The 43,555-nt window shown below is 60.3% G+C and carries 32 protein-coding genes and 3 pseudogenes (1 of these 35 running past the window's edge); 22 read left to right on the top strand and 13 right to left on the bottom strand.

The window, feature by feature from the left end; translation table 11 throughout:
- Positions 1-631 carry the 3' portion of a DUF805 domain-containing protein gene (locus BPSG_RS06985; protein WP_051592052.1) on the top strand. Its footprint begins 467 nt before the window's first position, so the window shows 631 of its 1,098 coding nt (coding positions 468-1,098); its start codon lies off the left edge, out of view; it ends in the stop codon at positions 629-631.
- A gap of 128 nt (positions 632-759) precedes the next feature.
- Here the strand turns inward: BPSG_RS06985 and BPSG_RS06990 are convergent, their stop codons facing one another.
- Entirely contained in the window at positions 760-3,213 is a 2,454-nt protein-coding gene (locus BPSG_RS06990) for a glycogen/starch/alpha-glucan phosphorylase (protein ID WP_026643787.1), read from the bottom strand.
- 245 nt (positions 3,214-3,458) lie between these two features.
- Here BPSG_RS06990 and BPSG_RS06995 point away from each other — a divergent pair, with 245 nt between their 5' ends.
- Positions 3,459-3,866: a sterol carrier family protein gene (locus BPSG_RS06995; RefSeq protein WP_026643786.1), complete on the top strand. Its 408-nt coding sequence runs from the start codon at positions 3,459-3,461 to the stop codon at positions 3,864-3,866.
- Between the two features lie 100 nt (positions 3,867-3,966).
- Here the strand turns inward: BPSG_RS06995 and BPSG_RS07000 are convergent, their stop codons facing one another.
- A complete protein-coding gene (locus tag BPSG_RS07000; protein ID WP_026643785.1) occupies positions 3,967-4,314 on the bottom strand; it encodes a DUF3073 domain-containing protein in 348 nt (115 codons plus the stop codon).
- A 146-nt stretch (positions 4,315-4,460) separates the two neighbouring features.
- Between BPSG_RS07000 and trpS the strand changes: the two genes are divergently transcribed.
- A complete protein-coding gene (trpS, locus tag BPSG_RS07005) occupies positions 4,461-5,564 on the top strand; it encodes a tryptophan--tRNA ligase (protein ID WP_026643784.1) in 1,104 nt (367 codons plus the stop codon).
- 138 nt (positions 5,565-5,702) lie between these two features.
- Here trpS and BPSG_RS07010 read toward each other — a convergent pair whose 3' ends face one another.
- Positions 5,703-7,418 carry a threonine/serine exporter family protein gene (locus tag BPSG_RS07010; protein ID WP_033502275.1) on the bottom strand — a complete coding sequence of 572 codons (1,716 nt, stop codon included), beginning with the start codon at positions 7,416-7,418 and terminating at the stop codon, positions 5,703-5,705.
- A 325-nt stretch (positions 7,419-7,743) separates the two neighbouring features.
- On the opposite strand from BPSG_RS07010, the gene BPSG_RS07015 reads away from it, so the two are divergent.
- Positions 7,744-10,500 carry a phosphoenolpyruvate carboxylase gene (locus tag BPSG_RS07015; RefSeq protein WP_026643782.1) on the top strand — a complete coding sequence of 919 codons (2,757 nt, stop codon included), beginning with the start codon at positions 7,744-7,746 and terminating at the stop codon, positions 10,498-10,500.
- Positions 10,501-11,090: 590 nt separating this feature from the next.
- On the top strand, positions 11,091-12,302 hold the full coding sequence (locus BPSG_RS07020; protein WP_026643781.1) for a Fic family protein: 1,212 nt from the start codon (positions 11,091-11,093) through the stop codon (positions 12,300-12,302).
- A 21-nt stretch (positions 12,303-12,323) separates the two neighbouring features.
- Here BPSG_RS07020 and BPSG_RS07025 read toward each other — a convergent pair whose 3' ends face one another.
- The 4 genes from BPSG_RS07025 to BPSG_RS07040 all read right to left on the bottom strand — a co-directional run bounded on the left by BPSG_RS07025 (position 12,324) and on the right by BPSG_RS07040 (position 17,474).
- Positions 12,324-13,187: an aldo/keto reductase gene (locus tag BPSG_RS07025; RefSeq protein ID WP_026643780.1), complete on the bottom strand. Its 864-nt coding sequence runs from the start codon at positions 13,185-13,187 to the stop codon at positions 12,324-12,326.
- Positions 13,188-13,541: 354 nt separating this feature from the next.
- On the bottom strand, positions 13,542-15,059 hold the full coding sequence (gene araA, locus BPSG_RS07030) for an L-arabinose isomerase (RefSeq protein ID WP_026643779.1): 1,518 nt from the start codon (positions 15,057-15,059) through the stop codon (positions 13,542-13,544).
- Between the two features lie 50 nt (positions 15,060-15,109).
- Positions 15,110-15,802: an L-ribulose-5-phosphate 4-epimerase gene (locus BPSG_RS07035; protein WP_026643778.1), complete on the bottom strand. Its 693-nt coding sequence runs from the start codon at positions 15,800-15,802 to the stop codon at positions 15,110-15,112.
- A 52-nt stretch (positions 15,803-15,854) separates the two neighbouring features.
- On the bottom strand, positions 15,855-17,474 hold the full coding sequence (locus BPSG_RS07040; protein ID WP_026643777.1) for a xylulokinase: 1,620 nt from the start codon (positions 17,472-17,474) through the stop codon (positions 15,855-15,857).
- A 313-nt stretch (positions 17,475-17,787) separates the two neighbouring features.
- Here BPSG_RS07040 and BPSG_RS08490 point away from each other — a divergent pair.
- The 4 genes and pseudogenes from BPSG_RS08490 to BPSG_RS07055 all read left to right on the top strand — a co-directional run.
- A pseudogene (locus BPSG_RS08490) lies at positions 17,788-18,285 on the top strand (hypothetical protein); the annotation flags it as partial.
- Positions 18,272-19,648 (top strand): annotated as a pseudogene (locus tag BPSG_RS07045) (ATP-binding cassette domain-containing protein); the annotation flags it as partial. The pseudogenes BPSG_RS08490 and BPSG_RS07045, both read left to right, overlap by 14 nt.
- A complete protein-coding gene (gene mmsB / locus BPSG_RS07050) occupies positions 19,645-20,859 on the top strand; it encodes a multiple monosaccharide ABC transporter permease (RefSeq protein ID WP_026643775.1) in 1,215 nt (404 codons plus the stop codon). The pseudogene BPSG_RS07045 and the gene mmsB, both read left to right, overlap by 4 nt.
- Positions 20,860-20,890: 31 nt before the next feature.
- Positions 20,891-21,130, top strand: coding sequence for a hypothetical protein (locus BPSG_RS07055; RefSeq protein WP_026643774.1), 240 nt, complete (start codon positions 20,891-20,893; stop codon positions 21,128-21,130).
- A gap of 63 nt (positions 21,131-21,193) precedes the next feature.
- Here BPSG_RS07055 and BPSG_RS07060 read toward each other — a convergent pair whose 3' ends face one another.
- On the bottom strand, positions 21,194-22,306 hold the full coding sequence (locus BPSG_RS07060; protein ID WP_026643773.1) for a LacI family DNA-binding transcriptional regulator: 1,113 nt from the start codon (positions 22,304-22,306) through the stop codon (positions 21,194-21,196).
- A 99-nt stretch (positions 22,307-22,405) separates the two neighbouring features.
- On the opposite strand from BPSG_RS07060, the gene BPSG_RS07065 reads away from it, so the two are divergent.
- Positions 22,406-23,089, top strand: coding sequence for a carbonic anhydrase (locus BPSG_RS07065; RefSeq protein ID WP_033502270.1), 684 nt, complete (start codon positions 22,406-22,408; stop codon positions 23,087-23,089).
- Between the two features lie 135 nt (positions 23,090-23,224).
- Here the strand turns inward: BPSG_RS07065 and BPSG_RS07070 are convergent, their stop codons facing one another.
- Complete coding sequence (locus tag BPSG_RS07070; RefSeq protein WP_026643771.1) at positions 23,225-24,157, bottom strand: DUF559 domain-containing protein; 933 nt, start codon at positions 24,155-24,157, stop codon at positions 23,225-23,227.
- Between the two features lie 283 nt (positions 24,158-24,440).
- On the opposite strand from BPSG_RS07070, the gene BPSG_RS07075 reads away from it, so the two are divergent.
- The 4 genes from BPSG_RS07075 (at position 24,441) to BPSG_RS07095 (ending at position 29,448) form a co-directional block, all read left to right on the top strand.
- Entirely contained in the window at positions 24,441-25,775 is a 1,335-nt protein-coding gene (locus BPSG_RS07075) for a hemolysin family protein (RefSeq protein ID WP_026643770.1), read from the top strand.
- A gap of 99 nt (positions 25,776-25,874) precedes the next feature.
- Positions 25,875-26,357 (top strand): Dps family protein, encoded by a 483-nt coding sequence (locus BPSG_RS07080; protein ID WP_026643769.1) that lies wholly within the window; start codon positions 25,875-25,877, stop codon positions 26,355-26,357.
- 243 nt (positions 26,358-26,600) lie between these two features.
- Positions 26,601-27,053, top strand: coding sequence for a hypothetical protein (locus BPSG_RS07085; RefSeq protein WP_026643768.1), 453 nt, complete (start codon positions 26,601-26,603; stop codon positions 27,051-27,053).
- Positions 27,054-27,531: 478 nt separating this feature from the next.
- The gene (locus BPSG_RS07095; protein WP_051592050.1) at positions 27,532-29,448 is read left to right on the top strand and encodes an alpha-amylase family glycosyl hydrolase; all 1,917 of its coding nucleotides are present in this window, start codon (positions 27,532-27,534) and stop codon (positions 29,446-29,448) included.
- Positions 29,449-29,583: 135 nt separating this feature from the next.
- Here the strand turns inward: BPSG_RS07095 and BPSG_RS08670 are convergent, their stop codons facing one another.
- Positions 29,584-29,721 (bottom strand): hypothetical protein, encoded by a 138-nt coding sequence (locus BPSG_RS08670; protein WP_155266378.1) that lies wholly within the window; start codon positions 29,719-29,721, stop codon positions 29,584-29,586.
- Positions 29,722-29,990: 269 nt separating this feature from the next.
- Between BPSG_RS08670 and BPSG_RS07100 the strand changes: the two genes are divergently transcribed.
- From BPSG_RS07100 to BPSG_RS08500, 5 genes and pseudogenes are all read left to right on the top strand, one after another.
- Entirely contained in the window at positions 29,991-31,343 is a 1,353-nt protein-coding gene (locus BPSG_RS07100; protein WP_026643767.1) for a hypothetical protein, read from the top strand.
- Positions 31,344-31,372: 29 nt separating this feature from the next.
- Positions 31,373-33,496 carry a hypothetical protein gene (locus tag BPSG_RS07105; protein WP_026643766.1) on the top strand — a complete coding sequence of 708 codons (2,124 nt, stop codon included), beginning with the start codon at positions 31,373-31,375 and terminating at the stop codon, positions 33,494-33,496.
- Complete coding sequence (locus tag BPSG_RS07110; protein WP_026643765.1) at positions 33,477-34,061, top strand: hypothetical protein; 585 nt, start codon at positions 33,477-33,479, stop codon at positions 34,059-34,061. The genes BPSG_RS07105 and BPSG_RS07110 overlap by 20 nt, the downstream gene beginning before the upstream one ends.
- Before the next feature lie 576 nt (positions 34,062-34,637).
- A pseudogene (locus tag BPSG_RS08950) lies at positions 34,638-34,859 on the top strand (ATP-binding protein); the annotation flags it as partial.
- Between the two features lie 114 nt (positions 34,860-34,973).
- Positions 34,974-36,233 (top strand): ATP-binding protein, encoded by a 1,260-nt coding sequence (locus tag BPSG_RS08500; protein ID WP_080699250.1) that lies wholly within the window; start codon positions 34,974-34,976, stop codon positions 36,231-36,233.
- Between the two features lie 108 nt (positions 36,234-36,341).
- Here BPSG_RS08500 and BPSG_RS07120 read toward each other — a convergent pair whose 3' ends face one another.
- Positions 36,342-38,543 (bottom strand): hypothetical protein, encoded by a 2,202-nt coding sequence (locus BPSG_RS07120; protein WP_026643763.1) that lies wholly within the window; start codon positions 38,541-38,543, stop codon positions 36,342-36,344.
- Between the two features lie 298 nt (positions 38,544-38,841).
- Here BPSG_RS07120 and BPSG_RS07125 point away from each other — a divergent pair, with 298 nt between their 5' ends.
- Entirely contained in the window at positions 38,842-39,504 is a 663-nt protein-coding gene (locus BPSG_RS07125) for a DUF1287 domain-containing protein (protein WP_051894177.1), read from the top strand.
- Between the two features lie 82 nt (positions 39,505-39,586).
- On the opposite strand, the gene BPSG_RS07130 is transcribed toward BPSG_RS07125, so the two are convergent.
- Positions 39,587-40,177 (bottom strand): hypothetical protein, encoded by a 591-nt coding sequence (locus BPSG_RS07130; protein WP_026643762.1) that lies wholly within the window; start codon positions 40,175-40,177, stop codon positions 39,587-39,589.
- A gap of 89 nt (positions 40,178-40,266) precedes the next feature.
- Positions 40,267-41,064, bottom strand: a complete 798-nt coding sequence (locus BPSG_RS07135; RefSeq protein ID WP_033502268.1) for a hypothetical protein — start codon at positions 41,062-41,064, stop codon at positions 40,267-40,269.
- A gap of 89 nt (positions 41,065-41,153) precedes the next feature.
- Between BPSG_RS07135 and BPSG_RS07140 the strand changes: the two genes are divergently transcribed.
- On the top strand, positions 41,154-42,164 hold the full coding sequence (locus BPSG_RS07140; RefSeq protein WP_152595144.1) for a helix-turn-helix domain-containing protein: 1,011 nt from the start codon (positions 41,154-41,156) through the stop codon (positions 42,162-42,164).
- 286 nt (positions 42,165-42,450) lie between these two features.
- Positions 42,451-43,555: ISL3 family transposase (locus BPSG_RS07145; protein WP_462138072.1), on the top strand; the 1,105-nt coding region annotated here is incomplete at its 3' end.

Consider the following 43,555-nt stretch of genomic DNA (forward strand, 5'->3'; position numbering starts at 1 on the left):
CACGACAAGCACAGGCCTGCCGTACGCGGGCACGCCATCGTACGACCAGATGCCGCCGGCGGCGACCCCGGGCTACGCCCCAGCGCAGCCCGGCATGCCGGTGGGCGCCCCCTACGGTGCCACCGCGACTGAACCGCCGATCAACATGCCATGGTATGGCATCGACTTCGTGAACGCCATCAAGCGCTTCTTCACCAAGTACGCCACGTTCTCGGGCCGTGCCTCGCGCGGTGAATTCTGGTGGGTCATGCTGTTCCTCTTCCTCGTCTCCTTCGTGTTCAACCTGCTCACCCACGCGTCCAGCTTCTTCAACGTGCTGAGCGCGATCTGGGGCCTCGCCATACTCGTGCCGCAGATCGCGCTCGCCGTGCGCCGTGTGCACGACGCGAACCTGCCGGGCGGCTGGGTCGCGCTCCCCTACGGCATTGAGGTCCTGGGCGTCCTAGTGATGACCTTCTCGACGATCGGCGCGGTGACTTCCGGCCTGAGCGGCAGCAGCGGCGGTGTCGGAGGCGGCATGGCCGGCATCCTGATTGGCTCGCTCATCATGCTCGCCGGCGCAGTGACTGCGATTGTGCTCTTCGCCAAGCAGAGCGACCCGCAGGGCGCGCGCTTCGACGCACGCCAGTAGTCGGCCGCACTGCACAAAAGAACAGGGCGCTCCCTCACGGGGCGCCCTGTTGGTATATCTGCATGCAGATACAAAGACGCCCCGGGCACACAACCCGGGGCGTCTTGTCAGTCGCTAATGCGCACGGCTCACTTGAGCGGGCCAGTCATCCACACGCGCTCGAGGTAATCCTCGATGGAGCGGTCGGAGCTGAAGTAACCGGAGTTGGCGACGTTGATGATCGCCTTGCGGTTCCACTCGAGCTGATCGGCGTAGAGGGTCTCGATCTCGGACTGAATGTCGTGGTACGCCGTGAAGTCGGCGAGCGTCATGAACCAGTCCTTGGTCAGCCAGTCGGAGACGAGCGGGGCGTAGGTGTCTTCGTCGCCGTCCGAGAACGTGCCCTTGGCAACCATGTCGATGGCGGCCTTGAGGCGCGGGTCGGCTTCGTAGTACTTCGCCGGATCGTAGCCGTCGGCGTACATCTTCTCGACCTCGTCGACGGTCATGCCGAAGAGGAAGAAGTTGTCGGCGCCCACGCGCTCGCGGATCTCGACGTTCGCGCCGTCGAGCGTGCCGACGGTGAGCGCGCCGTTGAGGGCGAACTTCATGTTCGAGGTGCCGGAGGCTTCCTTGCCGGCCTGCGAGATCTGCTCGTCGAGCTCGGTTGCCGGAATCAGGTACTGGGCCACGCGGATGTTGTAGTTCCACGGGAACACGACCTTGAGCTTGCCCATGACGTCCGGGTCGTTGTTGATGACCTTGGCCACGTTGTTGATGAGCTGGATCGTCATCTTAGCCAAGTAGTAGCCCGGGGCCGCCTTGGCGCCGAAGATCACAGTGCGCGGGGTCACGTCTTCAATCTTGACCTTGCCGCTCTTGATGTCGGCGTAGGTGGCGATGACCTCGAGGATCTTCAGGGCCTGGCGCTTGTACTCGTGCAGACGCTTGATCATCGTGTCAAACATCGTGCTCGAGTCGATGTCGAAGCCGTATTCGCGCTTGGCGAAGTCAGCGAACTTGATCTTGTTGTCGTACTTGACCTGCGCGAACTTCTTCACGAACTCGTCGTCCTGGGCGAGCGGCTCGAGGTTCTTGAGCAGCTCGAGGTCCTCGAGCCACTTGTCGGTGCCGAGGCCCTCGGTGATCAGGTCGGAGAGGCCCGGGTTCGCGAGCTTCATGAAGCGGCGAGGGGTCACACCGTTCGTCACGTTGGTGAACTTCTTCGGGAACAGGTCCGAGAAGTCGCGCAGCGTCACGTCCTTGAGCAGCTGCGAGTGCAGCTCGGCCACGCCGTTGACGTGCTCGCCGGCGTACGAAGCGAGGTACGCCATGCGCACCGACGGGGTGTCGCCGGCGGTCACGATGCGCATGCGCTCGACCTTGGCCTCGTCGTCGGTCATCTCTTCGAGTTCGTGCATGAACTGGTCGTTGATCTTGTTGATGATCTCCATGTGGCGCGGCAGCAGCTTGGAGATGAGGGCGACCGGCCAGACCTCAAGCGCCTCAGGCAGCAGCGTGTGGCAGGTGTAGTTGAAGGTCTTGGTGGTGATGTTCCACGCGGTGTCCCAATCGTAGCCGTACTCGTCGAGCAGGATGCGCATGAGCTCCGGAATGCCGATCACCGGGTGGGTGTCGTTGAGCTGGAAGCAGATCTTGTCCGGGAACGTGGTCAGGTCCGGCTTGTCCTGGTTCGGGTAGAACACGCGAATCGCGTCGTGGATCGAAGCCGAAGCGAAGAAGTACTGCTGCTCAAGGCGCAGCTCCTTGCCGACCTCGGTGGAATCCTCCGGGTACAGGATCTTGGAGATGTTCTCTGCCTTGACCTGCGGCTTCACCGCGTCGAGGTACTCGGACTTGTTGAAGGTGAGCAGATCGAACTCGTCGTAGCTGCGGGCCTGCCACAGGCGCAGCGTGTTGACGCGGCCGGACTCATAGCCCGGGACCATGTAGTCGACCGGGATGGCGCGGACCGACCAGCTCGGCTTCCACACGCGCTTGCCGTCTTCCTCGACGACCTCGCCGCCGAAGCTCACACGCTGATCGCGCTCATAGTCGATGTGGCCCCACGGGTCTTCGTTGGTCAGCCAGTAATCCGGACGCTCGATCTGGCGGCCTTCCTCATCGAATTCCTGACGGAAGATGCCGTAGCGGTACTGGATGCCATAGCCGAACGCCGGCACGCCCAGCGAGGCGAGCGAATCGATGAAGCACGCAGCCAGACGGCCGAGGCCACCATTGCCCAGACCCGGCTCGTACTCGGCGTCGGTCACCTGCTGCGGGTCGAAACCGAGTTCCTTCACCGCGGCTTCGAACTGCTCGGTCAGGCCCGAGTTCAGCAGCGCGTTGCGCAGCTGCTTGCCCATCAGGAACTCCGCGGACAGGTAGCCAACGGCCTTGGTGTTGCCGTTGATCATGTCCTGCTGGGTCTTCATCCAGGAATCCATCAGGTGCTTGCGCACGGCGGTCGCCGCCGCAACGTACACATCCGCCGGCTTTGCCTGCTCAGGCGTGACGCCCTGCGTGTACTTAAGCTCATTACGGATCTCGTCCGCGAACTGCGCCGCGGTTACCGAGGACTTCGGTGCCGTAAGTTCGGTCATATCTATGACTCCTCTGAACATGTCATTTTTCCGTGAACGCACACTGGAATGGGCCTGCTCTTGTCTTGTTCGTTTTTCCAGACGGTCACTCCCGATATGCATACGCTCTCAAACTCAAAATCATAGCATACGCCCGTAGCAAACCCGCCTTGTGGGCGCACCAGTCCGCATTGCGGGACGGGCGGCCATGCATCGCGCCACCATGCGCGCCATGCGCAATCCACGCCCGCGCGCACAATGGCCCCATGGCAGTCATTCGCAAAACAGACATCGCCGCGGGCATGCAGGCGTTCGACGACTGGTGCGCCGCCGCGCACGCGCTCGAAGGCACCGTGCCGCGCACGCAGATCGCGCCGCAGCTACCGCGCCCGATGATGGCGCTCGCCGTGCGCTACTCACTGCACATGCTCGAGCTCAAGGCGCCCGGCCCCGGTGTGGAGGTACGCGTGGCGCCGTGGGGCGCAATCAAGATCCTCGACGGCCCGGCGAGCGACCCGCACAACCTGACCCCGCCCGACGTGATCGAACTCGACCCGAGCGTCTGGCTGCGCGTGGCGAGCGGCGTCACGACCTGGAATGAGGAGCGCGCCGCGGGGCATATCACCGCGGTCGGCGAGCGCGACGACCTCTCCGCGCTGCTGCCGCTCGGCTGAGCGCACCCCATACGGATATGCGCGGATTCCATAATATATGGAATCCGCGCATATCCGCCCGGCCACATGGCGCGATGCAGTGTGCGCCGTGCGGCCGAACTCACTCGTGCTTAGTGTGCTTGAGGCTTTCCGGCACTGGCATCGGAATCGGCTTGTGCGGTTTGGGCGCCGGCGTGACCGGCATTTCGCCACTGGTGGCTTTCGCCGCGGCTTCGGCCGCCCACTTGGCGTACTCGTCGAGATCGTCTTCGGGTTCGGTGACTTCCGGCTGCGCCTCTTCGGGCTGCGCATATTCGTCTTCGACGTCGGCGAACGGGTCATATGAACCGGTACCGGGCTCGTGCGCGCCCAACTCCTTGGCAAGCTCGTCATAATCCGTGTCAGTGGTCAGGTATTTGAGCTTCCTAGCTATCTTCTGCTGCTTGGCTTTCTGACGTCCGCGGCCCATCTGACCCCCTGGGATTAACTGTTTGCTATCGATTCATCACATAAGAGAGTACCACTTATTATGACCTGTGTTGTTGTCTGCTCAGATTTCTACGATGAGACCACTACGATTTCCCGTTTTTTCTTGGCATAAGGACGTTGAAGAGCATGGCTGAAGCACACGAGGCGCGACTGACCGCCGCAGGCAATGAGATGAGCGCGAGTTTCCTCGCAGCGAAGAAACGCTCGGATGAGACGCTCGCGAAGCTCGAGGAAAATCCGGGCAAATTCACCATGCTCACCGGCGACCGCCCGACCGGCCGCCTGCATCTGGGCCACTTCTTCGGCTCGATCAAAGAGCGTGTGGCGATGCAGAACCGCGGCGTCAACACGAACATCATCATCGCCGACTATCAGGTGATCACCGACCGCGACACGACCGAGCACATCGACGACAATGTGCTCAACCTCGTGATCGACTACATGGCCGCCGGCATCGACCCCGAGCGCACGATGATCTTCACGCACTCCGCGATCCCGGCCGAAAACCAGCTGATGCTGCCGTTCCTTTCGCTCGTGACCGAGGCGGAGCTGCACCGCAACCCCACCGTCAAATCCGAGATGGAGTCGTCGGGCCATGCACTGACCGGCCTGCTGCTCACCTACCCGGTGCACCAGGCGTGCGACATCCTGTTCTGCAAGGCGAACGTGGTGCCGATCGGCAAAGACAACCTGCCGCACGTGGAGATCACGCGCACGATCGCGCGTCGCTTCAACGAGCGTTACGCGAAGAAGAATCCGATCTTCCCGGAGCCGGCCGCGATCCTCTCCGACGCCCCGGAGATCCCCGGCCTCGACGGCCGCAAGATGAGCAAGTCGTACGGCAACTCGATCATGCTCGGCGCCACGGCCGAAGAGACGGCCAAGCTCATCAAAAAGAGCCCCACCGACTCCGACCGCAACATCACCTTCGACCCCGAGAACCGCCCGCAGGTGGCCGCGCTGCTCACTACCGCCGGCCTGGTGACGGGCCGTGACCCCGCCGAAATCGCCGAGGAGATCGGCAACGGCGGTGGCGGTGCGCTCAAGGCATATGTGACCGAGTCCGTGAACGAGTTCCTCGCGCCGCACCGCGAACGCCGTGAGGAACTGGCGAAGGACATGGACACGATCCGCGACATCCTGCACGATGGCAACCGCCGTGCCAACGCGATCGCGAACGAGACGCTCGACCAAGTGCGTGAGGCGATGGGCATGCGCTACGACCGCTGATCACGAGTCATAGGAGTATAAAACAGTGGCCTGGTGAATCGCGTTGGTGCAGATTGCACGAACGCGATTCATCAGGCCACTGTTTTGCGAACATCCTTGGTGCAATCCGCGACGAAGCGATTCGCCAAGCACGGTCGACTACACGTCATACCGCCATGATTTGTCGGTGATCACGCGCGCCATCGCCAATCCGATCGGCAGGCAGATGATCACCATGAACGCGCAGAACGCCCAGTCGAGCGCGAGCAAGGTCTCGAACTGCCCCAAGTGGAACATCGCCTGATACATATACATGCCGGGCACCATGATCACGATCGACGGCACGGTCAGGCAGATGCGCGGGTAGCCCAAGTGCGGCGGCAGCATGCCGTGCCTCACCGCGGAACGCCATGCGGACGCCAGCAGTCCGGCGAGCATGGCGCCGATGAACGCGCCGGCCTCTGGGGCCAGGCCGTAATCCACGAGTTCGAGCCGCAGGGTGTCGGTGATCATGCCGATCGTGGCCGCCACAAGGCACATGCGCTGCGGCGAGTTGAACATCATCGAGAAGCCCCAGACGCCGATGAACGCGAACAACGCGCGCAGGGCGCCGTTCACCCACGGATTGAGGTTCGGAGATTCGAAACCCTGAGGGTTGAGATGCACGAGCGACGCGATCATCCACCCCGCGAGCGTGGCCATCAGGATGATGCACAACACGTACATCACCCTTTGCACACCCGAGGGGAAATCGATTTTCGCCATATCGAGGCCGCCGGTGATGAGCGGAAAACCGGGGATCACGAACAGCATCGCGCCGATGTACGCCGTGTCATGCTGCAGTGCGAGCGGGTTGAACAGGCCGATGAGGCGCAAAGTGCCCACGCACGCGAACGCGGCCACAGCCACGCACACGAAGGTCACGAAAAACTGGTTGAGATGATGCGCGAACAGCCGCCGCCGCAGCCACTGGCCGAGTCCGGCGCCGACGAACGCGCCGATCATGTCGTACGGCGCGCCGCCGAGCAGGAACACGAAGGACGCGCAAGCGCACGCCGACGCAAGGCCGGAAAGCGCCGGCGAATACAACGGTTTGCGCCGTTCGATCATGTCGAGCCGCTTGTGCACATCACGCACGGTGATCCCGCGCTCCGGCTGCGCGAGCTTGCCGCCCGCCGCCCGCTCGCGGCCGCGCGGCAGATCGAGCTGCTCGGCCTGTTCGCTCGCGGTGTCGCCGCGGCCGTCCGCCTTGACGAGCGCGTCTATGACGGTCTCATTGACTTCGCCGCCCCCGCTGGCCGTGCCGTGGGAGGCGAGCGCGGCCTCGTAATCCTCGACGGCGGCGCGTTCCGCGACACGCGCATGGTGCCGCTCCTCCCGCAGCCGCTTCGCCATGTCCGCAGACACCTGCGACGCGTCACGCATGTCGAGATGCTGCATGAGGCCCGCGGAGACCTTCGTCTCACGGTGGTACATGGAACCGGTGCCGAGATTCACACTGAACCAGTCGGCGAAATGCTCAAGCAGCCAGATGCGCTCGGTGTTCACACCGGTCGTCGGCAGATTGACGACCTCCGTGATGCGGTCCTTGCCGTCCGTGCACGTGGCCTGGATGTCGGTGAGATTCACGTCCGCGCGCACATGCACGTCGAGCGGGTAGGCGATGCGGTGCATCATCTCGCGCACACGGAAGCTGCCGGTGCCCGCCCCTAGGTCGAGCATGCCCACGCGCACGATCACACTCGCCTTGGCGGCGATCCCGGCGTCCACAATCGGTTTGTCCCAGTCGCGCTCAATGTCTTCCATGTCGAGCGGAATGGAGTGGGAATGGTATTTTCCTACGGCAGTGGCGCCGCTCTTCACTTCTTCCTGCATGATTCCCAATGTAGTTGCAGTGGTGGCCTCCCCACTTTTTTCGGCACATTCAAAAAGTGGAAGCATATTCACGCTCACCTTGCAGATTGTGCGCGCTGCAGCGCACACTTTGTTGAGGGGCGCCCAAAAAGTGCCCGGGGCCAATCTCACATCATGGCCCAAAATGTGCCGGTGTAACACAACTGTCGATTCCCCGCGCATACAATGTGCGTGCAACTGAACTGAACTAGGGCTGTGGGCTCGCAACGGCCGGCCAACACAACTGCGGAGGAGCCGCAGAGGACCGACTGACCGAGCAACCCGATGTTTGGAGAAGGAGGTCTGAATGACTGATCAAGAGCAACCACTCACTCCTGCGGATACCGGCGTGGTCACGTCCGGCTTGGGCACGAAAACCCCCGAGGAACACAAACTCCCCGATTCGTTGAGCAACGACATGGAGTTGTGCCTGGAGATTCTGCGCGGGGTGCTCGCCGAATACGACGAATCCCTGCTCACCATGTTCGACACCGTGCGCCAGTACGCAGTGGATGCGAGCACCGAACGATTCTCCGGTGTGCTCACCGACACCCACCCCGAACGCGACGATCTGGAGATGGCCGTCAAGACCATCGACGCGATGAACCTGCATGACGCGCAGCTGCTCGCCCGTGCGTTCGCCACGTATTTCCATCTGGCGAACCTGTGCGAGGAGAACTACCGTGTGTCTGTGCTGCACGAGCGCGAAGCCAAGGTGGACGACAAGCAGGCGATCGACCCCGTCAATGAAATGACAAAGGCCTACCACCAGCTCATCGCCGAAATGGGGCCGGCCCAAGCCAAGGAACTGCTCGGACGCCTCGAGTTCCACCCCGTGTTCACCGCACACCCCACCGAGGCGCGCCGCAAGGCCGTGGAAGGCAAGATCCGCCGTATCGCGGAGCTGCTCAGCGCCCACAAGTACTTGGGCGGATCGGACAAGAAAGAGAACCTGCGCCGTCTGTACAACGAGATCGACGCGCTGTTCCGCACGTCGCCGACCGCGCTCAAGAAGCCCACGCCCGTTGAGGAAGCGGACACGATTCTCGACATCTTCGACAACACGCTGTTCCACACGATCCCGCAGGTCTATCGCCGTTTCGACGACTGGGTCCTCGGCGACGAGGCCGGCCTTGTGGAGCCGGTGTGCCCGGCGTTCTTCCACCCCGGAAGCTGGATTGGCTCCGACCGCGACGGCAACCCGAACGTCACCGCCAAGGTGAGCCGCCAGGTGGCCCGCAAGTTCAGCGACCACGTGCTCGCCGCGCTCGAAGAGGCCACACGTACCGTGGGCCGCAACATGACGATGGAATCCGAGACCACCCCGCCGAGCGATGAATTGCGTGCGCTGTGGAACCAGCAGAAAGAGGTCAGCGAGCGCCTGACAAGCAAGGCGTCGCTCATCTCCACGCAGGAACTGCACCGCGCGGTGCTGCTCGTGATGGCCGACCGCCTGCACTACACGATCAAGCGCGACCACGACCTCATGTACCACACGTGCGACGACTTCCTGGCCGACCTGCGCATCGTGCAGCGTTCGCTCGCCGAAGCGGGCGCCAAGCGCGCCGCGTACGGCCCGCTGCAGGATCTGATCTGGCAGGCCGAGACCTTCGGCTTCCACATGGTCGAGATGGAGTTCCGCCAGCATTCCGTGGTGCACGCCCGCGCGCTCGACGACATCCGCGAGCACGGACTGCACGGCGAGCGCGGCCCGCTCCAGCCGATGACGCACGAAGTGCTCGACACGTTCCGCGCGCTCGGTGCGATCCAGCGCCGCAACGGCGTCAAGGCCGCGCGCCGCTACATCATCTCGTTCACGAAAAGCGCGAAGAACGTGCGCGACGTCTACGAGCTCAACCGCCTGTCGTTCGCGAACCCCGAGGATGCGCCGGTCATCGACGTCATCCCACTGTTCGAGCAGCTCGAAGACCTTGAGAACTCGGTGAACGTGCTCGACGAAATGATCAAGATCCCCGAGGTGCAGGCGCGTCTCAAGCAGACCGGCCGCAAGCTCGAGGTCATGCTCGGCTACTCCGACTCGTCGAAGGACGCCGGCCCCACCACCGCGACGCTCGCCCTGCACTCCGCGCAGGAGCGCATCGCGAAGTGGGCGGACGAGAACGACATCGACCTGACGCTGTTCCACGGCCGCGGCGGCGCCGTCGGCCGCGGCGGCGGCCCGGCGAACCGCGCCGTGCTCGCGCAGCCGAAGGATTCGGTCAAGTGCCGCTTCAAGCTCACCGAGCAGGGCGAGGTCATCTTCGCGCGCTACGGCAACCCGGTGCTGGCGATTCGCCACGTCGAGTCCGTGGCCGCGGCCACGCTGCTGCAGTCCGCGCCGAGCGTGGAGAAGACGAACACCGAGATGACCGAGAAGTTCGCGCCGATGGCGAGCAAGCTCAACGAAGTTTCACATGAAACATACCTTGACCTGCTCAATACGCCGGACTTCGCGCCGTGGTTCTCGACCGTCACGCCGCTCACCGAAATCGGCCTGCTGCCGATCGGCTCCCGCCCCGCCAAGCGCGGCTTGGGCGCGAAGTCGCTCGACGACCTGCGCACGATCCCCTGGATCTTCTCGTGGGCCCAGGCGCGCATCAACCTGGCCGCATGGTATGGCCTCGGTTCGGCGTGCGAGGCGTTCGGCGATCTGGACACGCTGCGCAAGGCGTATCAGGAATGGCCGCTGTTCTCCACGTTCATCGACAACATCGAGATGTCGCTCGCCAAGACCGACGAGCGCATCGCCAAGATGTACCTCGCGCTCGGCGACCGCGACGACCTGCGCGACAAGGTGCTCAACGAGATGGAGCTCACCCGCAAGTGGGTGCTCAAGATCGTGGGCGACGCATGGCCGCTCCAGCACCGCCACGTGCTCGGCCAAGCGATCCGCATCCGCTCGCCGTACGTCGACGCGCTTTCGGTGACGCAGGTGCTCGCGCTGCGCTCGCTGCGCAAGAAGGTGGACAAGGAAGAGCTCTCGAAGAGCCAGCAGGCAGGATTCATCTACCTGATACTCTGCACCGTTTCGGGCGTTGCCGCCGGCCTCCAGAACACTGGCTGATGATAAGCGATGCCAAGTGAGGCTGCCGCTATCGCGACCATGGTCGCGATAGCGGCAGCCTCACCAGCGGGGTGTGGGCCGGTTCGAAAGGACTGGCCTACACCCTTTTTATGATGCAGAGCTTTTTGATGCACTGGGTAAGTGCTTATATCCCCTAGGGATGATTCGCCCCCTGATGCAGAGCTGTGTGGCACAAAGCCTTGTGTCCTTCGTGCACCAACATCCCTGCCGCAACCCCAACACCCAACGGATTCGCCGTTCTAGTCACGGTTTTCGCTGTTTTCGTCACCGTTTTCACCGTTACAGTCACTTTTTCGTTTGTTTGTTGACCAAAACGGCAAAAACCGTGACGAAAACAGCGAATCCCCCTTAATGGCAGCGTATATAGAAAAGAGCTGCCACACACCACGTTTGTCGCTACTCCACACATCCTTATTGATACAAACTATAAATAAGAACTCCCGAAAGCCGTGTTTCACCATTATCCGCTTGTTCTAATTTATAGAAACTATCAATAAGAACGCATGAAACGCGCTAGAATGCTCCCATACCGCACGAAAACACTATGGAGTATCAATAAGGGGCACCTGATGGCAGATGAATACAGACCACTCGCCACATTGTTCCACATGGACGCCTCCACGGCCGCACCCGCACATCTCGAGGAGCTCGCCCATGCCCGCCTGACCGCGGACTCCACATTCCGCACAGGGATTACTACGAAGCTGGGCGAATTGTTCATCGGCATGCCACGTGAACTCACGCGCCAGCTCAACGACGTGCTTGCGCGCGAACGCTCGATCGCAGTGCTGTGGAACGGCATCCCGCGCATCATGAAGCACAGCTACATCGTGCATGCGATCAACGAGGAGATCCTCTCCACCAATGACATCGAAGGTGTGCGCAGCACGCGCAAAGAGGTGCAGGACGCCGTCGAGACAGCGCAGCACGAAGCCGCGCAGACCACACATGCCTCCCGCTTCGCGGAGTTCGCCCGCCTCTACTTCGGTCTGACCGACGAGCATACGCAGCTGCCGCAGACGCTTGACGATTTACGCACGATCTACGACGACGTGATGGGCGACGACCGCCCCGACGGCGAACTGTTCCGCAATGGCGACGTGGAGATCATCGGTGCCGGCGAGCGCATCGTGCACACCGGCGCACACACCGAGGCCCGCGTCAATGAGCTGCTCACCCAGATGCTCGCCTTGATGAGGTCCGAACAGATCCCCGCGCTGTTGGCGGCCCCCGCCGCGCATTTCCTGTTCGAATACACACATCCGTTCTACGACGGCAACGGCCGTATGGGCCGGTATCTGCTCGCGTTGAATCTGCAGCCCACGCTCACACTGCCCTCCGTGCTTTCGCTTTCGCGTACGATCGCCGACAACCGGCAGCGGTATTACAAGGCGTTCAGCAGCGCGGAGAATCCACTCAACCATGGCGAGCTCACGTTCTTCGTGCAGACGCTGCTCGATTGCGTGGCGCAGGCGCAGACCGCACTCATCGAACAGTTGACGCAGCAGTTGAACCGTTTGGGCAGGCTCAGCGCGCAGTGCAACGACCTCGGGCGCGAACACCGGCTGTCCGAGCATGCGCAGGAGACGCTGTTCGCACTCATGCAGGAGACTGCCTTTGGCACCCGGGCCGGCATGACGCTCGACGATACAGCACAGCACCTGCAGCTGTCCAAGCAGAGCGCGCGCAAAACCGTGGAGGAACTCGAGCGGGCCGGGCTGGTCACATTCACCAAACGGCGTCCACTCACGTTCGCGTACGCGGGCGAGCTGCCGGAATGACGGGCTTTGCCTCAGTACCGCTCACGCATACGTGAAGGTCATCGGGTCGTGGCCGGCGCGCGTCGGACCGTCGAGCGCGTCAATCTGCGCATGCTCTTCCAGTGTCAGCGCGAAACCGAACAGGTCGAGATTCTCACGCTGGCGCTCGGCATGCACCGACTTCGGGATGATGATCGTGCCGTTCTCGATGTGCCAACGCAGGATCACCTGCGCGGGCGTCACGCCGTGCGCGGCGGCGATGCGCTCGACGACGCCGTTCGCCAGATCGGCGCCGCGTGCCATCGGCGAATACGCCTCCACCGCGATGTTGTGCGCGCGGCAATACTCCACGACATCGCGCTGCTGCCATGTGGGGTGCAGTTCGATCTGATTGACGGTCGGGTACTCGCCTGTCTCATCAAACAACCGATCAAGGTGCTCGGGCATGAAATTGCAGACGCCGAGCGCGCGCACACGTCCGTCTTCACGCAATTTGCGGAACGCCTTCCATGTTTCGTCACTACGCCAGTCGAACGGCGTGGGCCAGTGGATCATGTACATGTCCACATAGTCGAGCTGCAGCAGTTCGAGCGAATGGTCGAACGCGCGCATGGCGGAATCATAGCCCTGCTCGGAATCGCGCAGTTTCGTCGTCATCCACAGTGACGCGCGCTTCTCACCGGTGTTGTAGCCGGTCGCGGCGAGCGCGCGCCCCACGCCCTCTTCGTTGTTATAGCCGGCGGCGCCGTCGATGTGCCGGTAGCCGACTTCCAGCGCCGATTCGACGACCGGCACCACGCCTTCGTCGTCGATGCGCAGCACACCCAACCCGATTTGCGGAATCTTCGTGCCGTCATGCAGGGTGATGAGGGGGATGTTCGGGATCTGGTCAGCGAGCGTGCTCATAAGTGCGCCTTTCTGTATATCTACGACCGATGCTAGCACCGCGCATGCAGCTGGCGATCAAGTTCAGCAAGGTCCTACGCCATGCACCACTTGCCGCCTTCCCCTCTGGCCACCCCTCCTACGCGCTGCCCTCTGGATTCGCTGTTTCGGTCACTGTTTTCGCCGTTATCGTCATCAATCCAGCGAAAAAGTGACCATAACGGCGAAAACAGTGACGGAAACAGCGAATTGTCAGCCGTCTACAGACGCCAGAGGCATAATCCCCGGAACCGGGCGCAGAAAACCGTGCGCCGGCACCCAATGGGCACCGGCGCATGGCAGGAGGAAGGAAAGGGGAAAGTAAGTCCTGATCAATCAGTGGCGGTTGCGCAGCTCGTGGACCATGTCTTCGATCTCGAGTTCGCGTTCGAATTCACGTGGCGTGGTCTCGGCGTCGATCGTCGCGAGTTCGACGCCGGCGATGCGCGCGAAGTCCTCCCACGCCTCACGTCCGACCGACGTGGTCATGCAGGTGTGGTGGGAGCCGCCGGCGCGCAGCCAGCATTCAGCGGAGACCTCGAGGTTCGGCTCGGGCTTCCACAGCGCCCGCGCGCACGGCAGCTTGTCAAGCGAGCCGAGCGGTTCGACCACATCGACGACGTTCATCAGCATGCGGAAGCGCGTGCGCACGTCGGCGAGCGAGACGACGACCGCGTCCTGTTTCGGCGCCACGGTGAACACAAGGCGCACCGGGTCGGCCTTGCCGCCGATGCCGAGCGGGTGGATCTCCAGACGAGGCTTGGCGATCGTGCCGACCGACGGCGAGACTTCGAGCATGTGCGAGCCCATGATCATCTCATTGCCGGGCGTGAAGTTGTAGGAATAGTCTTCCATGAGCGAGGCGCCGCCGTCGAGGCCGTAGCCCATCACTGCGCCGATGCGCACGAGCACCGCGGTCTTCCAGTCGCCTTCGGCCGAGAAGCCCCAGCCGTACTCCGAGGGGAAGCGCTGCGGACCCACGCCCGGCAGCTGCGGCAGGGCGCCCAGGTCCTCGAAATTGTCCACGCCGGCCGTGCAGTTGTTGGCGCGCATCATATTCACCATCGCGCATTCCTCGCGCGCGGCGATGAACAGCGAATCATAGTCCTTGTCGAGCAGTTCGGGCGCGATCTCGTACTTCGCCTTGTAGTCCTCGATGAGGTCCTTGACCTGGTCTTCCTTGACAGCATTGTAGGCTGCGACGAGCTCGTTGACGGCCCACGTGTTGATTGAGGCGCCGAACACGCGCTCCGCTTCGGTCTTGTCGCCTTCCGTCACGGCAACATTGCGCATGTTGTCGCCCCAGCGCATCACGTTCATCGTGTTCGAGGCCTGCCAGCCGGCGCACGCGCGCGCCCAGACGCCGATCTTGTCGGCGACGGCCGGGTCGGTGTAGTGGCCGACGACGATCTTGCGCGGAATGCCGAGACGCGTGACGATGTAGCCGTATTCGCGGTCGCCATGCGCGGCCTGATTGAGATTCATGAAGTCCATGTCGATCGTGTTCCACGGAATCTCGAAGTGGTGCTGCGTATTGAGCTGCAGCAGCGGCTTCTTCAGTGCCTCAAGACCGCGGATCCACATCTTCGCCGGCGAGAAGGTGTGCATCCAGGTGATTACACCGATGCAGTTGTCGTCCGCGGAGGCATCGACCATGAAGCGGCGCACGCCGTCCGACGATTTCAATGTCGGCTTGAGTACGAGCTTGACGGGGATTCGGCCGCTCGCGTTGAGCGCATCGACGATCTCGGTGGACTGCTGCGCCACCTGGCGTAGCGCCTCTTCGCCATACAGGTCCTGCGACCCGACGCCGAACCAGATTTCCTTGCCCTCGAATGGGTTGTTCATGGTCATGGTGTGTTGCCTCACTTCACTGTGGATGGTTGACATGGGTTATGGGCGGCTCAGTGCTGGCCGTATACGTTCTGGTAGCGGTCGTTGAGCTTGTCGATGTCTTCCTGCGGGATCGGGATGATCTCGCCCAGCTGGCGCGCGGCCCACATGGTGTGCGCCACTTCCTCCGTCATCGCCGCCGCCTTGACCGCCGCTTCGGCGTCCTTACCGATGGTGAACGGGCCGTGGTTCTGCATCAGCACCGCCGGCGACTTGGGGTATTGCTTGAGCGTCTCGACCACGCCTTCGCCGATCGCCTCGGACCCGATCAGGCGGAACGGCCCGACCGGCACGTCGCCGTCGAACTCGTCGCCCATCATCGTCAGGCCGCAGGGAATGTTCTGCCCTGTCGCGGCCCACGCGGTCGCATAGGTGGAGTGCGTGTGCACCACGCCGTACACGTCCGGCATATGGCGGTAGATGTAGGCGTGCGACGCGGTGTCGGACGACGGCGATTCCGCGCCGTCCACCACATTGCCGTCCAGATCGCACACGACCATCGAGCTCGGCGTCAGGTATTCGTAGCGCAGACCGGAGGGCTTGATCACCATCAGGTCCGCCGTGCGCAGGCGCTGCGAGACGTTGCCGGCCGTCCACACGACGAGATTCCACTTGATGAGCTGTTCGTGCAGCGACGCGACCACTTCGCGCACCTGCTTGACTTCCGCGCGGACCTCCGGCCCATACTCTGCGAGCGTTGCCATTGTTGTTCCTTTCCGTATTGGCTGAATGACTGTTGGATTGACTGCTGGACGATTATTCGGCGCCGATCGGCATGCATTCGACCGCCGTGCGCTCCACCGGCAGCGCCTGCATGAACCGCGCGAAGAACATGCGGAATCCTTCCACATCGGCGGGTTGCGGGTCCTCCGTCACGGACTGCGCATTTGCAAACACCACGTCGTCGAGATAATCGGCGAGCGGCGTCTCCGCATGCCGCAGATAGCCGGCGAGCACCGCCATGCCCCAGGCACCGCCTTCCGATGCCGTCGTCATCACGCGGATCGGCGTATCGAACGCGGCGGCGAGGATGCGCTGCGCCACAACAGGCGTGGCGAAGATGCCGCCATGCCCCACGAGCGAATCAATCTGCACGCCCTCGTCATGGGTCATCACATTCATGCCGATCGTGACCGGCGAGAACGCGCCGAACAACTGCGCGCGCATGAAGTTCGCGAGGTTGAACCGCGCCTCCGGCTCACGCACGAACAGCGGGCGGCCCTCGGCGAGCCCGGCCAGGAATTCGCCGGTGCGGAACGGGTAGGCGAGCATGGCGCCGGCGTCCGGGTCCGCCTGCTCGCTGATCGCGCTGCGGAACAGCTCGCCGTACAGGTCGGCGTCGCTGACCGAACCGCCGTTGAGCTGGGAGAATTCGCGGAACAGGTTGATCCACGCGTTCAGATCCGAGGTGAAGTTGTTGGCGTGGCTCATGCCGGCCAGATCGCCGGCCGGGGTGGTGACCAGATCGACTTCCGGGCGCAGCGTGGACAGCTTGTGCTCGAGCACCACGGTGGCGAAGATCGATGTGCCGGCGGAGACATTGCCGGTGCGGCGGCGCACGGAGTTCGTGGCCACCATGCCGGTGCCCGCATCGCCTTCGGGCGGGGCGAGCGCAACGCCCGGCTGCAGCACGCCGGATGGGTCGAGCAGCGCCGCGCCCTCCGGCGTGAGCGTGCCGGCCGGCGTGCCTGCGACGAGCGGCTCGGGCAGCAGGTCCTCGAGTTTCCACGGTTGCGCGGCCACTTCGGGCAGCGCGTCGAATTGCTCGATGAACGCCCGCTCATAGGTCTTCGTCTCCGGGTCGATCGGGAACATGCCGGAGGCGTCGCCCACGCCCAGCACCTTACGGCCTGTGAGCTTCCAGTGCACGTAGCCGGCGAGTGTGGTGAAGTAGCGCACCGAACCGATGTGCGGCTCGTCGTTGAGCACCGCCTGATACAGATGCGCGATTGACCAGCGCTCGGGGATGTTGTATTGGAACAGCTGCGAAAGGCGTTCGTGCGCCTCGCTCGTGTTCGTGTTCTGCCATGTACGGAACGGCACGAGCAGTTCGCCGTCTTCGTTGAACGCCAGATACCCGTGCATCATCGCGGAGAAGCCGATCTGGCCGATGCGCACGAGCTTCTGCCCGTACTGCGCCTCCACGCAGTCGGCGACGTCGGCGTAGACGCTCTGCAGGCCGCGCCAGATCTTGTCCACGTCGTACGACCACAGGCCGTCCACGAGATGCGACTGCCAGCCGTAGTCACCGGTGGCGATGGTATTGCGCTCATCGTCGATGAGCACGGCCTTGATGCGCGTGGAGCCGAACTCAATGCCGAGGGACGTGCGCCCGCTGCTGATCTTCTCGGCCACCTGGTCTTGCGAATCCGACATCGTTCCTCCCGTATGAATGTGCACGTCGTTGTTGGCTATCTCTATGTTAGCGCTCACATGCATGGAAACACGCCAAGGGGCCAAAATAGCACTTGCCTTCGGTGAGCACCGGCAGGTCAACACGCCGAGCAAGTGCTGGCATTTCAGTCTTTGGCTGATCGTCGGCGCCCATCCTGCGTGTTGGGGGGGGGGAGCCACACACGCGGTACGTTGAAATACACACACAGTGGCGGCACGGGCTTCGACGCCGAAACCCATGCCGATTGCGCGCGAACCTTCGTGTCGGGTACCGCAGAAAGGACAAAGAGGCCATATGACACAGCAGACTGAAACACATGCCAAGCTCGTGGTAGACGACGAATTCAAGGTCGGCCCGGTGCACGACCGGGTGTTCGGGTCATTCGTCGAGCATCTGGGACGCTGCGTATACACCGGCATCTACGAGCTCATGGAAGCCGTCAACCTCGGCACCCGTGGCCTTGCCGAAGCGCTGGATCTGCTGGAATACGCGAACGTCCCCAACGGCACGGCCCGGTCGAAGGAGCGCATCCGCAACGGCGCCAAGGACCCCTTCAACATCCGCATGTGGTGCTTGGGCAACGAGATGGACGGCCCGTGGCAAACGGGACACAAAAGCGCCGAGGACTACGGCAAGCTCGCAGCCTCGGTCGCGGCCGGCATGCGCATGATCGACCCGGACCTCGAGCTGGTGGTCTGCGGTTCGTCGAGCCACACGATGGACACGTTCGGCAAGTGGGAAGAGACCGTGCTCGAACACACCTTCGACAAAGTGAACTTCGTATTCGGGCACCATCACCTTCGACGGCAAGGAGTGCAAGTACCGCACCATCAAGGATTCCGAAGCCGACGGCATCGTCATCATCCACCAGGAGCTCGCACTCAGCCCGTTCCTTTCGATCGCCGAGAACATCTTCATCGGCAATGAACAGGCGAAGGGCGGCGTGATCAACTGGGACGAGACGCGCGCCAAGGCGGCCGAGCTGCTTAAGCGCGTGGGTCTGCCGGAGAACCCGGACACCAAGATCATGGACATCGGCGTGGGCAAGCAGCAGCTCGTGGAAATCGCTAAGGCGTTGTCGAAGAACGTCAAACTGCTGATCCTCGACGAGCCGACCGCCGCACTCAACGACGAGGACTCCGCCCACCTGCTCGACCTGGTGCGCCAGCTGCGCGACGAGCAGGGCGTGACGAGCATCATCATCAGCCACAAACTCAACGAGATCGCCGCCATCGCAGACAATGTGACAATCATCCGCGACGGCGCGACAGTGGGCACGATGTTCGTCACCCCGGAGACGCCGCTGGACCAGGACGAACTGATCCGCAAGATGGTGGGGCGCTCGCTCACCAACCTCTACCCGAAGCATGAGCCCAACGAGCCCGGCGAGGAGTACCTGCGCCTCGAGGACTGGACCGTGCACCACCCGCTCGACCAGAACCGGGTCGTGGTGGACCACGCCAACATCAACGTACATTCCGGTGAGATTGTGGGCCTTGCGGGGCTCATGGGCGCCGGGCGCACCGAGATGGCGATGAGCCTCTTCGGGCACTCGTACGGCTCCAAGATCTCGGGCAAGGTGTTTGTCAAAGGCAAGGAAGTGAACCTGCCCAACGTGCAGGCCGCGATCAACGCCGGACTGGCCTACGCCACCGAGGACCGCAAGGTCTACGGGTTGAACCTGTTGCAGAACATCCGCGAGAACGCCTCGCTGGCGTCGCTCGAGAAGATGAGCTCGCACGGCATCATGAACGACAACATCGAGCAGAGCGAGGTCGAGGAGTACCGCCGCGACTTCCACATCAAGTGCAACAGCATCGATGTGAACGTCGGCACACTTTCCGGCGGCAACCAACAGAAGGTGGTGCTCGCAAAGTGGGTCATCTCCGACCCCGACATCCTGATTCTCGACGAGCCGACGCGAGGCATCGACGTCGGTGCGAAATACGAGATATACGAGATCATCAACCAGCTGGCCGACGCCGGCAAGGCCGTGATCGTCATCTCGTCGGAGCTGCCGGAACTCATCGGCATCTGCGACCGCATCTACACCGTCAGCCAAGGCGTCGTCACCGATGATGTGCGCAAGAACGGGTTCACCCAGGAATATCTCATGAAAGGCATGACCAAGGAGAAGGAGGTGGTTGCATCATGAGCACCGTCAATGCAGCCCCAGCAAAGAAGAAGAGCGACGGCGTCCTCGCCACGCTCGCGAACAACTCGAAGCAATACGGCATCGTCGGCGCGCTCGTCGTCATCGTGCTCGTCTTCGAATTCCTCACCAAGGGCGTGCTGCTCAAGCCCAACAGCTTCGTCTCGCTCATCCAGCAGAACGCCTACGTGATCATCCTCGCCATCGGCATGGTCATGGTTATCATCGCCACGCATATCGATTTGTCGGTCGGCTCGATCGTGGCCTTCGTAGGCGGTGTGTGCGCCATATTGATGGAACGGCAGAGCGTCAACTGGATGCTCGCAATCCTCATCTCGCTCGTCGTCGGCCTGATCATCGGCTGCTGGCAGGGCTTCTGGGTGGCCTACGTGGGCATCCCCGGCTTCATCACCACACTGGCCGGCATGCTCATCTTCCGTGGCCTCGCCACCGTGATCATCGGCGAATCCGTGCCGATCACCTCGCCGGAGTTCCGCGGCATCGCCCGCAACTACCTGCCGCAACTCCTCGGGTGGTGGGGTCCATTCGACGGCTTGACCATCGTGGTCGGCATCGCGTGCATCGCGCTTTTCGCATGGAGCCAGCTGCGCCGCCGCGGCAAGGTGGCCAAGGCCGGCCTCACGCCTGAGCCCATGGCGCTCACCGTGACCAAGATCGTCATCGCCACGCTGCTCATCGGCTTCGTCACCTACCTGCTGGCCCTCTCCGGCAACGCCGACCAAGGCGGTATCCCGATCATGCTCGTCATCCTCGGCGTGCTCGTCTTCGTCTACAACTTCATCCTCACCCGCACGGTGTTCGGACGTCATGTGTACGCGGTCGGCGGCAACCGCAAGGCGGCCATCCTCTCGGGCATCAACACCAAGCGCGTCGACTTCACCCTCTTCGTGCACATGGGATTCCTTTCGGCCATCGCCGCGGTCTGCGTGCTCTCGCGACTCTCCTCCGCCACCGCACAGGCCGGCATGGAGTTCGAAATGGACGCCATCGCAGCCTGCTTCATCGGCGGCACGGCCGTCACCGGCGGCGTCGGCACCATCCCGGGCGCTGTGGTCGGCGCACTCGTCATGGGCGTGATCAACCAGGGCCTGTCCATCATGGGCGTCGACACCGCAGTCGTGAAGACGATCAAGGGCCTCGTGCTCTTGGGCGCCGTGGCCGTGGACATCCTCTCCAAGCGCAAGAAGAGCTGAACCACCACATCATCAACGAAAGAGGCACATCATGAACATCACATCGGCGGCACGCGCCCGACTCTACGCCCTCACCGCGGTGGCCTGCGCGATCTGGCTCGCCCAGACCTGTGTGGAGGCGAACAACGCGGGCGAGCTCTTCAGCTGGTCGAATGTCATCTTCAGCATCTGCCTCATCATCGTCACCGGGTACTGCGCGGTGAACGCGGTGCTCGGCTGGAACACGAAGGAGGCGTCACAGGCAGACAACACAGACGAACACACCACATGAACCAATGATGCAGTGAATGCGCAAGTGGGGTTTCCGTGACCACGGAAACCCCACTTGTTCGTGTCAGCGCCGCGGCGCCGCGCGCACCGACTGCCGCACGATCAGGTCGGCGGACACCAGACCCACGCCATGGTACGAAGCCGGGTAGCCGGGCTCGTCGCCATCGCCCATCAAAAACAGCGCCTCCTTCATGGCCATCACGCCCAAGTCGTCGAAATCCTGCCGCACCGTGGTCAGTGGCGGGTACATGTTGCTCACACCGGGAATGTCATCGAAGCCGGTCACGCTCATGTCGTCGGGCACGCGCACGCCGTGCTCGTGCAGCGCGCGGATCACGCCAATCGCCATCACGTCGTTCGAACAGACCGCGCACGTGGGCAGGCGGCCGCCGTTAGACCCGATGTTGTCGAGAATATGGTTCATGCGGCGGTATGCGTCGGCCGACTCCCAGTCGCCGCACTGCACCGTCACCGAATTCACCTTGTTCTCTGCGCACAGCTTGTTCCATGCCAGCAGGCGCGTGTGTGCGTCGCGCCACTGGCTTGGGCCCGCGAAAAACAGCACATTGCGGTGGCCGTATTTGCGGATCAGCCGCATCACCGAAGCCATGCCGCCCCACTGGTCCACGCCCACAAGCGAAACGCGGCGGTGGCGGCGCGCGTTGAGCATGCGCATGCCTTCGCCCACGCTCACGGCGCCGTGCGTGGACGTGATGATCACGCACGGCTGCGTCACCTTCGCGCGGCATGCCACCTGGAACATCTCATCGGTCGGGGTCAGGAAGATGAACGCGTCCACGCCCTGCTGCATGAACATGCCGCACAGGTCGTCGAACTCCAGCTGGGTGCACTCCGCCTCGTGGACCATCGCCACCGAAACGAACATCGTATGAGCGCGGGCGGTAGCCTCAATCGACGACAGTGCGGTCACCGGGCCGTAAAAACGTTGGCCACCCGCGATCATGCCGATTGTGCGCGTGCGATTCGAGGCGAGCGAGCGAGCGGAATTACTGGGGCGGTAGCCCAGTTCCGCAATCGCGAGCTCCACCTTCTCGCGCGTGGCCGGCGAGACGTTGGGGGAATCGTTGATCACGCGAGAAACGGTCTGATGGCTCACACCCGCAAGTTTCGCCACCTCAAAAATCGAAGGGCGCTTCGCCCCCTTGCGGTCGGCCATCGCCACCTCCTGCGATTGCGCGCATCGAAAAGTGCGCTGTATTCAAAAGCTTCTATGATTTACCTTAACGCATGAGCCGCAGCAATCAGAGGAGTCACCATGACCGAAAGCGCCGAAGAAACCACCGCGAACAGCACCTGGAGCCGCATGCTCGCGGGCAACCGGCGCTTCGCGGAAGGCAAGGCCGAACACCCGTGGCAAGACAAGGAGACGCGCGAATCGCTCATCGACACGCAGAACCCGGATGCCGTGGTGCTCGGCTGCTCGGATTCACGCGTGCCACCGGAGATCATTTTCGACGCGGGACTTGGCGATATGTTCACCGTGCGCACCGCCGGCCAGATGATTGACCCGGCCGTGTTGCAATCGCTCGAATACGCGGTGACCGGGCTGCACGTGAGCCTGCTCGTGGTGTTGGGGCACCAGCATTGCGCCGCCGTGCAGAAAGGCGCCGAAGAGCTTGAAACGCTCATCACCAAGCTGCAAGACGAATCGCAAGGCGGCACACCGATGACGCGCGAACAGCTCATGGAGAGCCTGGACGACGTGATCATGTCCTCCGACTCCGAATTCCTCAAAAACGCGGGGCTTTCGGTCTGGCAGGCGCAGATGGCCGGGCTCGATTCGTCCGACGAATACGAGCAGGTGCATATCGCGCGCACCATCGAGCATCTCGTGACGCATTCGGACGTGATCCGCGAAGCACTCGCGCAGGAGAAACTCATGATTGTGGGCGCACGCTACCGTCTGGAATCCGGTCTTGTGGAGGTGCTGAGCTTCTAGCGGTATTTGCGATTGTGGGGTGGGCCCCCTGCCCGAAAACCTTCATAGGCTAAGGAATATACAACACACGATATCGCAGTGTCGCATTTTGTGGGGTGAGGCCCGAGGAGGCCCCACCCCACAATCGCAGATACCTCAACTCGCGAGCACCCAACGCGGCTCAACGCTGCGTCGCCCATCCATGAGCTGCTTGACCGAAAGAGGCGCCCGCACACGCACCTTCCGCCCCAACCTCAGGCTGATATGCTGCGCGACCCTCAACGCCAAGGCATGCCGGTCGCCTTCCGTGCGCATATCGGCAGCGGTCACTTGGACAACATCCCAACCCAACTCGTCGAGAAGACGGCGGCGATGCACGTCGGCCTCCCATTGCTCCGCATGGAACTGGCCATCATATTCAATGGCGATCCTCAAATCGGCATACGCCATATCCAAATACATGAACCGGCCGGTGTGCGGGTTCACCACCGGATGGTTCACCTCCGGCGCTCCCAGACCATAGCTTTCCAACACCAGGCGAACACGGCTTTCCATCGAGGAATCCGTATTCTCACGCACCAAGCGCAATGCGCTCCTACAGGCCCGCAGCCCCCAGACCTTGACCGGGCACTCCCCCAGCCGGTCGAGATATGTTTCAAGGCGTTCGACCGAGGTGCGTTTGAGCTGTGGGTCGCGCCGCATCATGCTGTCGGCGAGCACCACAAGTTCCGCGGGGCTCAGCACTCGCGCCATCATCACCCACGTGCATTCCGGCGATGTGCAACACACTGCATCCTCCACTATGTGTGTTTGAATCACCCCTGCCCACCGCACATCACGGATGCCGGCAAGGCCATGATGCTCGTTCGCGGTGGCGATCACACGTTCAAGACGCATCTCACGGCGCCCACGCATGCGAGGGCGCTCAATCGCCAACAGCGCCAACGCCGTCATACGGCAGAACACCGGTGGCGTATGCATCTTGGCTTGGCCATCCACGCATTCCTGAAGCACTTCGTCACGTATGCGCCGCAATTCCTTGCTTTGTTTCGACTCATTCACATCAGCAACCCAAGCACACGCCACCATTCCATGCCAGTGTCTCCAGAACGATTGTGGATATGTGGAAAAACAGGCGCCCTACCCACATCTATCCACGATAACCACAACCGCGGGGAGAGCATGCCGGATACCAATAACTGCGATTGTGGGGTGGGGCTTCTTGGGGCCAGCACCTCCAAATGCGACACTACGATATTAAGTGTTGTATATTCTTTAACCTACGAGGGTTCGTGGGTGAGGACGCCCACCCCACAATCGCAGATACCTGCCCAACCGCGTAATTGCCGTGCCAATGACCTACGCTTGAGTCATGTCTTTAGGTTTGAACATTCTGCTCATCTTCGTATTCCTCTTGCTTGGCTCGGTGTTCGCCGGCACTGAGCTCGCGCTTGTCTCGCTGCGCGGCTCCCAAATCGACCAAATAGAACAGGAGGACGCGCGTGGCGCCCGCGTCGCGAAAATCGCCCGCGACCCGAATACCTTCCTTTCCACCGTGCAGATCGGTGTCACGCTCTCCGGTTTCCTTTCCGCATCGTTCGGTGAATCCTCGATCTCGCCGTTCATCGTACCGGTTGTGGAAGGCTGGGGCGTGCCCAGCAACGTGGCCGCACCGCTGACCACCATCGTGCTCACGCTGATCATCTCGTACTGCTCGATCGTGATCTCCGAAATGGTGCCGAAGCGCATCGCCATGCAGCGCAACGAACAGATTGCCCGCGCCGTGGTGCCGGCGATTTCCGCGTTCGCCAAGATCTGCAAGCCGATCATCTGGCTCATCGGCAAGAACACCAACGGCATTGTGCGCCTGCTGGGCTTCGACCCGAACGAGACTGAGTCGGAGGTTTCCGACGAAGAGCTCCGCGTGCTCGTCAGCTCGAACACGAACCTCTCCAACGACGAACGCACCATCCTCGACGACGTGTTCGACGCCTCCGAGACGATTGTGGCCGAGGTCATGCGCCCGCGCGCCGATGTCGCGTTCCTGAACGCGGACATGCCGCTGCGCGAGGCCGCCGCGTTCGTGCGCGACATGCCCTATTCGCGCTACCCCGTCTCCGGCAAGGATTTCGACGACATCCTCGGTTTCGTGCACGTGCGCGACCTGCTCGATGTGCAGAACCCGGACGGCATGACCGTGGCCGACGTGGTGCGCGACGGCATCTCGCTGCCGGGCACATCCAAGCTGCTGCCAAGTCTGGCGCTGCTGCGCAAACGCGGCATCCATCTGGCCACGGTCATCGACGAATACGGCGGCACCGACGGCATTGTGACGCTCGAAGACATGACCGAGGAGCTTGTGGGCGATATCCGCGACGAATACGACCTGCCCGAAGAGAAGCCAAAGGGCGCCGAACCAGCCAATGTGTTCGTCAATGGCGCCGCGAGCGTGGACGGCGGCATGACGATCGAGGACTTCGACGACCTGACCGGCATCGAACTGCCCGACGGCCCCTACGAGACGGTGGCCGGCTTCTTCCTGGCCCACACCGGCAAGATGGGTGAGGTCGGCGATTCCTACACCTCCGATGACGGCTACACGATGACCGTGACCAAGGTGGATGGCCGCCGCATTGAGACGATCGAGGTGCGCAAGCAGTCCCCGAATCCGGATCCTGCGCAAACCACCACCAAGGCCGGAGACTGACACACCATTAGGCTGACAGCTCACGGGCAGGAAACTCCCCGCCGCCGCACGTAAGCTCGAAAACAAGACATATGTCAGCCACTACGAAAGGACACGCATATGGCACTTTCATTCATCATCCCGGGGCTCGATGAGGCGACTTCGGAAAAGGTCATTGGCATTCTGCAGGAGCGTCTGAGCCAGGAGCAGGAGGCCGCGCTCGTGCTCAAGCACGCGCATTGGAACGTGGCGGGCCCGAACTTCATCGCCGTGCACGAGATGCTCGACCCGCAGGTCGACGAAGTGCTCGCGATGGCCGACGAGACCGCGGAACGCATCGCCGCACTCGGCGGTTCGCCGAGCGGCCGCCCCGACGATATCGTGCGCTTCCGCACCTGGCCGAAGTTCGAGCTCGACGGCCGCCAGAACACGCTGGAGTACCTGCGCGCGCTCGACGCCTACTATGATTCGTTCATCAAGGACGACCGCGAGGCGATCAAGGAACTCGACGACCTTGACGTGATCAGCTCCAACATCGTGCAGGACCATGTGCTCAAGCTCGAGCAGTTCCAGTGGTTCATGCGCTCGTTCCTGATCGACTGACCCACGATTCACAGGATTTTCCAAGGCCCTGGCGTGAACACGCCGGGGCCTTTCCCATGCGCCAGCGGTACAATGCGAACCAAGAGCGGGGGTTGAAGCAAGACTCGGCGAGGAGGCGGAATCATGCTTGGGAACACAGATAAAAACACACGCAGCATAGTGACGACCATTGCCGCGGCGGCCACGGCAGGGGTGATTGCAGTGGGCGGCCTCACTTGATGGGAATTGGCGGGCAGCTCCACCATGGCGCACGAGCAGAACACACAGAACGTCACCCTGGTGGGCGAAGTGCCGGGCACCACGCCCGTGCTGAACATGGCGCAGGCGGAAAAGCTCACGTCTTCGCGCGCCGCACTTGTGAAGCGCCTCGACGAAGCGCGCGAGGTATACAAAGAGTCGGTCGGCAACGCCACCGCTTTCGAGGCGCGCAACATGCTTGCCGCATATATCGAAGGCACCGAAGGACTGCTCGACTACAAGCCACAGCTCGCCGAGAATTTCGAAGGCCGTGCACAGGAGCTGAAGACAGCGATGGACGATGTGCGCGCCGGTATGGCGGGCAAGCGTACCAAGGCCAAGGAGCGCGAAGAGACGCAGGCCAGGATGATTGAACAATGGAATGCCGAGATGGAAGCGCAGCAGGAGCAAGCCGAGAAGCTCGCCATGCAGCAGGCTACAGAGGGGCTCGGCGCATAAGACCTGCCGTTCGCAATCGCAATACCTGCGCATGGTGGTTGTGTCATCGAAAGACGACACAACCACCATCTTTTTGCAAACGATGTCTTTTATGGTGGCGTTTTTACACATGCTGCACGCTCGTTTCTTACGCCTTCGGCTCGAAAAACGCATTATTCGGCAGGCTCAAAACTTGGTGCTCAGCGGCTCTACTCCACTGTTCCTCTTCTGACATAACGCACTAAATACGATGACTACGTTGTCTTTAGCCTAATTCACAGAACCTTTTACGGCTGCATTTCACATAAGATTCCAAATCACTGCACAGGGCGTTTCCGCAAACGGTTGCACAATGGTTGCGCACCGAAGCACCATCGCTTCGCCCGGAGGAAGGCACCTGATCCGACGGCGCATTCCCCGCATCCAGCGGGCAGGACCGCAGCGCCGCACCGCGCGGCGCACAACCGAAGATCCCTTCAGCAAAAAGGAGACAGCGGACATGACACCCCTGTCTAAAGGCACCGGTCTGCGCACCGGAGCCAATCGTCGCTCGACGATGAGCGGATTCATCACCAAGACAGCCGCCGGCATTGCAGCCGCAGCGACACTCATCGGCGGCCTCGCCATCGGTGCATCCAGCGCGCAGGCGACCACCACCACGAGCTACGACCGCACGCTCGGCAACGCGCAATTCGAAGCCGCGCGCACCCAGAACGGCCTGGCCAAGGAGATGAACTACGGCTCGATCCTGCACGCGTGGATGTGGTCATTCAACACGATGAAGGAACACATGGCCGAAATCGCGGACGCAGGCTACACGTCGGTCCAGACCTCGCCGATCAGCGTCATCAAGGGACCCATGCAGGGCATGCAGTTCACCGAGAACTGGTATTACGTCTACCAGCCGGCCGGTACCTCGATCGGCAATTCGGTCGTCGGTTCCGAAGACGACCTCAAGGCCATGACCGCCGAAGCGCACAAATACGGCATCCGCGTGATTGTGGACGCCGTGATCAACCACTTCAGCTCCGACTGGAACGCAATCGAATCCAGCTGGAAAAACACAAGCCTATTCCACACCAAATCCGAAGGAGGATGCGGGGATAACGGCACCGCAATCAATTACGGCAATCGTTGGCAGGTGACCCGCTGCCATCTGCTCGGCCTGTGGGATCTCAACACCGAGAACCAAGAAGTCGGCAACCGCATGCAGGGCTTCCTCAAGCAGGCAGTGGCCGACGGCGTGGACGGCTTCCGTTATGACGCCGCCAAGCACATCGAACTGCCCGACGAGTTCGGCACGCATTCCCCGTACTTCGACACGATCCTCGACAACGGCGCCCAGTACCAGTACGGCGAGGTGCTGCAGGGTGACGCCGGCCTCAACGTGGCCGCCTACCCCGCGCTCTTTGAAAAGTACTCGAGCAACGGCGGCGGCAACACCGCCTCGAATTACGGCGGCGCACTACGCAGCGCGCTCAACAGCAAGAATCTCAACGCCGACAATCTGAGCAATCTGCAGGGGCAGGGAGTGCAGGACGACCAGCTCGTCACCTGGGTCGAGTCGCATGACACCTACGCAAATGGCGATAGGCAGTCCACCGGCATGACCGCATGGCAAATCCGCATGGGCTGGGGCGTCATCGGCGCCCGCAAGGGCGGCGCGCCGCTCTTCTTCAACCGCCCGGTCGGCTCCGGCGGCGCGAACGCGCAGTTCGCGGAACAGTCACAGCTCGGCGATGCCGGCGACAACGAGTGGAAGAGCCCGGAAGTCAAGTGGGTCAACAAGTTCCGCAACGCGATGGAAGGCAACGCCGAGTATCTGCGCAATTGCCAGGCCGAGAACTGCCTGATGGTCGAACGGTACAAGTCCGATGGCAGCAACGCGAACGACGGCGTGGTCGTGGTCAACATGGACGGAGACAAGAACCTCGCCGGCCTCGACACCACGCTCGACGACGGCACCTACACCGATCAGGTCAACGGCGGCACCATCACCGTCGCCAACAAGAAGATCACCGCCGGCTCTGTGAAGAGCGGAAAGGTGAGCGTCTTCGTCAACATCGGCACTGCGCCCACCCCGGACCCGAATCCGACCCCGGAATCCACGACCACGGTCTACTACCCGAGCTCGAAGTTCGGCGCGGACTCGACATATCTGCACTGGCGTTTCGCCGACGGCGGCACCTGGACCACCGCACCGGGCGTCAAGATGACCGCCGCGTGCAGCGGGTATGTCTCGTACGCGATCGAGAATCCGAACGGCAGGCCGATCGAGTTCGTCTTCACAAACGGATCGGGCCAGTGGGACAACAAGAACGGCGTCTCCGGGCAGAACTACACCGCGACCGGCGCGAGCGTGGTCGTGACCGACAACTCCGGCAACTACGGCACCACTGCCCCGTGCACGGTGTGATGCGCGGCGTGCACGCATAGCGCGCGTGCGCGCGAGCGGGGCCCGCATGTCTGTTGGCATGCAGGCCCCGCTGCGTTTTATGCACAACACGCCGTTCATCTTCGCTGAGGCGGACGTCCGGGGGATGCCCTCAGATTATGCCAGTACCACCAGAGCTTGTACGAGCACCTGCGGTTCAAACAACTCTTCGATGTCCTGCTGCGAGAGCGATGGGTAGGCGGGGCGGCCCGCGTCTGCTTCCGGAATCCCCTGTTGGGTCACTTTCCCCGCCATATCAGCCTCCTCTTTGATGCCTCTGAGTGCAGTATCGCAGAAAAGATGGCGAGGGGCAATGTGGGTGAGTGCGAATGTGGCTGAGAAGGAGCATTTTCCACGGCAGGGGCATGTATCAACGGCTTAACGCCAAGGATGCTACTCAGCGCCACCCCAGAAAATGCTCCCGCCCAGCCGCAATACACAGGAATGAGCGGTGATGAGCGGGCCTCTGACGACATCGCGTACAATGCAACTACACCGGCAAGGGAGACGAGGTGGGGGGACTCATGGACACTGCACGACAATTCATTCCCATGACCCCCGTACGCATGGTGACCGCCGAGGATGTGGCGCGCAAATTCCAAGGCGACATACCTGCGGCCGCGCGATTCCATTGCCCTTCATGCGACCGGCCCGTGCACTTTCACCACGCGACCAACGCCAGCGGCAAACCCGGTAGCCGAAGCGTACGTGCGCACTTCCGCCATGCCAAGAATGACCCCGTGGCCAGATTCTGCGAGCGATACCAAACGGGCATCGGTGCCAATCCCCGCACCAAACCGCCGGCTCTGCCCATGTTCCTGCGGCGGAATCGAGGCAGCGACTCCTCGATCTTCCATCTGGAACTTTCCGTACGCCGTCGGTCGTTTGGGCATGATCTCGAAACCAAACTACGCGAGGATCGCGCAGCGATCACCGTGGATGGAGTCCCTTACGACCTTGCCGAACTGGTGACCGACCGCAAACACACCATCCATCTCGCCAATCCCACATTCCGGCTCACGCACCGCATCACCGTACCGGAGCAATGGCAGCGCAACGTGGGCGCTCCCGAGAATGGCGAGCGCGTGTTCCTGTTCACCGCCGAATTCGGCGCGCACGGAGGGCGCAGGCTCACATTTGGCGCAGCAGTGAAATCCGGGTTCGACTATTACGCCGTGGTGCAACCTCCCGCCTTGCAGACGCTGCGCAAGGTCTTCGACGTTGCAAAAACGGTAGGCGAGATCGAAACCACCCGAGGCAATCTACTCGTGGTACGCATAGTCACATTCTGGAATTCCCTCAACCGACAGAATGCCGAATACTGGCTCGCGGAACGCAACTTCCGCCTAACGAGTCTGGACCTTGACCCCGTACCGGTCTGGCCGCCGCAACTGCGGTCGAACGGCATCGACGAGCCGCTCTTCTCGCATAGCCCGCAGATTTATCAAACGCCGTTCATTCAGTCTGACGCCGCGCCAATGGCCGCCACACTTGACATGCACACGATACCCCATGCGTTGCCACATTCACGGCTGGCCGCTTTTCTGGGATTCCCTCCCGTACGGCGTTTGAGTTCGCAGATCGAGGGCTCATGCTGTTTTCTCCGCGCAAGCAGATACTTACCGTGGAGCGCCTACATGCTTTCGCACGACCGGCCTATGGGGCTCGCGCTTGCGGAGCCTCCTGAGCTCTCACCGCTCGAGTCACCAATGGAGACCAATCCCATTGTGCCGCCATCTGCACCGATATTGCAGCAGGTGCTACGGCAGGCAACCAACAAGCATTACGACATAGTACTGGCGAGAACAAATCTTCCGGCTCACCACGGCACGCCGCCCAGCGTCTCAATCGCCCGAATACGTTCCGCACACCGATAAAATCATCAACACATTCAGGGAGCACACAGATGGTACAGCAGTCCAACAAATACCGAAGGTCTTGGGGATTATTCATCCGGAACAACAACGGTGACGGGCAGTTTCTCCGCATCATCGATTATGTGACCGATGCTGAGGGTAATGGGCACTACAAATGGGTGGCATACGAAAACTGGTGGGAGCGCTCCAGCACTCCGCGAGCGGACAACCCGAAAACTCTCTACAATCCCAACTTCTTCCGAATCATGGCCACAGGCCTGTCGGATTTTCGGTTTCTGCAATGGACCCCGAACTATGACCGCCCTGATCGACCAACTGTAAACTTCTTCCAAAGCGGGCTCCACGCCACAGTGCCCCCGTTATATGAAGTCATCGATACACCGGCAAACAGCGCAAAGGAACTCCCGCATATGCTCGCACGCGGCATACAGTATTCGGGCCACCCCACCGAAAAGATACTGTTTCTGTTCGCCGGAAACAACAACACATTAGAAGCCGCCGTGCTCAATCGCGAGATGGTGACCATTCAACATCGAACGCTCACGTTGAGTGCGACCGCTCCAAACACCGTCCCACACGTCAAACTGAAAAACGGGGATATACAAACAGTCAACAGCCGTTCGGGGAAGGATAATCGTCTTGTATACGTCCAGCCAAAACTGCCCGAGTCGACATCACATGTGCTCATCAAACCGATGCAACAGATGGCACAGTCATACGTGAACTGGTACATCCGCAAAGAGCAAGCGATGAACAGTAGCGAGCTCATGCGTGATGCAGGAACCATTCTGGAACGAGCATTTGAAAAATCAGAGAATCTGGAACAATATCTGGGAGTCAAGCCAGCGCCCGATGACCTCAGAAATCTTCAGATTGCACTCAAAGCGACAATCCACAGCAATACAGACGACGTGTCGGCAATCATCTACAATCTGATGAAGCAGGACGACGCAATCATGTCTTCCTTCAGGCAACAAGCCGCTGCCGAACTCGCAGATGAGTTCAAGCAGCAAAAGCTGGAATTGCTCGAACAGCTCGATGTCCTGCAAGAACAGCGGGAAACGCAGACCAAAACTGTACGACAGCTGACAGCGCAGGTGAAAGACCTCAACGAGGAACTCCAGCAGAAACATCGTGAGATACGCGACGCACAGGCCGAACTCGAGCTGCAGGAAGAGGAGCAGCACAAGGCCCTGCAGGATCTCGAGGAGAATATAGCGCTGAAAATCGGCTTGCAACAGATTGCCCAGCAAAACCGCACGCTGATGGAAGAGCAAGCATCACAGCACACACCGAATGAAGAACAACAGCTCCGCAGCGCTCCACTGATGGAACCGACGAAAGTACATCTGTCCGATGATGTGCAACATGCATTGACGCAAAATCTCCAAGCATTGTGTTGCATGCTCACCGAGCAGCGCAGCAAGAACAATGAAAAGCTCACGGCCTTCGCGACGCAACTATGCCGAACATTGCATACGACACGATTACTTGCGATCGACACAGCTCACGTTCCAGCTATAGCGAACGGGCTTTCTTTCGCGCTTACCGGAGTGCCGGCACAGCATGTGGGAATCCCCGTAGATTTCAGTGATTTCACGAGGCTTGAAGCATTCTTGAACAACAGTGCTTCGCCAGTGTTTGTATTGGACAACGTATTCGACACCGTCAATGAAAGCCTGCTGTTCGCATTGAACAGATACCATCCGAGCGGCACGATAGTCATTCTTCCAATCGGCAGTTTCGCCAATCTACGACTGGTGGCCCCAGAAGTGTGGCAGCGGGTGTTTTATGTGCCGACTTCGGGAATGATCGAGCTTCCGGTGCCGTCTAGACCGACACTCCACAGATCACGAGCAACGTTTATACGGACACACGCTGATTCAGATGCCGTGCTTGCGCAATTTGACGCACTTCGAACGACCGTAAAGATTACCCCCAATGCCCTAATGATGCCGGCCGAAATCATGGCGCTTGGGCACGGCAGCGACTATGCACGCCAATGGGTCATGCCGCATCTTTGCTTGGAAACATACGCGTATCAAGGGCTGGAGGCGGCAATTGCGCTATGTCAGGACCGCGGCAACAACGCCATCGTCCATAGGCTCACTGCTCTGATCAACAGGATCGACCATGGTTCGCCAACTCGTTGACGTGATGGCCCGTGACTTGGGAGTGCCACGAATACCAGGAGATGATGCGGAAGGTCATGCGTTGACGACCCGCACCGTGTTCGCCGCCCTGCGCTTCTGGATGCAGGCGTTCTGCATCGATGACGGCTACGGTGGCGCGATGGGCATCGCGCCAGCCGCAGTAGAGCTAAACGCACGAGATTGGATCACACGACTCCATGCCGTCTACCCGTGGCTTACGCACACATTCACACCCGCGATGATTCACCAGTATTGCTTGGCATTGGTCGGAATCGGCGATCTGGCGAAGACCGATGACGGCATGCTGCGCTGCACAAAGCCACATGATGTGATGGTGAAGGTCAAAGGTGGAGCGCCCCTGACCATACAGTTGGGGCTACGCGATTTGAGCGCACAGGATTGGAAGGGTTGCACGCTCTCCGGCGCACTTGTGTTTGCTGGAGCTGGAAACCGGGAAGGCATGGCCGTTTTTGAGCCAGATATGATTGACCCGCGGCTCTCCTACCGCGACGAACTCTTGTTTCTAGCAACGTGGCCCAACAACAGGAATTATCGCTGGCACTAAACAATAGTCGAGCGCCTTACAGTATCCAGTTGCCGCCACAACACGCCTTGACCGGAACGCCAGCTACGCGAATGTGCACCGCACACAATTGATCAAAGAAGACGTTATCTATTCGCCTGCGTGGGGTCAGGTGGATTTCAAACTGCCCTACATGCGCGACTATCTACGCGAACACGGCACCTACCACTTTCTACACAGCGGCACAGTTAAGAGACACAGATTTCATCAGCTGAGTTGATTTCACGCAAATCGTTGCCAGCCTGCTTCAGATAGAAAGAAAAGATGCACCATACCAATACGTTAGGGACACATGACGGTAGCAATCCTGAGCAGTAGGTACACACCTATCCAAGTAAGTACCACACCAAAACACGCAATGCCATTGACACACGAAGGCGCCGCACCGAAAGGGGCCCCTATGGCAATCCGCAACGAATCTTTTTCAGAAGCAATTGAGCGTTTACGCCAACAACATACCGATGATGGCGATTATGAAGCAAAGAGCTGCAGCAAAAACTGAGCGCAAATATCTGGGATTCCGTCAGTGCATTTGCCAATACCAACGGTGGGACCTTACTGCTGGGAATCGATGAAAATGCAGGTTTCACTGTACCCAAAGATTTCAACATCGAGAAAATACTCGACCAGTTTTGTGAAAGCATTGGCGATGGAAGCAATAACGGCGTCAAGATTCATCCTATTCCTGCTCACCAAATACGCCGGGAATCACTTGACGGCAAACAGGTACTTGTCGTCCAGATCTATGAGAGTCAGCCGGACCAGAAACCTTATTACGTCCTATCCAAAGGAATCGCACAGGGAAGCTACAAAAGAAGCGATGATAAAGACGTACCGCTGGATCCAGACGAAGTATATGAGCTACAGAACGTCCTCAAACCAAGTAACACTGAGATGGAAATCGTAGAACGTGCTGACGTCACAGATTTGGATGAGACAAGTATACAAAGTATATTGTCTCGTTTGCGAGGCACTACCTCCGAAGAAGAGAAGCTGAGCAGAATTCATATCACAGATAAACAAGGCAGAGTATTATTCGCAGGCCTATTAGTTACAGGGAAGTATCCCCAACAATTCTATCCACAACTTGTTATTGATGTTGCAGCGCATGCTGGAACCAGAAAAGCAGAGGCTGGTTCCCCTCGATTTCTGGATCACTCTATCTGCGAGGGCACAATTCCCGAAATGATTGATGAGGCCATTAGTGTCACCCTCCGCAACCTCCGCACCTACTCGGTAGTTGAAGGCAGTGGGAGACGTGATCTACCTGAAATTCCTCCCGAAGTCTTGCGTGAAGCCGTAGCCAATGCAGTCATCCACAAAGAATACCACCCCTATTCCCAAGGGCAACCCGTCAGCGTGGATATCTACTCGGACAGAGTGGAAATCACCAATCCAGGTGGCCTATGGGGCGGGAAAACGCTGGAAACACTCAATGATGGACGTTCGATGTGTCGCAATAGTGCACTCATGCGTTTGGTACAAAATGCAGAAATACCTCATACGGGTGCAGCCACCGTGGAGGGGCAAGGAACCGGAATTGAGCTCATGATTCATGAAATGGAATCAAGGGCACTACGAAAGCCAGATTTCAAAGCTTCTGCAGATAGTTTTACGGTGACGCTTTGGCGCAGTGGCGCTGAATTGAGCATGAATCAGCAATGGATTCAGCAACAAGGATTGCTCACATCCCGCAAAAATGAGGCACTTCTCCTCACACTCCGTGAATTCGGCCCTTCCCATGTCCATGAGATTCGCAATCGCTTGAAATATGATTCAGATGATATCCGCGACCGCCTCCATGCATTGGAGCAGCTCAACATGGTGCAGGAGATACAAAAGGATGTTTTTGTCCTTATGGTTAAAGGAATCAACCACACCACTCATCCCACCATGGACAAGAAAACCGAAACGCACCCTCTAAGTACTGACTACGACAACTTCTCCGCAAAGGCGGCTATTCTGGATGTTTTCCAAAAATCCGAGAAGGAGGTAAGCCTGACTACGAGAGAGTTGTCAGATATCACCGGTAAGTCACTAAGCGCCTTGCGCCAGGCCATGCCATCGCTCATTGCAAAAGGCACAATAACAGCAATCGGAAAACCACATAGCCGTTCAAGGTCATATGTGTTAACCACATCCAACAAAACATGATGAACGATGGTAAGCGCTCGCTGCAGCCCAGCGACAGTACAGCGTAGACGCACGATGACCATCATATGTAACTACTGGCTCGCAGGAATCACGCGCACGTAGTGTACGCTACAGCAGCAGATCGTCGTGCGTGTTCACCGACAGGAACGTGACACGATCCACCCCGCCCCTCGTGAAGTGCAGACGGTACTGGCCGTGCACATTGCAACGGTAGATGGTATTGCCGTGCTCGTCTTTGCGCCCGGGATTGTCACCGCCCCTGCCCGTGCGCAGCTGATGCTGCCGCAGCCCGTTGAGCGTCTCTTTGCCGGTGAGCACAAGCAGCATTGTGCGGATGAGCGACCATCGCGACATATCCCCGTGTTCACACTCCGCGAGTGAATCGAAGAATCCATCCGCATACGACCACTGCGCCAACGGCCGGCGCTCGCGCTCCTCGACGGTGAACTGCAGTAGTGACTGCGCGCGCAACTGCCAGTCGAGCTCCTCGCGCGCCGAGGCGAACCGCCCACTGAACACCGCGAGCGGATTGGCCTCCCCAATCGACTTTTCATACTCACGATTGCGCTTCGTCAGATCCGCGTTTTCTGCGCGCAGCTGTTCGTTGGCTTGCTCGAGCCGACGATTTTCGGCCTGCGCCTCGGTCAGCTGCCGGTGCATCGTGCGAATCGTCGTCTGCGCAGAGGGCACCGAATCCACCGTCTCAAGCAGCGACTCGACCGGCACATCGGCGAGCGTGCTGTGCGTGTGCAGGCGCGACAGATACGCCAACGCGTCCGCCATGGGCAGCCATGCCGGCCCCTCGGGCAGCACGCTCGGCGGCTCGATGACCGTATCCGCCGGCGACGGCAGCGAGAACAGCCATTCCCCCGCGTCGCGCTCCTCGATATGCAGCGCGATTGTCGCCCCGCGCGAAAACACGGGGCGCATATCGGCGTCTGTATTCACCGCCGTACCGGCGAACAGATCCGGCCCGCGCACCACAACCTCGACCGCGGGCGAATCCGCGAGCGCCGGATACAACATGAACTTGAGCATGTCTTTGCACACGTACGTGACGCGGCCCGCGACAGTGACCCCGGGCACGTACGCGCGCAATGCATCGTGCGGATTGTTCCATTCCGGCACAATCTCGAACTCGCCTGTCCCCGCCGCATATCCGCGCACATGCTGCCCTTTGCGCAGCAGTGTTTCCAGCGGCTGTGTTTCCACGATTGTGCGCGGCAGCTCGATCATTGTCGCTTTGCGCGGCGTGCGCTCGTCTTCCGCGCGCACGTATGCCGCGGAATCGAGCACCATCTCGACGACGCCGGAGACAAGTGCGCGCTGCGGCGCGTGTGCGCGGCCGGTGTTTTCGCTGGCCGATGCAGCGTCGTCTTCTTCGCTGGGACTGCCAGCTCCGCCTACGCTGTAACCACCGGGATACGCCGTATTCCACACCGCTTCGGCGAGCGCGGCGACCACGCGGGGACTGTCGGCGCGATCGTTCATGCGGTGCAAGTCGGAATACATGCGGGCGGAACCGTTGCGGGGATAGAAGAAACGGCATGCGCCGCTGTACGCGCGCGCCCATGGCGGAAGATGCTCGCGCAGCCAGTCTTCGGCCTGCCTGTCCGCGATTTCGAATACGACGGCGTCATTCTCGATTTCACGGAGCAACTCAGGCACGTTCAGATACGGCTCGGCACCTTCAGGCGCGAGCGACACAAGAATGCACGGGTATTGCCGACTGGGCGAGAGGATGGCGTCGCGGCATAGCGGCGCATACGCGGCGTCTATGCGGAACAGCTTGTGGTCCTCTCGGACATCGGCGAGACTCGGTTCCTCGGCGTGTTGCTTGGCTCGGGCCGCGGCAGCTGCGTTGTACCGAGGAGTGGGCGTTGGCGCTGAGACGCGCGGAGCCGCGGCGGGTTTGTTACGCTGCGCGGAGGCGAGCGCATTCAGTTTATCGTCGATGCGCGCGAGGAACTCTTGCGGAGGCAGCGCGGAGAGCACACAGTATACGATGCTGGAATCGTCACACCACGCGTCGCCGGGCGGAAAGATGCGCGCCGCGCCGTGGTGCGGATTGACAATGCCCAGTTGATTGCGCGCCGACTGCTGCACTGCATTGTCAAGCACCACCGTCACGGCACGCGAGCCGACGGTCTTGCGCATCTGGTCGAGTGGGACATGCGGATTGCCGTGCGTATCCTGCGACAGCAGCACGCACGTGGTGTCACGCGTCGACCTGCGCAGCCAGTTGACGAACTCGGGTAATTCAAACGGGTCCTTGATGATTTTGCCGTCATACGTATTTGCATTGCCCATGCTGGCTCCTTTGCCGTTCGCTCCCCGATCATGGTTTTCAGCATAGCAGCGTGAAGCGCGCATCGGGCATGCGGGCGGGGCAGCGATTCTCCAGTGTTTCACCGTGTTCCACGTGGAACTTTCTGTAAATGCGAGGTTGTTGCGGTACAAATCAGGGCATGTGTGACTCTGAATCCGGACACAAGCGTGAAATCAGCTTTGCGGTGGCTACGACTCACTGATTTACCGCCACTTCCCAAAGGCCATGGGCGTGCTATAACAGATGCCAGCGAAGGGCACCGCGGAGGAGGACATCCATATGGCGCACCAGCTATCCAGAATCATCACGATAAGCGCGCTCATCGCCGCCTGCACGTTGGCATCGGCATGCGGGAGCACAATAGGCGCCGCAGACGAAGACAGGTCGGCGCGGCAGCCAGCGCCAAGCATCGCCCCATACACCAGCTCAGTCGGCAAGGACGGCGACGGCGTCGACGACCAAAGCGACATTCTGCAGAACGCGCGCGCCTACATCGCCACAAAACCGGCATACAAAAGCGAGTATTACGCGACCGGCTACCCGAACGACGGGCACGGCGTGTGCACCGACGTTGTAGGCGCCGCCCTGCGCGGAGCGGGCTACGATCTGATGACCCTCGTGCATGAAGACATACTCGCCCACCCCGAGCGGTACGCGATCGACACGCCTGATGCCAACATCGACTTCCGCCGCGTCCCCGTACTCAACGCGTATTTCGCCGCGCATGCGATCAGCCTCACGACAGACACCACCGACGTCGGTGCATGGCATGGCGGAGACATCGTCGTCTACAGCAACCACATCGGCATCGCCTCCGACACGCGCAACACAGACGGATTGCCGTTGCTCATCCACCACGTGAGCGCGAAACAGAAGCAGTACGAGGAGGATGTGCTTGGCACGTTTCCGCAGGAGCTGGTCGGGCACTACCGGATCAGTTGAGTGCGGAGGCGAGCTGGAGCAGCTGTTTCATTGCGCTTCTGCTTCCGTTTTGCATACCTCGCAAAAGAGCAACGTCACATGGTCAGCTATCTGTCTCGCCGATGGCCGGCAATGCACGCGCGTCGGCGTATGCGAAATAGCGGGCGCGCACCGCGAAGTACGCGGGGTAGAGCGTGGAGAGAAACGCCGCGAAAAAGTACGCGTAGGATTCGATTCGCCCGACACTCCAAAACGGTTCAGGAAGCAAAAGGCCGCCATGGGCCCAGTCAGGCAGTACATACAGCACGACCGCCGACAGTCCCACAATCAGCGCGGAAGTGACGACAATCGTGGTGCGGCGCGAGACTGCGGATTCACGAGCATCGAAGCAAGCGAGCAGAAGGCGGTAGATGGAGTAGACGAAGATGCCCCAGAGCAGGATCGACCCGAGGCAGAAGACGAGCGAACGCGTGTACTCCCCCGGAGTGCTGGGGCACGGATCCATGAATGAGCAGCCCGGCGGAATGTCGGGGGCGTTGTCCGTGACCGCCCACCACATGAAAAACGCCAGGAGAAGAACCACCGGAACGTCGAGCAGGAAGATGATGCCGAGTACCCACGTGATCCACGCGGGAGGCTGGCGGAAACGGCGCGAGGGCGCCGGTTTTGGGAGTGGAGATGATTGGTGTGGCAATGCTTCTCCTTGGATTGGGGGCGGCTTGCGTTCAAGTGTAGGTTGGGCGTGGGGGATCTAGGGCATTGGGATAAGTTTGACGACCAATTCTATATTTCTTCCCCATCATTTCGGGGTTGATTCAGATAGGTTTCCAGATAGCTTTTCAACGTGCCTAGTGTCCTCGCTGCGTAAGTGAGTCGCTCCTTGGTATTGGCTGGACGATCACTGCTGTGCAAGCACCTGTTACACAGCTTACGAGACCTGTGCATGCGCTCAATGAGATCAGACTCAATATACCGATCACAGGAACTGATTTTCTGGCATAGGTCCATATAGTCAACATCCGGAACATCATGCAACCGCAGAATGCAACCAACTGCAATCTCCATACCGATGCGGATGTTGGCCGCCGCTACGTCTTCGAGAACATGCCGATGAGCGAAATCTGCGAGGTCATATTCCCGCTCTCCCAAGTTCATGTTCGCTGCGTACCAATGATTGCTTACGATTTGCAGCTGACGTTGGTAATCAACAGGACCGTACTGCACTATCCTGTTTTGTTGCACATTGCTCGATGCATCCGATACACTTTCAAATTCGCGGCAAGTCTCATCGATGCCGTTCTCTGCCTCACGAATTCGAGCCTGTATGGTCTCTTGAATCAAGCCAAACATTTGCTCTTGCTGGGATCGCAATAATGTCTGATCTTGTTGCCGCGTCGCCCGGAATCGCCCCACCAAGTACAAGACCGTTCCAGCCGTCACGACAAAAGGTATACATTTCTTGCCCATCGCAGCATATCCTTTTTGGTAGCCTAGGTCCACCAAACCACGGCAGAACGAATTAGGCCCTCCCGCGGCCTTTGCCGCTTTGGCGAGTTGCGCATATGGCCATGTAACTGACATGAGATCCTCCTTCTGCGTGTTGGATAAGAACAACTTATTCAGCTTGGGCTTACTATTAAGGGTAACAAGCTATATTCAAGGAGTAGAACGTGTCTAAATCAGCAAAATATGTACTGGAAGGAATAAACGACACCTACAGTATCTGGAACTCCAGATTCAAGAAGGCCTATCAGAAGAAGGGCTATTCTCAGGCTGGATTGGCCAGAGAACTAGCCCAGTCGTATCCCGGCTTATTCCCCTCAGAATGGGCGCAAGAAGACGGCATTGCACCTAGTAGAGGACAAACCCGCATCTCCGATTGGTGCAACTTAGGAAAAAACGGAAACACGTTTCCTTCATACGAAAGAATGTTGGCGATAGCAGAAACAGTTGGAGAGCCACTCCCCTTCCTCCTCGGAGAGACCGACGGATATACTCTTGAAGAGCAATATGTGGCGGATTATCTAGGAATCGGAGTGAAGGGAGTACAAGGAATCCACGCCGTCACAGAAATTGACCACGAAGAAGGCTCGCTATACGTTGCATTGGGCGGAGTTACCGCCAGCGAGGCATTAACAAGATTGCTTGCCGCAGATAATTTTGCACAAAAATTCATCCCTGACCTCACCTTACTTCTTAATCCAAATCCGAGCGATAAAAAATGTGAGAATAATTATGATCAACAGATATGGCAATGGATAACAGAGAATTGGAAGAACAGCTGTCTATTCAAAGTATCTAATGACTTGACAGATATATATAGATGCATAAATCGAGATATTCAAGTAGAGAGAGAGATTTCCGAAAAGGAGTTTGAAAAAGTCAAAGAAGAGAAGGGGGATCAGAAGTTCGCTGAATTTCTCTCAGAAGAAGGATATGAAAAGAATATAAAAGGAATTACAGAATTACTGAGAGAGAGTCTAGACCTTAGCGACAAAGACGCCGACTTCCTCGCAACTCGCACTATGGAATCACTGCATGCGAATCCGGATATGTCAAACAATCAATGGCTAGAACTCATTCGAAAGATTGTCGACGAAAGAAAGGAGACAGGAAAGCTTACAATTGACACCCCACTAGTTAAAGGGGTATTTCATTATCTTGGGATCTTACACAAATGAGACATTGCCACAGGCTAGCAATAATATGCTTTCATCAAGCAATAAAAGGAACGGACGAGAAGAGCAGAGAACAGATCGGACTACATCTTTAATACCTTAATTTCCCCATTAGTGATACATGTCACCAACGGTCAGTAACCCCACATGCCAATCCGGCCTCGACACCCTGCAGCAAATCTACCAGATAGCGTATATTCAGCAGCGCCATCGACTGGATAGCATATCAGGCTCTTCTCAAGTTAGTGTGTAAGGGCCGTGCTTCATCATTGCTTGTGTGATAGAAAAATTGAATGAGGAAACACGGCCTGAACCCGAGTTTATCGTGTTCGACCCCCAACGTTTCCTTGGTTTGGATGAGATGGGTCTTCGTGTGCTCTCGTGGCGGCGTCTTGGCAGGCCGGACGGCCCGGGATTAAGGCAGATCAGGTGCGAGCCGGACTCGCACGACGCACGCTGGTACCCCTCGTGCGGCGCGTATGCCAGGGTGCGTTCGTCGTGGCTGCGCACGCTGGCGCATGTGTCCTACGGCGACGACGCGGTGCATCTGCTGGTGCGCGTGCGCCGCTACGAGTGCGTGCCGTGCTCACGCTCGTGGAGCGATGATCTTGAGGCGGTGGGCGCCGGCAGGGGCGTGTTGAGCGTGCCGGCGGTGATGTGGGCGCTGCGGCGCGCGTGCCTGGACTCGATGACTGTCTCGGCGTGCGCCAGGCTGCTTCATGTGGCATGGGCGGTGGTCGACCGGGCGGTGCGCGAGCAGGGCATGCTGCTGCTCGAGCAGGCCGACCGGTTCTCCTCGGTGCGCGCGATCGGCGTGGACGAGCACGTGTGGCGCCACGGCGCGTTCGGAGACCGGTACGTGACCGTGATCGTCGACCTGACCCCGCGTTGCGACGGCAGGCCGGCAAGACTGCTGGACATCGTGCCGGGCCGTTCCGCCCAGGTGCTTCGCGAATGGATGCAGGCGCGCGGCGGCGAGTTCACAAGACGCGTCGAGGTGGTCGCCATGGACGCGTTCGCCGGCTGGAAGCAGGCCGTCGAATCCGTCGTGCCCCACGCGGTCGAGGTCATCGACCCGTTCCACGTCGTGCAACTGGCCGCCGCCCGCGTCACCAAGGTGCGCTGCCGCCTGCAACGCGACGCCACCGGCAGGCGCGGTGTCAAGGGCGACAGGCTCTACGACTGCAGGCGCGCCCTGCTGACCAGCGACGAATACCTCGGCGCACGCGGCCGTGCCAGACTCATGACCCTGTTCGCCATCCAGACCAACCACGACCTCATGCTCACCCACGACGCCTACCAAAGGGTCATACACGCCTACCGGTGCGACGGCGCGGACGCCGGCGAACGCGATGATGCGCGACTGATCGACGACCTGACCGGACCGGGGCGTA

The organism is Bifidobacterium pseudolongum subsp. globosum, from assembly GCF_000741295.1.
In the GTDB taxonomy this organism is placed as follows: domain Bacteria; phylum Actinomycetota; class Actinomycetes; order Actinomycetales; family Bifidobacteriaceae; genus Bifidobacterium; species Bifidobacterium globosum.

Coding starts and splice junctions, on each gene's coding strand:
- trpS (WP_026643784.1), top strand. CDS start 4,461: ATGGCTGAAGCACACGAGGCGCGACTGACCGCCGCAGGCAATGAGATG.
- BPSG_RS07040 (WP_026643777.1), bottom strand. CDS start 17,474: ATGTCGGATTCGCAAGACCAGGTGGCCGAGAAGATCAGCAGCGGGCGC.
- BPSG_RS07010 (WP_033502275.1), bottom strand. CDS start 7,418: ATGCAGGAAGAAGTGAAGAGCGGCGCCACTGCCGTAGGAAAATACCAT.
- BPSG_RS07000 (WP_026643785.1), bottom strand. CDS start 4,314: ATGGGCCGCGGACGTCAGAAAGCCAAGCAGCAGAAGATAGCTAGGAAG.
- mmsB (WP_026643775.1), top strand. CDS start 19,645: ATGAGCACCGTCAATGCAGCCCCAGCAAAGAAGAAGAGCGACGGCGTC.
- BPSG_RS07105 (WP_026643766.1), top strand. CDS start 31,373: ATGGTACAGCAGTCCAACAAATACCGAAGGTCTTGGGGATTATTCATC.
- BPSG_RS07080 (WP_026643769.1), top strand. CDS start 25,875: ATGGCACTTTCATTCATCATCCCGGGGCTCGATGAGGCGACTTCGGAA.
- BPSG_RS07015 (WP_026643782.1), top strand. CDS start 7,744: ATGACTGATCAAGAGCAACCACTCACTCCTGCGGATACCGGCGTGGTC.
- BPSG_RS07020 (WP_026643781.1), top strand. CDS start 11,091: ATGGCAGATGAATACAGACCACTCGCCACATTGTTCCACATGGACGCC.
- BPSG_RS07035 (WP_026643778.1), bottom strand. CDS start 15,802: ATGGCAACGCTCGCAGAGTATGGGCCGGAGGTCCGCGCGGAAGTCAAG.
- BPSG_RS08670 (WP_155266378.1), bottom strand. CDS start 29,721: ATGGCGGGGAAAGTGACCCAACAGGGGATTCCGGAAGCAGACGCGGGC.
- BPSG_RS07095 (WP_051592050.1), top strand. CDS start 27,532: ATGACACCCCTGTCTAAAGGCACCGGTCTGCGCACCGGAGCCAATCGT.
- BPSG_RS08500 (WP_080699250.1), top strand. CDS start 34,974: ATGGAAATCGTAGAACGTGCTGACGTCACAGATTTGGATGAGACAAGT.
- BPSG_RS07075 (WP_026643770.1), top strand. CDS start 24,441: ATGTCTTTAGGTTTGAACATTCTGCTCATCTTCGTATTCCTCTTGCTT.
- BPSG_RS06995 (WP_026643786.1), top strand. CDS start 3,459: ATGGCAGTCATTCGCAAAACAGACATCGCCGCGGGCATGCAGGCGTTC.
- BPSG_RS07060 (WP_026643773.1), bottom strand. CDS start 22,306: ATGGCCGACCGCAAGGGGGCGAAGCGCCCTTCGATTTTTGAGGTGGCG.
- BPSG_RS07085 (WP_026643768.1), top strand. CDS start 26,601: ATGGCGCACGAGCAGAACACACAGAACGTCACCCTGGTGGGCGAAGTG.
- araA (WP_026643779.1), bottom strand. CDS start 15,059: ATGACCATGAACAACCCATTCGAGGGCAAGGAAATCTGGTTCGGCGTC.
- BPSG_RS07120 (WP_026643763.1), bottom strand. CDS start 38,543: ATGGGCAATGCAAATACGTATGACGGCAAAATCATCAAGGACCCGTTT.
- BPSG_RS07135 (WP_033502268.1), bottom strand. CDS start 41,064: ATGTCAGTTACATGGCCATATGCGCAACTCGCCAAAGCGGCAAAGGCC.
- BPSG_RS07055 (WP_026643774.1), top strand. CDS start 20,891: ATGAACATCACATCGGCGGCACGCGCCCGACTCTACGCCCTCACCGCG.
- BPSG_RS06990 (WP_026643787.1), bottom strand. CDS start 3,213: ATGACCGAACTTACGGCACCGAAGTCCTCGGTAACCGCGGCGCAGTTC.
- BPSG_RS07125 (WP_051894177.1), top strand. CDS start 38,842: ATGGCGCACCAGCTATCCAGAATCATCACGATAAGCGCGCTCATCGCC.
- BPSG_RS07110 (WP_026643765.1), top strand. CDS start 33,477: ATGGTTCGCCAACTCGTTGACGTGATGGCCCGTGACTTGGGAGTGCCA.
- BPSG_RS07100 (WP_026643767.1), top strand. CDS start 29,991: ATGGACACTGCACGACAATTCATTCCCATGACCCCCGTACGCATGGTG.
- BPSG_RS07070 (WP_026643771.1), bottom strand. CDS start 24,157: ATGGTGGCGTGTGCTTGGGTTGCTGATGTGAATGAGTCGAAACAAAGC.
- BPSG_RS07025 (WP_026643780.1), bottom strand. CDS start 13,187: ATGAGCACGCTCGCTGACCAGATCCCGAACATCCCCCTCATCACCCTG.
- BPSG_RS07065 (WP_033502270.1), top strand. CDS start 22,406: ATGACCGAAAGCGCCGAAGAAACCACCGCGAACAGCACCTGGAGCCGC.